Annotated in this window: 53 protein-coding genes, 2 tRNA genes and 1 riboswitch (1 of these 56 cut by a window edge); of the genes, 26 read left to right on the plus strand and 29 right to left on the minus strand. The window is 70.1% G+C overall.

Annotation, left to right across the window (positions count from 1 at the left end; translation table 11 throughout):
- Positions 1-301: 301 nt before the first annotated feature.
- The 6 genes from ACW9TB_RS32995 to ACW9TB_RS33020 form a co-directional block, all read right to left on the minus strand.
- Positions 302-2887: a valine--tRNA ligase gene (locus tag ACW9TB_RS32995; RefSeq protein WP_472752020.1), complete on the minus strand. Its 2586-nt coding sequence runs from the start codon at positions 2885-2887 to the stop codon at positions 302-304.
- A gap of 255 nt (positions 2888-3142) precedes the next feature.
- Positions 3143-4423: an ATP-dependent Clp protease ATP-binding subunit ClpX gene (gene clpX / locus ACW9TB_RS33000; protein ID WP_329084422.1), complete on the minus strand. Its 1281-nt coding sequence runs from the start codon at positions 4421-4423 to the stop codon at positions 3143-3145.
- Between the two features lie 192 nt (positions 4424-4615).
- The gene (locus ACW9TB_RS33005; protein WP_326642780.1) at positions 4616-5260 is read right to left on the minus strand and encodes an ATP-dependent Clp protease proteolytic subunit; all 645 of its coding nucleotides are present in this window, start codon (positions 5258-5260) and stop codon (positions 4616-4618) included.
- A gap of 11 nt (positions 5261-5271) precedes the next feature.
- Positions 5272-5916, minus strand: a complete 645-nt coding sequence (locus ACW9TB_RS33010; protein WP_386267679.1) for a ClpP family protease — start codon at positions 5914-5916, stop codon at positions 5272-5274.
- Between the two features lie 427 nt (positions 5917-6343).
- A complete protein-coding gene (gene tig, locus ACW9TB_RS33015; RefSeq protein ID WP_472752021.1) occupies positions 6344-7720 on the minus strand; it encodes a trigger factor in 1377 nt (458 codons plus the stop codon).
- A 209-nt stretch (positions 7721-7929) separates the two neighbouring features.
- Positions 7930-8796 carry a helix-turn-helix domain-containing protein gene (locus ACW9TB_RS33020; protein WP_472752022.1) on the minus strand — a complete coding sequence of 289 codons (867 nt, stop codon included), beginning with the start codon at positions 8794-8796 and terminating at the stop codon, positions 7930-7932.
- 243 nt (positions 8797-9039) lie between these two features.
- Between ACW9TB_RS33020 and ACW9TB_RS33025 the strand changes: the two genes are divergently transcribed.
- Positions 9040-9549, plus strand: a complete 510-nt coding sequence (locus tag ACW9TB_RS33025) for an ATP-binding protein (RefSeq protein ID WP_472752023.1) — start codon at positions 9040-9042, stop codon at positions 9547-9549.
- 154 nt (positions 9550-9703) lie between these two features.
- Here ACW9TB_RS33025 and ACW9TB_RS33030 read toward each other — a convergent pair.
- Positions 9704-9777, minus strand: a tRNA-Pro gene (locus ACW9TB_RS33030).
- Positions 9778-9865: 88 nt separating this feature from the next.
- Between ACW9TB_RS33030 and ACW9TB_RS33035 the strand changes: the two genes are divergently transcribed.
- The 5 genes from ACW9TB_RS33035 (at position 9866) to ACW9TB_RS33055 (ending at position 14680) form a co-directional block, all read left to right on the plus strand.
- Positions 9866-9936, plus strand: a tRNA-Gly gene (locus tag ACW9TB_RS33035).
- A gap of 268 nt (positions 9937-10204) precedes the next feature.
- Positions 10205-10597: a helix-turn-helix domain-containing protein gene (locus ACW9TB_RS33040; protein WP_472752024.1), complete on the plus strand. Its 393-nt coding sequence runs from the start codon at positions 10205-10207 to the stop codon at positions 10595-10597.
- 126 nt (positions 10598-10723) lie between these two features.
- Complete coding sequence (locus ACW9TB_RS33045) at positions 10724-11137, plus strand: VOC family protein (RefSeq protein WP_472752025.1); 414 nt, start codon at positions 10724-10726, stop codon at positions 11135-11137.
- 238 nt (positions 11138-11375) lie between these two features.
- Positions 11376-12962 carry a phytoene desaturase family protein gene (locus ACW9TB_RS33050; protein WP_472752026.1) on the plus strand — a complete coding sequence of 529 codons (1587 nt, stop codon included), beginning with the start codon at positions 11376-11378 and terminating at the stop codon, positions 12960-12962.
- 44 nt (positions 12963-13006) lie between these two features.
- A complete protein-coding gene (locus ACW9TB_RS33055) occupies positions 13007-14680 on the plus strand; it encodes an ATP-binding SpoIIE family protein phosphatase (protein WP_472752027.1) in 1674 nt (557 codons plus the stop codon).
- Positions 14681-14753: 73 nt separating this feature from the next.
- Here the strand turns inward: ACW9TB_RS33055 and ACW9TB_RS33060 are convergent, their stop codons facing one another.
- The gene (locus tag ACW9TB_RS33060; protein WP_472752028.1) at positions 14754-16298 is read right to left on the minus strand and encodes a choice-of-anchor I family protein; all 1545 of its coding nucleotides are present in this window, start codon (positions 16296-16298) and stop codon (positions 14754-14756) included.
- A 211-nt stretch (positions 16299-16509) separates the two neighbouring features.
- On the opposite strand from ACW9TB_RS33060, the gene ACW9TB_RS33065 reads away from it, so the two are divergent.
- Positions 16510-17151, plus strand: coding sequence for a TIGR03086 family metal-binding protein (locus ACW9TB_RS33065; RefSeq protein WP_472752029.1), 642 nt, complete (start codon positions 16510-16512; stop codon positions 17149-17151).
- 18 nt (positions 17152-17169) lie between these two features.
- Here the strand turns inward: ACW9TB_RS33065 and ACW9TB_RS33070 are convergent, their stop codons facing one another.
- Positions 17170-17247, minus strand: coding sequence for a 50S ribosomal protein bL37 (locus ACW9TB_RS33070; RefSeq protein WP_472752090.1), 78 nt, complete (start codon positions 17245-17247; stop codon positions 17170-17172).
- Positions 17248-17460: 213 nt separating this feature from the next.
- Here ACW9TB_RS33070 and ACW9TB_RS33075 point away from each other — a divergent pair, with 213 nt between their 5' ends.
- From ACW9TB_RS33075 to ACW9TB_RS33090, 4 genes are all read left to right on the plus strand, one after another.
- A complete protein-coding gene (locus ACW9TB_RS33075; protein ID WP_472752030.1) occupies positions 17461-18057 on the plus strand; it encodes an HD domain-containing protein in 597 nt (198 codons plus the stop codon).
- A gap of 86 nt (positions 18058-18143) precedes the next feature.
- On the plus strand, positions 18144-18944 hold the full coding sequence (locus ACW9TB_RS33080) for a DeoR/GlpR family DNA-binding transcription regulator (RefSeq protein WP_472752031.1): 801 nt from the start codon (positions 18144-18146) through the stop codon (positions 18942-18944).
- Complete coding sequence (galT, locus tag ACW9TB_RS33085) at positions 18941-20020, plus strand: galactose-1-phosphate uridylyltransferase (protein WP_472752032.1); 1080 nt, start codon at positions 18941-18943, stop codon at positions 20018-20020. The genes ACW9TB_RS33080 and galT overlap by 4 nt, the downstream gene beginning before the upstream one ends.
- 72 nt (positions 20021-20092) lie before the next feature.
- Positions 20093-20229, plus strand: a riboswitch (cyclic di-AMP (ydaO/yuaA leader).
- A 3-nt stretch (positions 20230-20232) separates the two neighbouring features.
- On the plus strand, positions 20233-21207 hold the full coding sequence (locus ACW9TB_RS33090) for a coiled-coil domain-containing protein (protein WP_472752033.1): 975 nt from the start codon (positions 20233-20235) through the stop codon (positions 21205-21207).
- A gap of 98 nt (positions 21208-21305) precedes the next feature.
- On the opposite strand, the gene ACW9TB_RS33095 is transcribed toward ACW9TB_RS33090, so the two are convergent.
- The 6 genes from ACW9TB_RS33095 to ACW9TB_RS33120 form a co-directional block, all read right to left on the minus strand.
- Entirely contained in the window at positions 21306-21548 is a 243-nt protein-coding gene (locus ACW9TB_RS33095) for a hypothetical protein (protein WP_472752034.1), read from the minus strand.
- A gap of 341 nt (positions 21549-21889) precedes the next feature.
- Entirely contained in the window at positions 21890-22918 is a 1029-nt protein-coding gene (locus tag ACW9TB_RS33100; RefSeq protein ID WP_472752035.1) for a DUF6461 domain-containing protein, read from the minus strand.
- Between the two features lie 81 nt (positions 22919-22999).
- Positions 23000-23275 carry a NucA/NucB deoxyribonuclease domain-containing protein gene (locus ACW9TB_RS33105; protein ID WP_472752036.1) on the minus strand — a complete coding sequence of 92 codons (276 nt, stop codon included), beginning with the start codon at positions 23273-23275 and terminating at the stop codon, positions 23000-23002.
- A 397-nt stretch (positions 23276-23672) separates the two neighbouring features.
- Positions 23673-24035, minus strand: coding sequence for a nuclear transport factor 2 family protein (locus ACW9TB_RS33110; protein WP_472752037.1), 363 nt, complete (start codon positions 24033-24035; stop codon positions 23673-23675).
- A 160-nt stretch (positions 24036-24195) separates the two neighbouring features.
- Entirely contained in the window at positions 24196-25068 is an 873-nt protein-coding gene (locus ACW9TB_RS33115) for a L,D-transpeptidase family protein (protein ID WP_472752038.1), read from the minus strand.
- Positions 25069-25189: 121 nt separating this feature from the next.
- Positions 25190-26308 (minus strand): FAD-dependent oxidoreductase, encoded by a 1119-nt coding sequence (locus ACW9TB_RS33120; RefSeq protein WP_472752039.1) that lies wholly within the window; start codon positions 26306-26308, stop codon positions 25190-25192.
- A gap of 567 nt (positions 26309-26875) precedes the next feature.
- On the opposite strand from ACW9TB_RS33120, the gene ACW9TB_RS33125 reads away from it, so the two are divergent.
- Entirely contained in the window at positions 26876-27382 is a 507-nt protein-coding gene (locus ACW9TB_RS33125) for a DinB family protein (RefSeq protein WP_472752040.1), read from the plus strand.
- 20 nt (positions 27383-27402) lie between these two features.
- On the opposite strand, the gene ACW9TB_RS33130 is transcribed toward ACW9TB_RS33125, so the two are convergent.
- Both ACW9TB_RS33130 and ACW9TB_RS33135 read right to left on the minus strand, forming a co-directional pair.
- A complete protein-coding gene (locus tag ACW9TB_RS33130) occupies positions 27403-27912 on the minus strand; it encodes a MarR family winged helix-turn-helix transcriptional regulator (RefSeq protein WP_472752041.1) in 510 nt (169 codons plus the stop codon).
- A 70-nt stretch (positions 27913-27982) separates the two neighbouring features.
- Positions 27983-29290, minus strand: coding sequence for a M50 family metallopeptidase (locus ACW9TB_RS33135; protein ID WP_472752042.1), 1308 nt, complete (start codon positions 29288-29290; stop codon positions 27983-27985).
- A gap of 246 nt (positions 29291-29536) precedes the next feature.
- Between ACW9TB_RS33135 and ACW9TB_RS33140 the strand changes: the two genes are divergently transcribed.
- Positions 29537-30142 carry a response regulator transcription factor gene (locus ACW9TB_RS33140; RefSeq protein ID WP_472752043.1) on the plus strand — a complete coding sequence of 202 codons (606 nt, stop codon included), beginning with the start codon at positions 29537-29539 and terminating at the stop codon, positions 30140-30142.
- Between the two features lie 39 nt (positions 30143-30181).
- Here the strand turns inward: ACW9TB_RS33140 and ACW9TB_RS33145 are convergent, their stop codons facing one another.
- Complete coding sequence (locus ACW9TB_RS33145; protein WP_472752044.1) at positions 30182-31297, minus strand: PP2C family protein-serine/threonine phosphatase; 1116 nt, start codon at positions 31295-31297, stop codon at positions 30182-30184.
- Between the two features lie 119 nt (positions 31298-31416).
- On the opposite strand from ACW9TB_RS33145, the gene ACW9TB_RS33150 reads away from it, so the two are divergent.
- Both ACW9TB_RS33150 and ACW9TB_RS33155 read left to right on the plus strand, forming a co-directional pair.
- Positions 31417-32646 carry a GNAT family N-acetyltransferase gene (locus tag ACW9TB_RS33150; RefSeq protein ID WP_472752045.1) on the plus strand — a complete coding sequence of 410 codons (1230 nt, stop codon included), beginning with the start codon at positions 31417-31419 and terminating at the stop codon, positions 32644-32646.
- An 88-nt stretch (positions 32647-32734) separates the two neighbouring features.
- Entirely contained in the window at positions 32735-32935 is a 201-nt protein-coding gene (locus tag ACW9TB_RS33155; RefSeq protein WP_472752046.1) for a hypothetical protein, read from the plus strand.
- A gap of 3 nt (positions 32936-32938) precedes the next feature.
- Here ACW9TB_RS33155 and ACW9TB_RS33160 read toward each other — a convergent pair whose 3' ends face one another.
- Complete coding sequence (locus ACW9TB_RS33160) at positions 32939-33406, minus strand: ribose-5-phosphate isomerase (RefSeq protein WP_472752047.1); 468 nt, start codon at positions 33404-33406, stop codon at positions 32939-32941.
- Positions 33407-33505: 99 nt separating this feature from the next.
- Between ACW9TB_RS33160 and def the strand changes: the two genes are divergently transcribed.
- On the plus strand, positions 33506-33994 hold the full coding sequence (gene def / locus ACW9TB_RS33165) for a peptide deformylase (RefSeq protein WP_472752048.1): 489 nt from the start codon (positions 33506-33508) through the stop codon (positions 33992-33994).
- A gap of 49 nt (positions 33995-34043) precedes the next feature.
- Here the strand turns inward: def and ACW9TB_RS33170 are convergent, their stop codons facing one another.
- Together ACW9TB_RS33170 and ACW9TB_RS33175 are read right to left on the minus strand one after the other, a co-directional pair.
- Positions 34044-35453 carry an aldehyde dehydrogenase family protein gene (locus tag ACW9TB_RS33170; RefSeq protein ID WP_472752049.1) on the minus strand — a complete coding sequence of 470 codons (1410 nt, stop codon included), beginning with the start codon at positions 35451-35453 and terminating at the stop codon, positions 34044-34046.
- 210 nt (positions 35454-35663) lie between these two features.
- Complete coding sequence (locus ACW9TB_RS33175) at positions 35664-36284, minus strand: mycothiol-dependent nitroreductase Rv2466c family protein (RefSeq protein ID WP_472752050.1); 621 nt, start codon at positions 36282-36284, stop codon at positions 35664-35666.
- Positions 36285-36504: 220 nt separating this feature from the next.
- On the opposite strand from ACW9TB_RS33175, the gene pepN reads away from it, so the two are divergent.
- Complete coding sequence (gene pepN / locus ACW9TB_RS33180) at positions 36505-39072, plus strand: aminopeptidase N (protein WP_472752051.1); 2568 nt, start codon at positions 36505-36507, stop codon at positions 39070-39072.
- Between the two features lie 351 nt (positions 39073-39423).
- Positions 39424-40383, plus strand: coding sequence for a hypothetical protein (locus tag ACW9TB_RS33185; protein WP_472752052.1), 960 nt, complete (start codon positions 39424-39426; stop codon positions 40381-40383).
- 5 nt (positions 40384-40388) lie between these two features.
- Here ACW9TB_RS33185 and ACW9TB_RS33190 read toward each other — a convergent pair whose 3' ends face one another.
- The 4 genes from ACW9TB_RS33190 to ACW9TB_RS33205 all read right to left on the minus strand — a co-directional run bounded on the left by ACW9TB_RS33190 (position 40389) and on the right by ACW9TB_RS33205 (position 43240).
- Positions 40389-40991, minus strand: a complete 603-nt coding sequence (locus ACW9TB_RS33190) for a Pycsar system effector family protein (RefSeq protein WP_472752053.1) — start codon at positions 40989-40991, stop codon at positions 40389-40391.
- 69 nt (positions 40992-41060) lie between these two features.
- Complete coding sequence (locus tag ACW9TB_RS33195) at positions 41061-41423, minus strand: DUF5130 family protein (RefSeq protein WP_472752091.1); 363 nt, start codon at positions 41421-41423, stop codon at positions 41061-41063.
- A gap of 57 nt (positions 41424-41480) precedes the next feature.
- On the minus strand, positions 41481-41780 hold the full coding sequence (locus ACW9TB_RS33200; RefSeq protein WP_472752054.1) for a hypothetical protein: 300 nt from the start codon (positions 41778-41780) through the stop codon (positions 41481-41483).
- Between the two features lie 38 nt (positions 41781-41818).
- Positions 41819-43240: an amidase gene (locus tag ACW9TB_RS33205; RefSeq protein WP_472752055.1), complete on the minus strand. Its 1422-nt coding sequence runs from the start codon at positions 43238-43240 to the stop codon at positions 41819-41821.
- A 287-nt stretch (positions 43241-43527) separates the two neighbouring features.
- Here ACW9TB_RS33205 and ACW9TB_RS33210 point away from each other — a divergent pair, with 287 nt between their 5' ends.
- The 3 genes from ACW9TB_RS33210 (at position 43528) to ACW9TB_RS33220 (ending at position 47046) form a co-directional block, all read left to right on the plus strand.
- A complete protein-coding gene (locus ACW9TB_RS33210; protein WP_472752056.1) occupies positions 43528-44217 on the plus strand; it encodes a nuclease-related domain-containing protein in 690 nt (229 codons plus the stop codon).
- Between the two features lie 426 nt (positions 44218-44643).
- Entirely contained in the window at positions 44644-46482 is a 1839-nt protein-coding gene (ilvD, locus tag ACW9TB_RS33215) for a dihydroxy-acid dehydratase (protein WP_472752057.1), read from the plus strand.
- 81 nt (positions 46483-46563) lie between these two features.
- Complete coding sequence (locus ACW9TB_RS33220) at positions 46564-47046, plus strand: helix-turn-helix transcriptional regulator (protein WP_472752058.1); 483 nt, start codon at positions 46564-46566, stop codon at positions 47044-47046.
- 68 nt (positions 47047-47114) lie between these two features.
- Here ACW9TB_RS33220 and ACW9TB_RS33225 read toward each other — a convergent pair whose 3' ends face one another.
- The 3 genes from ACW9TB_RS33225 to ACW9TB_RS33235 form a co-directional block, all read right to left on the minus strand.
- The gene (locus ACW9TB_RS33225) at positions 47115-47336 is read right to left on the minus strand and encodes an FmdB family zinc ribbon protein (protein WP_472752059.1); all 222 of its coding nucleotides are present in this window, start codon (positions 47334-47336) and stop codon (positions 47115-47117) included.
- A 70-nt stretch (positions 47337-47406) separates the two neighbouring features.
- Positions 47407-48228 (minus strand): GNAT family N-acetyltransferase, encoded by an 822-nt coding sequence (locus tag ACW9TB_RS33230; RefSeq protein ID WP_472752060.1) that lies wholly within the window; start codon positions 48226-48228, stop codon positions 47407-47409.
- Between the two features lie 126 nt (positions 48229-48354).
- Positions 48355-48864 carry an HNH endonuclease gene (locus ACW9TB_RS33235; protein ID WP_362900022.1) on the minus strand — a complete coding sequence of 170 codons (510 nt, stop codon included), beginning with the start codon at positions 48862-48864 and terminating at the stop codon, positions 48355-48357.
- A gap of 318 nt (positions 48865-49182) precedes the next feature.
- On the opposite strand from ACW9TB_RS33235, the gene ACW9TB_RS33240 reads away from it, so the two are divergent.
- From ACW9TB_RS33240 to ACW9TB_RS33250, 3 genes are all read left to right on the plus strand, one after another.
- A complete protein-coding gene (locus ACW9TB_RS33240) occupies positions 49183-51255 on the plus strand; it encodes a prolyl oligopeptidase family serine peptidase (protein WP_472752061.1) in 2073 nt (690 codons plus the stop codon).
- 107 nt (positions 51256-51362) lie between these two features.
- Positions 51363-52169: a helix-turn-helix domain-containing protein gene (locus ACW9TB_RS33245; RefSeq protein WP_472752062.1), complete on the plus strand. Its 807-nt coding sequence runs from the start codon at positions 51363-51365 to the stop codon at positions 52167-52169.
- A gap of 74 nt (positions 52170-52243) precedes the next feature.
- Positions 52244-52591, plus strand: a complete 348-nt coding sequence (locus ACW9TB_RS33250; RefSeq protein WP_472752063.1) for a VOC family protein — start codon at positions 52244-52246, stop codon at positions 52589-52591.
- Between the two features lie 57 nt (positions 52592-52648).
- Here the strand turns inward: ACW9TB_RS33250 and hypF are convergent, their stop codons facing one another.
- Positions 52649-55120: a carbamoyltransferase HypF gene (gene hypF, locus ACW9TB_RS33255; protein ID WP_472752064.1), complete on the minus strand. Its 2472-nt coding sequence runs from the start codon at positions 55118-55120 to the stop codon at positions 52649-52651.
- 170 nt (positions 55121-55290) lie between these two features.
- On the opposite strand from hypF, the gene ACW9TB_RS33260 reads away from it, so the two are divergent.
- Positions 55291-56142, plus strand: a complete 852-nt coding sequence (locus ACW9TB_RS33260; RefSeq protein ID WP_472752065.1) for a hypothetical protein — start codon at positions 55291-55293, stop codon at positions 56140-56142.
- On the plus strand, positions 56139-56272 hold the 5' portion of the coding sequence (locus ACW9TB_RS33265) for a HypC/HybG/HupF family hydrogenase formation chaperone (protein WP_472752066.1). Its footprint extends 133 nt past the window's final position; the window shows 134 of its 267 coding nt (coding positions 1-134); its start codon is at positions 56139-56141; the stop codon falls past the right edge of the window. Before ACW9TB_RS33260 ends, ACW9TB_RS33265 begins: the two co-directional genes overlap by 4 nt.

Raw genomic sequence — 56272 nt, forward strand, 5'->3', positions numbered from 1 at the left:
TGCGACCACCCCGTTTCCAGGGCAACCCCTCTAACTTACTCCAACATCCGGTCGCTGTCCAATCGTGCGGACGCGCCCGGTTTGCCGGGATTTTCAGAAGGAGGGTGCAGGACGCTGCCCTGCATGAAGAACTCTAGCAGTCCCCTAGGGCTGCGATGACCAACTTCCCGGTAAGAACTAGGTCTTCCCTTGGCCGCCAGCCCTCAAACACGAGAACCCGGGGTCAAGAGACCCCGGATTCTCGTCAAGACGGCCACCCGTCCGAGACGGTTTTTCTGGTCGAGCCCCGTCGCGGGACAGGTCAGGCGGCCGGCAGCGACGCCAGCTGAGCGAGCAACCGCTCGATGTCCTGCTCGGCCTGTGCGGCACGGGCGCGCACCTTGGTCACCACATCGTCGGGGGCCTTCGCCATGAACTGCTCGTTGCCGAGCTTGGCGGCGACCTGGGCCGCCTCCTTGCGCGCCACCGCGAGGTCCTTCTCCAGACGCTTGCGCTCGGCGGCCACATCGATCGTCCCCGCCGTGTCGATCTCCACGGCGATCCCGGCGACATCGAGACTGGCGGTCGCGGCGAACGACTCGGACGGCTGGTCGAGGCGCAGCAGCGACCGGATCGCCCCCTCGTGAGAGGCGAGCGCCGTACCGGCGAGAGAGAGCCGCGCGGCGACCCGCTGGCCAGGCTTGAGCCCCTGGTCGGAACGGAACCTGCGCACCTCGGTGATCAACCCCTGCACGGCGAGGATCTCCTCCTCCGCCGAGGGGTCGCGCAGCGACTCCTGGACCGTCGGCCAGGGGGCGACCACGATCGACTCGCGCCCGGTGACCGCACGCCACAGTTCCTCGGTGACGAACGGCACCAGGGGATGGAGCAGGCGGAGCAGCGAGTCGAAGACATGGCCCAGTACGAGCCGGGTGTGCTCCTGGCCGGAAGCGATCTGGATCTTGGCGAGCTCCACGTACCAGTCGCAGACCTCGTCCCACGCGAAGTGGTACAGCAGGTCTGAGATCTTGGCGAACTCGAAGCTCTCGAACGCGGTGTCCACCGACGCGACGATCTCCTGGAGCCGGGAGAGGATCCAGCGGTCGGCGGCGGTCAGTTCCTCGGTCGGGAGCTCACCCGTCACGGCGCCGTTCATCAGCGCGAAGCGGGTGGCGTTCCAGATCTTGTTGCAGAAGTTGCGCGAGCCCCCGGCCCATTCCTCGCTGATCGCCACGTCGGAGCCGGGGTTGGCGCCGCGCAGCAGCGTGAAGCGGGTGGCGTCGGCGCCGAAGCGCTCGACCCAGTCGAGCGGATCGACGACGTTGCCGAACGACTTCGACATCTTCTTGCCGTACTGGTCACGGACCATGCCGTGCAGCGCCACGGTCCGGAACGGCGGCTCGCCGTCCATGGCGTAGATGCCGAACATCATCATCCGGGCCACCCAGAAGAACAGGATGTCGTAGCCGGTCACCAGGACGGAGGTCGGGTAGAACTTCGCCAGCTCCGGCGTCTTGTCCGGCCACCCCAGGGTGGAGAACGGCCACAGCCCCGAGGAGAACCAGGTGTCGAGGACGTCGGGGTCCTGGACGTAGCCCGCGGGAGCCTCCTCGTCGGGGCCGACGCAGACGACCTCTCCCTTCGGGCCGTACCAGACCGGGATGCGATGTCCCCACCACAGCTGCCGGGAGATGCACCAGTCGTGCATGTCGTCGACCCAGTCGAAGTAGCGCTTGGCCAGCTCCGGCGGGTGGATCTTCGTCCGGCCGTCGCGGACCGCGTCGCCCGCGGCCTTGGCCAGTGGCGAGACGTTGACGAACCACTGGAGCGAGAGCCGGGGCTCGATCACGGTCTTGCAGCGCGAGCAGTGCCCGACCGAGTGGAGGTAGGGGCGCTTCTCCGCGACGATCCGGCCCTCCGCGCGGAGCGCGGCCACCACCGCGGGCCTCGCCTCGAAGCGGTCGAGCCCCTGGAACGGGCCGTGCGCGGTGACCACACCGCGCTCGTCCATGATCGTCAAGGACGGCAGCGAGTGGCGCCGCCCGATCTCGAAGTCGTTCGGGTCGTGCGCCGGGGTGACCTTGACGGCTCCGGTGCCGAAGGAGGGGTCGACGTGCTCGTCGGCGACGATCGGGATGCGGCGCCCGGTGAGCGGCAGTTCCACCTCGCGGCCGATCAGGTGCGCGTAGCGCTCGTCGGAGGGGTGCACGGCCACGGCGGTGTCGCCGAGCATAGTCTCGGCCCGGGTGGTGGCGACCACGATGGAGTCGTCGCCGTCGCCGTAGCGGATCGAGACGAGCTCGCCCTCGTCCTCGCTGTGCTCGACCTCGATGTCCGACAGCGCGGTCAGGCAGCGCGGGCACCAGTTGATGATGCGCTCGGCGCGGTAGATGAGCCCGTCGTCGAAGAGCTTCTTGAAGATCGTCTGGACCGCCCGGGAGAGGCCGGGGTCCATGGTGAAGCGCTCGCGCGACCAGTCGACACCGTCGCCGAGCTTCTTCATCTGGCCGAGGATCCGGCCCCCGGACTCCTCCTTCCACTGCCAGACGCGCTCGACGAACGCCTCGCGGCCGAGGTCGTGCCGGGACAGGCCGTCCTTGGCGATCTCGCGCTCGACGACGTTCTGGGTGGCGATTCCGGCGTGGTCCATGCCGGGCAGCCAGAGCGTCTCCTGGCCGCGCATGCGGGCGCGGCGGGTCAGCGCGTCCTGGATGGAGTGGTCGAGGGCGTGGCCGATGTGCAGGACGCCGGTCACGTTCGGCGGAGGCAGGACGATGCTGTACGGCTCGCGCTCGCTGCTCGGGTCGGCGGTGAAGTGTCCCTCAGATACCCAGCGCTCGTAGCTCCGGGTCTCCACGTCGGCGGGTGCGTACTGGGTAGGCAGCTCTGGCGTCGTCACGATGCCCAAGTCTAGGGATGTCCGCGTGTTCCCCGTCCCACGGACCGTCCTACGGGTCGCTTCCCCGTGACTTCTTCCGCCGGGCGCGATGATCCCTCCCCTGCGGGGACCGGCGGACGACGGCGGTACGGACGGAGATCGGCACGCCTTCGGCCCTGGCACCGGTAGTGGCCGGAAGTGGACAGCCGGAAACGGCGGTGCCCCCCTCGGGAGAACCCGTGGGGGGCACCGGTCGTGCGGACCGGGAGCGGTCCGCGCTGGCTTCTACGCCGACTTCTCGCGCGGCGGCCGCTGCTGCTTGTTGAGCTGGTCGCGCGGGACGAGCGTGGGATTGACGTGCTCCAGAACCGACTCGCGGGTGATGACCACGCGCGCCACGTCCTGCCTCGACGGCACCTCGTACATCACCGAGAGGAGGACCTCCTCCAGGATCGCCCGCAGGCCCCGGGCGCCGGTGCCGCGCAGGATCGCCTGGTCGGCGATGGCCTCCAGCGCGTCGTCGGTGAACTCAAGCTCGACGTTGTCCAGCTCGAACAGGCGGCGGTACTGCTTGACGAGGGCGTTGCGCGGCTCGGTGAGGATCTGGATGAGCGCCTCGCGATCGAGGTTGTGGACGCTCGTGATCACCGGAAGCCGGCCGACGAACTCGGGGATCATGCCGAACTTCAGCAGGTCCTCCGGCATGACGTTCTCGAAGATGTCGGCGCCGTCGATGTCTTCCTTGGAGCGGATGATCGCGTTGAAGCCGATGCCCTTGCGGCCGACCCGGGACTCGATGATCTTTTCGAGACCGGCGAAGGCCCCACCGCAGATGAACAGCACGTTGGTGGTGTCGATCTGGATGAACTCCTGGTGCGGGTGCTTGCGGCCCCCCTGCGGGGGAACGCTCGCGGTCGTGCCCTCCAGGATCTTCAGCAGGGCCTGCTGCACGCCCTCGCCGGAGACGTCCCGGGTGATCGACGGGTTCTCGCTCTTGCGGGCGATCTTGTCGACCTCGTCGATGTAGATGATGCCGGTCTCGGCCTTCTTGACGTCGTAGTCGGCGGCCTGGATCAGCTTGAGCAGTATGTTCTCGACGTCCTCGCCCACGTAGCCCGCCTCCGTCAGGGCGGTGGCGTCGGCGATCGCGAACGGAACGTTCAGCATCTTCGCCAACGTCTGGGCGAGCAGTGTCTTGCCGGAACCGGTGGGGCCCAGGAGCAGGATGTTGGACTTGGACAGCTCGATGCCGTCGTCACGCCCGCGCTCGCCGGACTGCACCCGCTTGTAGTGGTTGTAGACCGCCACGGAGAGAGCCTTCTTCGCCTGGTCCTGACCGATGACGTAGGCGTCGAGGAATTCGTAGATCTCCCTCGGCTTGGGAAGGCTGTCCCACTTGAGCTCAGAGGACTCGCTGAGCTCCTCCTCGATGATCTCGTTGCAGAGGTCGATGCACTCGTCGCAGATGTATACGCCGGGTCCGGCGATGAGCTTCTTGACTTGCTTCTGGCTCTTTCCACAGAAAGAGCACTTCAGCAGGTCTCCCCCGTCGCCGATGCGTGCCACCCCAGATACTCCTTTGCGTGGGACCGCCCTGGCTACCGCGGTCCGTTTCTTCCGACCGGCCCGATACCCGATCGAAAAGTCATCCCGCTTAGGTTTCGACGTTACCGTCTTCTGAGCCCTCAGTGAGCCCCCTAGCGGCGAGTCGCACCGGAACGTGCCTGATTCGGCACGGTTCCGGTGCGATATGCCTCGTTAGGAGGCTACGGCCTTCGCGAGTTTCTTGCGGGACGGGATGATGTCGTCGATCAGCCCGTACTCCTTGGCCTCGACGGCGTCGAGGATCTTGTCCCGCTCGATGTCCTTGCGGACCGCCTCCGGTGCCCTGCCCGAGTGCTGAGCGATGATCGTCTCCATTTGCGCGCGCATCCTGAGGATCTCACGCGCCTGGATCTCGATGTCACTTCCCTGGCCGCCCCCCTCGGTGGAGGGCTGGTGGATCAGCATGCGGGCGTTCGGCAGGGCGAAGCGCTTGCCCGGCGTGCCGCCGGCCAGCAGGACCGCCGCCGCCGAGGCCGCCTGGCCCAGGCAGACCGTCTGGATCTCCGGCCGGACGAACTGCATCGTGTCGTAGATCGCCGTCATGGCGGTGAACGAGCCGCCCGGCGAGTTGATGTAGATGCTGATGTCACGGTCGGGGTCGAGCGACTCCAGGGTCAGCAACTGCGCCATGACGTCGTTGGCCGACGCGTCGTCCACCTGCACGCCGAGGAAGATGATGCGGTCCTCGAAGAGCTTGGCGTACGGGTTCATCTCCCGCATGCCGTAGGACGTGCGCTCGGTGAAGGATGGAAGAACGTAGCGGCCGTTGATGTCTCCCGGCCGGATCAACTCACTCACCTTGTGCCCCTTCAGGAGACGGCGCCCGAGGAGGGCACCTGTCGAGCGCTGCGCACGACCTGGTCGATGAAGCCGTAGTCCTTGGCCTCCTCGGCCGTGAACCAGCGGTCGCGGTCGGAGTCGGCCTCGATCTGCTCGATGTTCTGGCCGGTGTGGAACGCGATGCGCTCGGCGAGGGTCTTCTTGACGTAGAGCATCTGCTCCGCCTGGATGGCGATGTCGGCGGCGGTGCCGCCGATGCCGCCGGAAGGCTGGTGCATCATGATGCGGGCGTGCGGCAGGGCGTATCGCTTGCCCCGCTCGCCGGCGCAGAGGAGGAACTGGCCCATGGAGGCGGCCAGACCCATCGCGACCGTGCACACATCGTTAGGCACATATTCCATCATGTCGTAAATCGCCATACCAGCGGTCACGGAACCGCCTGGCGAGTTGATGTAGAGCCAGATGTCGCGCTCTGAGTCGTCCGCGGCGAGCAGGAGCAGCTCGGCGCAGATCCGGTTGGCGATCTCGTCGTTGACCTGGGTGCCCAGCACGATGATGCGCTCACGCAGCAGCCGCTGGTAGAGCTGGTCTTCGAGCCTGAACGAGCCGTTCGGCTGGCTCATCGACTCGGGCCCGGAGCCGGTCGGCTGGTAGAAGGTCGGCGGGCTGGTCACAGCGTCACCTTCCGATGCGTCGTAATCGATTGGCTTTGCTTGTGACCTTAACGCGCGCCACCTACCGGACATGCCGCCTCAACGCACTGTTCGCTGACGGCGCATGCTGCCCGCCGCCTCCCCATCACGTCCGGGACCCCCGCCGCGCACCCCGGCGGAGGCTCCGAGGCCGGAGCCCGTACGGCGTGTCGCGGCTCGCGAGGGGTGGGGGGCCGGAAAACGGCGACGCTCAGAGGGCCCAGGAGCCCGCGAGATCCCCGGGGGCAGGGAGCTGGCCGCGGGGCGCCGGGGGCCTCCAGGCACCGCTCTGCGGCACGCCTGCCGCCACCCGTACGACGAAGACGCCCCCGTCGCGTGGACCGCGGCGGGGGCGTCGGGCGCGGCGGGAGCCATCGGGCGGACCCGGTGTCTCCCGCTCGGCCGGGGACTACTTGGCAGGCTCGGCCTCGGTCTCGGCGGCCTCCTCGGAGACCTCCTCGCCGTTGATCTCGGTGTAGATGGCCTTGAGGTCGACCTCGTTGCCGGCCTCGTCGACCACCTTGGCGGCGTCGCCGACGACGGTCTTGGCCTTGTCGCGGACGATCTCGACCATGGCCAGCGTGAGCTGGTCGTTGTCGGCCAGGTGCTGGGCCAGCGTGTTGGGCGCGACGTTCATCTGCATGGCGCGGCGCACCACGAAGTTGGTCAGCTCCTGCTCGCTGACGCCGAGGTCCTCGCTCTTGACGATCTTGTCAAGGACGAAGCCCGTCTTGAGGGCCTTGGCGGCGCTCTCGTCGAACTCCGCGAGGCGCTCCTCCTCGGTGGTCTGGTAGAGGCGGAAGTACGCCTCCTTGCTCAGGCCACTGTCGGCGATCTGGTGCTCGAGGTTGTGCTTGCGGTTGTCGACCTCGGCCTTGAGCGCGCTCTCGGGCAGCGGGATGTCGATCTTGTCGAGCAGGGCGTCGAGGGCGTTCTCGCGGGCCTGGACGACCTGGTCGATCAGCTTGTTGCGGCGGGCCGTCTCGCTGATGTTCGCCTTGAGCTCGTCGAGGGTGTCGAACTCGCTGGCGAGCTGGGCGAACTCGTCGTCGAGCTCGGGGAGGACCTTCTCCTTGACGCTCTTGACGGTGATGGTGACCACGGCCTCCTCGCCGGCGTTCTCGCCGCCGACCAGGTTGGTGGTGAACTCCTTGGTCTCACCCGCGGACAGGCCGACCAGGGCGTCGTCCAGGCCCTGCAGCACCGAGCCGGCGCCGACCTCGTAGGAGACGTCGTTGGCCTGCTGCTCCTCGATGTTGACGCCGTCGATCGCGGCGGCCAGGTCCATGACGACGAAGTCGCCGGAGGCGGCGGGGCGCTCGACGCCGGTCAGCGTGGCGAAACGCTGGCGCAGGCCGTCCAGCTGCTCGTCGATGTCCTTGTCGGAGACCTCGGAGACCGGGACCGTCACCTCGACGCCCTGGTAGTCGGGGACGTCGAAGCCGGGACGGACGTCCACCTCGGCGGTGAACTCGACCTGCTGGCCGTCGTCGATCTTGGTGACCTCGATCTCCGGCTGGCTGACCGGGAAGATATCGCTCTCGTCGACGGCCCTGCCGTACAGCTTGGGCACCGCGTCGTTGAGGGTCTCCTCCAGCACCACGGCGCGGCCGAACCGCTGCTCGATGATGCGGGCCGGAACCTTGCCGGGGCGGAACCCGGGCACGCGCACCTGCTGCGCGACCTTCTTGTACGCCGCCTGCAGGCTCTCGCCGAGCTCCTCGAACGGCACCTCGACGGTAAGCCTTACCCGGGTCGGGCTGAGCTCCTCCACAGCGGTCTTCACGGGGTCGTCTCCTTGATCAAGCTTTGAGTGATCGCGGGCGCGTCAGGTCGTAACGGCTGTCGCGGCAAGCTCGCGCGCCGCGCCCACATGAGCGGCACCTGGCACAGCCGTCGAGACACACGGGATGAGGGCATGCTCCACAGCGGCGGGTGTTCAGCGCCGCTGGCCAGTCTAGGGCAGAGCGGCACCATGGAGCGACCAATGACCGCTCAGTCCTCCTTGATGATCCGCCGCAGGATGTCGTTCGTCTCCCCGGGGGTGGTGCTGACCGCGCACAACCGCTCCATGACCTCGCTGTAGCGGTCGACGTCCTCGCGCTTGTCCAGGTAGAGGGCGCTGGCCAGCTGCTCCACGTAGACGACGTCGGGAAGCTCGTTGTCGTTGAAGCGGAGCACGCTGAAGGCCCCGCCCTCCGCGCTGTGGCCGCCGAAGCTGAAGGGCATGACCTGGATCGTGATGTTCGGCTGGCGCATGAGGTCGAGCAGGTGCTCCAGCTGGGCGCGCATGACGTCCGCGCCGCCGATGGGGCGCCGCAGGGCGGCCTCGTCGATGACGGCCCAGAAGAACGGGCCGTCGGGCCGGGTGAGCACCTGCTGGCGCTGCATGCGCAGGTCGACGCGGCGGACGATCTCCTCGGGCGCGACACCTGCGCTGCCCGCGGTGATGACCGCCCTGGCGTACTCCTTCGTCTGCAGCAGGCCGGGCACGAACTGCACCTCGTAGGTGCGGATCCGGGAGGCCGCCTCCTCAAGGCCGACGTACGTCTGGAACCACGAGGGCAGCAGGTCGTTGAAGCGGTGCCACCAGCCGGGTTCGTTGGCTCTGAGCAGCAGGTCCATGACCGCCGACCGGGCGCGCTCGTCCTCCACCCCGTAGAAGGTGAGCAGGTCCGCCACGTCGCGTTCCCTCAGGCCAACCCGGCCGAGCTCCATCCTGCTGATCTTGGATTCGGATCCGCGGATCAGGTGGCCCGCCTCCTCGCGCGAGAGCCCCTTGGCCTCGCGCAGGCGGCGCAGTTGGGAGCCTAAAAGGATACGCAGAGCTGTGGGACCCGATCCCGGTTGAACCTGCGTCACTTCGCCTCCCTCTGTACTTGGGCCAGCGCACACAGTGTCACTACTTCCGGCCGCTATGACAAGGTCTCAACTCCCTGCCCAATTCGCCAAGTCGTTGTCCTAACCGCCCATGCGGCTGCACATTGCAACTGCACGTGCATTTGGGTCTTGCAGCAGACGTTCCGGTGACCCATGATGGCTTAGTGCATATTGGGCTTATGGTGCACAAGCTCTGAAAACTCTCAACTGGTACGGAGACTCACGATGACAGCGGGAGGTACCGGCAGGATGGTGGGGGAGCCGAAATCGGCTGCCGACTACCTGCAGGAGACCCGCCAGGTGGGCTTCGACGAGTTGCTGGAGGCCAACCACCCCGGCGCCACCGCGTGCCCCCTGCCCAGCCAGGCCGACTCGGTGAAGACCGCCCGGGACGTGACGCGCTCGACGCTCCGCGACTGGGGACTGGCCGAGCTCAGCGATGACGCAGCGCTAGTGGTTTCGGAACTCGTCACCAACGCGGTCCGTTACGCGCTGTGTCCGCCCAGTCAGATGGAGATCACCCCGATCACGCTCGTCCTGGTGCACCTCTCCCCCCACGTGCTCCTGGCCGTGACGGACCCGAGCGACGAGGTTCCGACCCCCAAGGAGCCCGACTTCGTCTCGGAGAACGGCCGGGGCCTCTACATCGTGGAGACCTACAGCCAGGGCTGGGGCTGGGACCATCTCAACTGCGGCGGCAAGGCCGTCTGGGCCTTCTTCAGCCCCCGCCGCTGACATTCACGTCCCGGCGGGACCGTTCCCGCACGGCACCCTTCTCGCGTACGGCACCCCTCGGCCGTCGATCCCGCGTGCGCGCCTGCAGGTGGAAAGCCCTGTCCCCTCTGGGGACAAAAAACCGGGCACCGGTCGGAACCGATGCCCGGACACGTCGGGGTGACAGGATTTGAACCTGCGGCCCCCTGCTCCCAAAGCAGGTGCGCTACCAAACTGCGCCACACCCCGTGAGTCGAGTGCGCGCACGCTCCGGAACTCCGGTACGCTTACGCCCTGACGAACGGATGAAGTCTAGACCAGACTGACGCCGGTTCGCGCGGACGTAGCTCAATGGTAGAGCCCCAGTCTTCCAAACTGGCTACGCGGGTTCGATTCCCGTCGTCCGCTCAGAATGGCAAAAGGCCAGGTCAGCCAGCATATGGCTGACCTGGCCTTTTGGATTTCACCTGCTCGTATCGAGCTTCCATGCCATCGGCGTGCCACTAACTTTCTTTTTTTCTTTTCCCCGCGTCATCGCCGGCGCCTCGCCCGGCGCCATGTCGGCGGCTTTTCTCCGGCCCCGGTCCCGGCTCGCGGGGCGGCGGCTCCCCGAGACTCGCCCCGATGGCCGAAGCCGAGGCGCACGGGCGGCGGGGAACCGTGATGTGATGGCGTCGTGAGCCGCGCCGTGGAGGACAGTAACCGCCGCATGCTCCGGGCGCGGGACGCGATGGACCGCGCCTACGCGCGGCCGCTGGACATCCCGGCACTGGCCAGGATCGCCCACGTGTCGGAGGCGCACTTCTCCCGCACCTTCCGGGCCACGTTCGGGGAGACGCCACACCGTTATCTGCAGCGCCGCCGGGTCGAGCGCGCGATGTTCCTGCTGCGGGAGACCGATCACAGCGTGATGGACATCTGCTTCCAGGTCGGCTTCGGCAGCCCGGGAACCTTCAGCCGCACGTTCCGCGGCATCGTCGGCCGCTCACCGAGGACGTACCGCAGGGAGGCGGCGTCCACGGGCGTGCCGACGTGCTTCACGATGGCGTGGACGCGGCCGAGCGCCTGATCGCCCGCGCTGCCCGTAGCCGCCCGTAGCCACTCATGGCTGTCCGTAACCACCCTGCCCGCACTCTCCGTCGACTGAGCAGTTTCGGATACGTTTTTGTCTGATTCGCTCGGTAGCGTCGTGCGCATGTTCAACGCCATCACACATTCGCAGATCTACGTCCTCGACCAGGACGAGGCCCTCGACTTCTACGTCGGCAAGCTTGGCCTGGAGGTCAACACCGACGTCGACCTGGGCGCCATGCGCTGGCTGACCGTCAGCGTCCCCGGCCACCCCGAGCGCCAGGTCCTGCTGGAGAGGCCGGGCGGCCCGATGATGTCCGAGGAGACCACGCGGCAGGTCCGCGAGCTGGTGACCAAGGGCGCGACGGGCGGCCAGCTCATCTTCACCACCGACGACTGCCGCAAGACCTACGAGACGCTGCTCGGCCTGGGCGTCGAGTTCACCGAGGAGCCCACCGACCGCCCGTACGGGATCGACTGCGGCCTGCGCGACCCCTTCGGCAACCACATCCGCTTCACCCAGCTGAAGGCCCAGTAGGTAGATGCCGGGGTGCCGCCGTTCTCCCCGCCGTGTCGCGAGCGCCGGCGACGTCGGCGGGGAGGCCCGGCCCCCAGGGGGCCGGGGAGCGGCCGACGCGAATGCTTTGCCAACCTAAGTGGTGCTAAGTCCTACTCCGTCTGGAAATATCTACGAATCTCTGTTAAACACGAGGTTCGCATATAGATCATTCTTTACAATCCTCCATACCAGCAGTCAGAGTGCCCCTGGAGGGAAAGTGTCGGAGTTCGACGGCGTCATCGTGGGCGGGGGCCATAACGGCCTCACGTGTGCCGCCTACCTCGCGAAGGCGGGGTTGTCGGTCGCGGTCGTCGAGCGCAACGACGTCGCGGGCGGTGGCTGCAGCACCCAGGAGCTCACGCTCCCCGGGTTCCGGCACAACACCCACAGCAGCTACCACTTCCTGGAGGAGGGCCCGGTCCCCGCCGACCTGGAGCTCCAGCGGTACGGCCTGCGCTACATCTACCCCGAGACCCAGCACGCCACGGTCTTCAGGGACGGCCGGGCGATCACGGTCTACACCGACCCCAAGCGCACCGCCGACTCCTTCGCCCGGTTCTCCAAGGCCGACGCCGCGCGCTGGCTGGAGCTGTACGAGCGCTACGCCGAGGCGGCCAGGGACCTGATGAACGGCTTCCTGTACTCCAGGCCGCTGCCGCCGCCGGTGCTCGCCGAGCGGATCAAGGGCGACCTCGGCCGCGACATGATGAGCTACATGCCGCTGTCGCTGTACGAGGCCGTCGACAGGAACTTCGAGAGCGACCAGGTCAGGGTGCTGTTCAAGTCCTTCCTGCACGCGATCTCCATCGAGAACGTCCCCGGCACCGGCGGCTTCTTCCCCCGGCTGCTGTCGCGCATCGCCAGGCTCGGGGTGCCCGTGGGCGGCGCGGGCAACGTCGCGAGCGCGCTGCGCGCCGTCGTCGAGGAGCACGGCGGCACCGTGCTGACCGGCGCCCACGTCGAGCGGATCCTGGTCGACGACGGGCGGGCCACCGGGGTGCGGCTCGCCAACGGCGACGTGCTCACCGCCCGCCGGTTCATCTCCAGCGCGGTGGACGCCCCGCAGACCGTGCGGCTGGCGGGCCCGGAGAACTTCGGCGCGGAGATCGCGGCCAAGGTCGAGGACTACAAGTGGGCCGGGCACAGCCTCGTCACCCTGCACCTGGCGCTCGACGAGGCGCCGCGCTACCGGGCCGCCGAGTTCGAGCCCGACGTGGACCGGGCCTTCCTCGTGGTGCTCGGCGCCGACGACAGCGAGCAGCTCGGCCGCACCTTCGACCAGATCCACCGGGGGCAGCTGCCCGACCGGCTGGCCGGCAACGGCGCGTGCCCCTCGCTGTTCGACCCCTCGTACGCGCCGGACGGCAAACACGTGGCGTTCTGGTGGCCGTGGGCCCCGTACGACCTCGGCGGAGACCCGGCCAACTGGGACCTGCGGCGTGAGGAGGTCGGGGAGCGGCTGCTCGCCGAGTGGGCCGAGTACGCCCCCAACCTCGCGGGAGGCGCCGTGCTGGGCAAACGGGTCTTCTCACCGCTCGATATCGAGCGGCACTGCGTCAACATGGTGCGCGGCAGCCACCACGTGGGGGCCTACGAGCCGTCCCAGCTGGGCGGCAACCGGCCGGTCCCCGAGCTGGGCCAGTACCGCACCCCCGTCGACGGCCTCTACCTCTGCGGCGCCAGCAGCCACCCGGGCGGCTCGGTCTCCGCGGCCCCCGGATACAACGGCGCCAACGCCATCGCTGAAGATCTCGAACTGGAAACCTGGTGGACGCCGGTTCCCGCACCCCGGTGGAGCGAGTGAAGTCCCGTTTCGTCACCAAGAATCCAGCGACGCCAGGGTTCAGGATGGGCAGTCCCGCATCCATGCACGAGCAGCTGTCCCTGCTCAACGCCGCCAGCAAGCGCATCGGCAGCACGCTGGACATGTTCGAGACCGGCAGGGAGCTGATGGACGTCGCCGTGCCGCGCTTCGCGGACGCGGCGGGCATCCTCGTACAGGACAGGCTGGTGACCGAGGGGGAGTTCCCCCAGGAGACCACCGACGGCTCGGCGCTGGTGCGGCGGATCGCGGTCGGCGTGGCCGACCCCTCCCCCGGCGAGTACGCCAGGGCGTTCCCCGTGGACGAGGTGGCGGTCTACGAGGCCTGGACCCCCTACGCCCGGTGCATGGCCACCGGCAACCCGATCCTCTACCCGCGCCTGGGCCGCAGGACCGCCGAGGAGATCGGGCGGTTCTGGAAGCGCGACTCGGTGTCGAAGGTGCTGGAGGACAGCTCGTTCCTGGTGGTGCCGCTGAAGGCGCGCGGCCGGGTGCTGGGCTTCGTCATCTTCACCCGCAGGCCCACCAGCCAGCCGTTCGACGAGCAGGACGTCAACCTGGCCGAGGAGCTGGCGGCCAGGACCGGGGTCTGCCTCGACAACGCGCGGCTCTACAACCGCGAGCGCCGCACCGCGCTGACCCTGCAGAGCAGCCTGCTGCCGGTCGACCTCTCCCAGCCGCTGGGCCTGACGATCGCCTCCCGCTACCTGCCCGCCAGCGACCTGGTCGGGGTGGGCGGCGACTGGTACGACGTGATCCCGCTGCCCGGCTGCCGGGTCGCCCTCGTCGTCGGCGACGTGATGGGGCACGGCATCAGGGCCGCCGCCACCATGGGCCAGCTCCGCACGGCCGCGCGCACCCTGGCCAGCCTCGACCTCAGCCCGGCCGACGTGCTCTTCCGGCTCAACCTGATGAGCCAGGACCTGGACGCCAGCCAGATCGCCACCTGCGTGTACGCCACCTACGACCCCGTCACGCGCCGGTGCGAGATGGCCTGCGCGGGACACGTGCCGCCGATCCTGGTGCGGCCGGGCGGCGAGACCGAGCTGCTGGAGCTGCCGCCGGGGCTCCCCCTGGGCATCGGCAACGAGCCGGCCGAGATGCGGGAGTTCACGCTTCCCGGCGGGACCGTGCTCGCCTTCTACACCGACGGCCTGGTGGAGAGCCGCAACCGGGACATCGAGGAGGGCATCAACGCGCTGCGCGGCCTGCTCGCTGGTCCCGACCACGACCTGGAGGAGGTCTGCGACCTCACGATCAGGGCCCAGCGACCCGGGCACGAGCGTGACGACATCGCCCTGCTGCTGGCCAGGGTGTCGGAGCTGACGGAGAACGAGTTCGCCGAGACGTCGCTGCCGCCCGACCGCCGCTCCGCCTCCCAGGCCCGCCGTTTCGTCCGGTCCACGCTCGACGACTGGGAGCTGTCCTCGCTGTGCGACAACACCGAGCTCATGGTCAGCGAGCTGGTCGCCAACGCGGTCGAGCACGGCCAGGGCGAGGTCGAGCTGCGGCTGCTGCGCGGGCCCACGCTGGTCTGCGAGGTGTCCGACAGCTCCGCGTCCGAGCCGGTCATGCGGGAGGCGTCCACCACCAGCGACACCGGCCGGGGCCTGCACCTCATCAACTGGCTCGCCCACCGCTGGGGATCCCGCCTCACCCCGAAGGGCAAGATCGTCTGGGTCGAGCAGCGGCTGCCCTAGCCGTACCGGCCAGAAGCATGAAAAAGCCCCGCGCGGCGAGAGCTCTCGCCGCGCGGGGCCTCAGGATGAGTCCTCAGCGGATCTCGTAGACGGCGGTGGTGCCGCTGACCTCGTTGCCGACCACCAGGAGCGGGCGGCGGGTGGGGCTGTCCCCGGCGGGAATGAAGAGCACGCCCTCGGGACCGACGTCCCCGGCGGTGCCGTCCTCGATCGAGCCGGCGAAGTCACGGGTGTTGACGTACTCGATCAGGCGCGGCGCCCGCGGGTCGCCCAGGTCGTAGACGACGATCCCGCCGACCCGCTCCAGCCCGGCGAAGGCGTACGACCGGCCGCGCACCTCGCCGACCGTGACCCCCTCGGGCTCGGGGCCCTTGTTGTCGCTGCGGCTGTCGAAGGAGTCGTCCTCCTCGTTGTCGGCGTTGAAGGCGGCGGGCAGCTCCTTGGCGACGAGCCGCTCCAGCTGGTCGCCGGAGTCCCAGACGAGCGCTCCCGAGGTGGACCTGACCGAGATCGAGCGGGCGCCGAACGCGTGCAGCTCGGTGTAGGCGCCGCTCGCGTCCTTGGGAGAGTCGGCGGCCACGTTCAGCCGGCCCAGCTCGGTGTCCTTCTTGAGGTTCTCGGCGTCGGGCAGCGCGAGCTTCAGGTCCTTCACCCTGACCTCGTCGGCGTGGCACTCCCAGTCGCGCCCGTCGCCCTCGTTCGCGGTGACCAGGTAGGTCCGCCCGCGGTCACGGAAGTGCGCGATCGCGTCGGGCTGGTACATGCCCTTCACCGGCCGGGGCCTGATGTCGATCTTCTTGTCCTTGTCCGAGGCGTCGAACCCGGTCTTCGACCAGTCCTTCAGCCCCAGCGGGACGACGTCGCGGACCGCCGCCCGGTCCAGGTCGACGATCGCGAGCGCGTTGTTCTCCTGGAGGGTCACGTAGGCGGTGTCGCCCTCGACCGTGATGTACTCCGGCTCCAGGTCACGGGCGGCGGTGGCCCCGGGACCGGTGATCCGCACACCCTTGGCCCTCAGCCGCTCGGCGTCGAACCTCGTGAACCCCGCGGTCCGTACCGTCCAGCGGCGCAGGTCGACGACGCTCACCGAACCCTCGGGGTCGGTCACCTCGCCCTCGCAGTAGGAGGTCGGCTCCCCCTCGTTGGCCACGACCACCCGCGTCCCGTCCGGGGTGAAGGTCAGCATGTCGGGCAGCGCGCCCACGGTCACCTGCTTGAGCTTCCTCCCGCTCCGGGCGTCGAAGAAGGCGACGGTGCCCCGGTCGGTCTTGACGGCGGCCTGCTGGGCCACCGCGACCAGGCCTCGGCGCACCGCGACGCTGTTGGCGCCGGGGGTGGCCAGGGTGGCGACCTTGCGCGGCCTGCGCGGGTCGCGGATGTCGAGCACGTCGACGGTCCCGGCCTGCGCGTTCACCACGAAGACCCGGCGGGTCGAGGCGTCGTACGCGGTGATCTCCGAGGCGCCGGCGGCGACGGTACCGGTGGTGTAGCGGCCGAGGAAGGTCAGCTTGAGGCCGCCGTGGCCGGACTCGGCGGCGGCCGGGGCCACGGCGAGGGGCAGGAGGAGCAGGCCGGTGACCGCCGCGGCGGCCGCCCGGGTGAAAGTCGTGGTGCGCATGAGAAGAATTTTCACGAAATATCGTGACCTCCTGCTGACGGCGAGGTGACCGTGGGATGAAGCCCCACGGTCAGGCGAACCCCGGACGGATCTCTGGGGGCACCTCGGACATGCCGGTCATGTCCGTTGACGCGATGACTACTGGCTGTCCAAGGGTTACGGTCAAGATGAGAGCCGGGAGGAAACCCGGGCGGGCATCGGGAGGGGCATGATGACCATCGACATACCCGAGGCTTACCACCGTGCACTGGAGGACTTCGGCGCTCTTGTCCACCGGATCGGTCCCGAGCAGTGGGAGAACCCGACGCCGTGCGTCGACTGGGACGTGCGCGCCCTCGTCAACCACGTGGTCGGCGAGAACCTGTGGGCCCCCGTGCTGCTGGCCGGGGGGACCTCCGCGGAGGTCGGCGACGCCTTCGAGGGGGACCTGCTGGGGGACGACCCCATCAAGGCGTTCGACACCTCGGCCGTGCCCGCCATCCAGGCGGCGACGGGTGTCCACGCCCTCGACGCCCTCGTCCACCTGCCGTTCGGCGACGTGCCCGGCCGGGAGTACGTCACCGAGCTGTTCGCCGACGCGCTGATCCACACGTGGGACCTGGCCCGCGCCATCGGTGCCGACGAGCGGCTCGATCCCGAGCTGGTCGAGGCCTGCTCCGCCTGGTTCAGCGACGCGGAGCCCGGCTACCGGCAGACCTCGGCCGCCGGAGAGCACCGGGAGGCGCCCTCGGACACCGACGACGCCTCCGACACCTCTGATACCGGCGACACTTCCGATATTTCCGACACCTCCGACGCCTCTGAAGCCGACGCGCAGGCCCGGTTGCTGGCCTCCTGGGGCCGCCGCGCCTGACCTCCGGGGCCGGTACGGCTAGCCGGCCGCGGGCCGCCTGCCGTGGTTGGCCCTGCGCTTCTTGCGGGCCCTGGCCTTGCGTGCTCGTCTGCCCATGCCGACCACCCCTTCGCCGAGGCTCTCCGGGGCTCCCGCGGGTCCGTAGGGGACCCGCCGTCACCCCGCCCAGACCTTCACGTTCCTCCCGGAACGCCCGGCGCACAAGGCCCGGACGACGATCCGCCCGGCTCCGGTGAACCGTGTTTCCCCGGCTTTTCCCCGGCCTTGGCGTTCGTCGGCCGGTGCCCCTCGGGTCCTAGGCTCCGTGACATGAGCGAGAAGCTGATGGCCCGCTGGCGATCCCTGGCCGGTCCCGGGGCCGACCCCCTCGGCCGCGAACTGATCACCCGGTACGACGAGCCGCACCGCAGGTACCACACGACCGCCCACCTGGAGGCCGTGCTCACCCACGTCGACGCCCTGGCGGATCACGCCGGGCACCCGGACCTCGTACGGCTGGCGGCCTGGTTCCACGACGCCGTCTACGACCCGAGGCGCGGCGACAACGAGGAGCGGAGCGCGGGGCTGGCCGAGCGCGCGCTGCCGGAGCTGGGGATGCCCTCGGAGGCCGTGGCGACGGTCGCCCGGCTGGTCAGGCTGACCGTCACGCACGACCCCGCGCCCGACGACGCGGACGGGGCCGTGCTGTCCGACGCGGACCTGGCGATCCTGGGCGCGTCCCCCGAGGTCTACGCCGCCTACGCGGCGGCCGTGCGCGAGGAGTACGGCTTCGTCCCCGACGACGCGTTCAGGGCCGGGAGGGCCGCCGTGCTGCGCTCGCTGCTCGACCTGCCGACGATCTTCCGCGTCGCCGACCTGGAGGAGGTGGCGAGGGCCAACATCACGGCGGAGCTTGGCCGACTGTGAGCGGTTAGTCACCACGATCCAACAGCTTTTACCGACCCTGCCCGTGGTAATTTGGTGGAATCTGGTGGATTAAGGGGAGTGAGTCAATGCTTGCCCAGCAGCGGCAGCAGGCGATCCTGGAGAGGGTGCGCAGCAGCGGCGGCGTCAGGGTCGCCGACCTCGTCCGGGAGCTCGGCGTCTCCGACATGACGATCCGGCGCGACCTTGAGGTGCTCTCCGAGCGCGGCCTGGTGGAGAAGGTCCACGGCGGGGCCACCGCCGCCGGGCCCGGCTCGACCGAGGAGCCGGGCTTCGCCGCCAAGTCGGCGCGCCAGCAGGCGGAGAAGGAGACGATCGCCCAGCACGCCGCCCGGCTCGTCCGGCCCGCCACGGCCATCGCGCTCTCCGCGGGGACCACGACCTGGACGCTCGCCCACCACGTGACCGACGTGCCCGAGCTGACCGTGATCACCAACTCGGTCCGGGTCGCCGACGTCTTCCACCGCTCCCCCAGGGCCGACCGCACGGTCGTGCTGACCGGCGGGGTCCGTACCCCCTCCGACGCCCTGGTCGGCCCGGTCGCGGTCTCGGCGATCCGCGGGCTCCACGTCGACACCCTCTTCCTCGGCGTGCACGGGATGAGCACCCGCGCCGGGTTCACCACGCCCAACCTGCTTGAGGCCGAGACCAACCGCGAGCTGGTCGCCTCCGCGCACCGCCTGGTGGTGCTCGCCGACCACACCAAGTGGGGCACGGTCGGCATCAGCACGATCGCCGGGCTGGCCGAGGCCCGCGTCGTGGTCACCGACTCCGGCCTGACCGGCGAGGCCCGCGAGGAGCTCGCCGCCTCGGTGGGCGAGCTGATCGTCACGGAGCCCCAGCGGGAGAGCGAGATCGCCGGCCGATGAAGCGTACGATCACCCACCTGGCCGACGGCCGGGAGCTTTTCTACTTCGACCGGCGCGACGACGCCGACCGAGGGGCGGTCGACCGGCGTGACCTGCCGCCCCGTCCCGCCGCCTCCGAGCTGCGCTACGACCCGCTCACCGAGGAGTGGATCGCGGTGGCCGGGCACCGCCAGGGCCGCACCTTCCTGCCCCCGGCCGGTGAGTGCCCGCTCTGCCCCTCCACCCCCGGCAACCTCACCGAGGTCCCCTCCCCCGGCTACGACGTGGTGGTCTTCGAGAACCGGTTCCCTTCGTTCTCCGCCCAGCCGGGCGAGCACCGGGAGATCGGGGGGCTGAGCGAGGTCCGGCCGGGGATCGGCAGGTGCGAGGTGGTCTGCTTCACCTCCGAGCACGACTCCTCCTTCTCCCGGCTCTCCCCCGAGCGGGTCGAGCTGGTCGTGGAGGCCTGGGCCGACCGTACGGCGGAGCTGTCGGCGATGCCCGGCGTGGAGCAGGTGTTCTGCTTCGAGAACCGGGGAGCCGAGATCGGCATCACCCTGGCCCACCCGCACGGCCAGATCTACGCGTACCCCTACGTGACCCCGCGCACCAGGCTCACCCTCGGGGCGGCCGGGCGTCACCGGGAGCGGACCGGCGGCAACCTGTTCGCCGACGTCCTGGCCGCGGAGCGGGAGGCCGGGATCCGGGTGGTGGGCTCGAACGAGCACTGGACGGCCTTCGTCCCGGCCGCGGCGCGCTGGCCCGTGGAGGTCCACCTCTACCCGCACCGCCGGGTCCCCGACCTGGTCGCGCTGGACGCCGCGGAGCGCGCGGCGTTCGGTCCCCTCTACACCGACGTGCTCCGCCGCCTCGACGGGCTGTTCGGCGTGCCCATGCCGTACGTCGCGGCCTGGCACCAGGCGCCGGTCTCCACCGGCCGCGACCTGTCGTACGCGCACCTGGAGCTGTTCAGCGTCCGCCGCGCGCCGGACAGGCTGAAATACCTCGCCGGGTCGGAGTCGGCGATGGGTGCCTTCGTGAACGACGTGTCGCCCGAGGGGACTGCACATCTGCTGCGCTCTGTTATCACGAACTGATTACCGCTTGGTCTCGTCTTGAGGTCGCATGACCTGCTGTTTACCACTACTATCCTTCCCACATCAGCTGTAAACGCTGATTTGCCTAATCCCGGGCGCCTTGCCCGGGAACCGGGGAACCACCGCACCTGGGGTGAAACCACTTCGGTGGAAGGGCTTCCTCCAGCCCGAACCCGTCAGCTAACCCGGTAGGCGGAAGGAGAGGAGAGTTCGTGGCGGCCCCGTCCCCCACGTTCCGTCGGCACGCGGCTCTGGTCCTCTGCCTGGGCTCGATCGCCGCGTTCGCCATCGGCGCCCCCACGGCGGGAAGCGCGGAGCCCAAGCCCACCGAGGCCAAGCTCCGCGCCGACCTGGCCAAACTCGGCAAGAAGGTCGACAGGCTGATCGAGACCTACGCGGCCACCCGCGAGTCCCTCAAGAAGGCGCAGAAGGCCGAGACCGTCGCCAAGCAGAACGTGGAGAAGGCCGAGAGGACCTACGTCGAGGCCAAGCGGCAGGTCGACACCATCGTCCAGCTCCGCTACCAGAGCAGTGGCGGGGGGCTGCCCGCGCTGATGTTCTCCGGCGACATGGGCGCCGCCGCGGTGATGGAGCAGCTCACCGCCCAGCAGAGCGCCCACCTGGAGGGCTTCGCCGGCAGCCTCGAACGCAGGAAGAAGGCGTCCGAGACGGCCGCCAGGCTCACCGACGAGATCGGCGACGAGGTCAAGGAGGTGGAGGAGCAGCGCGAGGAGGCCGAAGACGTGATCCGCGACATGAAGGACAAACTCGACCGGCTCGCCCCCACCGGTTCCGGCCGCCGCTCCGACGGCAGCTGGGCCCCGCAGCTCCCCACCGGCGCCGACAACATCACCGACCGCACCCGGATCATGCGCGACGCCGTCATGAGGCGCTTCAGCCTCCCGTACTCGGTCGGCTGCTACCGGTCGGCCAACGACGGCGGCGAGCACCCCCTGGGCCGCGCCTGCGACTTCATGATGAGCGCCGGAGGCACGATGCCCTCGGCCGCCAACGTCGCGCTGGGCGACGAGATCGCCGCGTGGGCCATCAAGAACAAGGCCAAGCTCGGCGTGAAGTACGTGATCTGGCGCCAGCGCATCAACCACGGCTCCGGCTGGAACTTCATGTCGAACCGCGGCGGCGTCACGGCCAACCACTTCGACCATCCGCACATCTCGATGTACTGAGCTGCCGGGCTTCTGACCTGTGGTGATCTTGCTGCAGGTCCCTCTCAGGGCACGTTGGCCTGTCGCCCACGCATCTTCGGTGACCTGCCATGCGGTCCTCACCGGAGGCCATCGGGTGCGTGTAGGTCCCCGGGGTCGGCGTGCCCGAGGAGGTCGGCCACGGCCTTGATGGACACCCCCGCTCCAGGAGCCCCAAGGCGAAATGGCCGGAGCATGTGGAAGCCGTTCTCGCGGATCGTCGGGGTGCCCGCCTCGGTCAGGATCGGCTCCCAGGTGAAGTCGACGGCCAGGCCGAACGCCTCACCTTGACGGAACCCGAGCGTCGCAGCCGCCTGAACCATGACCTTGTAACGTCGTGCGACGGCACCGGCGACGGTCTTCACCTACTTCACCGACCACGGCGTGATCTTCGGTGCGGTCGAGATCGGAAACAGCCGCATAGAACGCGGCTGCTGTCATGAGGTGACTGAACCAAGACTGTGACTCATTTGGCTATCAGTCGTTTGAAAGGCTTCCAGATCGCCATCGAAATCCACTTACCCCTGCCAGCCGATACGAGGTACCGATTCACGGACCAAGGATGTCTCGGGATTTGTCAATCAGTATCGGCGGGGGCCCGGTCAACCATAGGTCAGAGCTATTTCCTGCGTTTTGGCGTCGAACAGGTCAACCAGCCACGCGTTCAGGACGCCGCGCGGCTGATTCGATGCAGGCACCGCTTCATGATGACGACGATGGTTTTTTGATCGTCGGTGAGATGCCCCATGTAGGCGTGGCCCGCGACCGCGTCCGCGGATTTGGTGAGGTCGTCTCCCAGCGCGTCCAACAGCACCTTCACGGCCGCACGGCGCGGTGTCCAGTCCGGGCCAGGTTCTCGTGAGACGTCGTCGCGCAGTAAGGCGACCTGGCGGCGGACCTCCCGCCGCCGGGTGGTGTCGTCGTCGCCACGCAGGAACTCCAGCGCCTCATCCACCGTGGGGTGCAACAGCTGCGAACCCTGTAGCACCGCCTCCGTCATCAGGTAGCGGATAGGAGCTACCTTGTCGGGCGACAGATCATCGAGGATCGCCCGTACTTCGGGTCGGTTCAGTACGCGGTGGTTACGTAACTGATCGGGGACGATGTCGTCGGGGAGCGGATTCTCGACGAGCAGGCGCGTGAGGCCGCTGTCCAGTAGCCACTCTTCTGTGAGGCGGGCTCCGGTGATGTGCTCCGCCGCCAGGAGCGTGGCGGCTTGGAGCCCGATGACGTCATCGGTGCCGACCGAGTCGATGACCGCGTCGGCGTCACCCGGAAGGCGGCCGGGGCGGGCGGGGGAGGACGTCAGCCGGACGGCGGGCAACCGCCCGGCGTCGGCGTAGCTGAGCCGGTCGTACTGGCTTCCGTTGAGCAGAACGTTCACCGCTCGCCCGCGGGCCGACAATGCCTTCAGCACTTCGGGTCTTGCGCCCTCGCACCCGTTCGGTTCGACGACCAGCGTCCAGTCGCCGATCGTCCCGGCGACCAGACTGGGCAGGATGCCGGGGATGTCCGCGTTGTACTGCTCGATCTGGGCATCCTCGAAGCTCAAAGACTCGGCCGCGGCGAGGTCGGCGCCGAAGGCTCGCGCCACGTCGTCCAGCCCCGACGCCTCGCACCAGGTCAGGCAGGTTGGATCGGAGAACCACGCGGAGACGAGTCTCTCGTAATGAGCAAAGTCGTCTTCCCTCATGCCGCGATCTCCATCGTGAGGAGCCGGCGGGCGTCCTGGAACGCCCGCCGACTCAGCGCTTACCGAGCGGGTGGCTGCCCGTCATGGATCTTCACATAGAACGTGTCTCCGGGAAGCACCCTGGGTCGAACCAGCCGCGCAGTTCGCGCATTCCGGGATCAACTTGACCGAGAAATCGAAGTCGTCATTGGCCGCCCCTTCCAATGTACTGGCGAAGGGATACTCGTCGCAGTGCTCCTTGTTGGCCTCGTACCACCCGGGGCCGAAACGGTCCACGCATGCCTTGCTGACGACCCGCCTGTTCTCGTATTCGACTTCGCCCGCGTGTTTCCCCGGCCAGGCCCGGGTGAGAGGCATCGGACGCAGGGGGTTTTGTGCGATCCTGTCGGGGCCGGCAGTGCGAATGGCGTAACTGAAGCGATATCCGACGACCCCGGTGTTCTACTCCACCTCCACGAAATTGACCCCTTTCGCACATCTGATGGAACTACCAGAACCCGCACCAGTTGAACAAGTTCTTGGTGTATCCCCCGCTCGGGTAGCTCGGTTCATGTTCTCCCAGCACTGGGCGAAGGTGATGGGATCGTAGGGGAAGTCGCTGAGGGGCGAGCATGGCCCGCGCGCTTTCCAACGCGATCGGCGTGGAGGTTTTCGCCGGCGATCTCCACTTCCGCCTTCGCCTCGCCGTCGCGCCCGGCGGACAGCCGAACTGATTCCCGGGCCGGTCCCCGTGGGGCACGGTCTCGCCGGAGTGTCAGGTCGTGTAGACGGGGGCGAGGTCGACGAATATGCGGTAGTCCGAGATCAGGCCGTCGTCGCGGGTGCGCCAGATCGACACGGCCGCGACGCTGACCTCCTTGCCGTCGAGGCGCCGGTAGGTCACCTCGGTCTCGGCGACGGTGTCGGCCTCCACCTGCCAGCTTCTGACGACACGGTGCCGCAGGCCGCCGATGGTGGAGAAGAACTCCCGTATTCCGGCGGCGATGGTCTCGCGTCCCGCCATCGGCTCGGCGTTGCCGAACACCAGCGTGGCGTCCTCGGCCAGCAGCCGCGCGAACTCGTCGGGGTCGAACGCGTCGACCGTCCGGAAAACGCGTCGCACCGCGTCGTCGGTCATACAGAGCCCTCCTCGCACGGTCGGGATCACTGCTGGGGACGATACGGGGCGAAGGGCGGCGCGCAACCTATCGCCGAGGTGGGTATCCCGTCGCCACGGATCCCCGGCCCCGCCCGGCCCTTCGCCGGGGCCGGTGAGGGGCTCGGGCGAGCGGCTCCGGCTAACGGCTCCCCGAGCTCCCCGATTCCCCCGATTCCCCGGATTCCTCGGAGGGCTTCGAGCGCCCGGGAGGCTTGGAACGCCCGGGAGGTTCGGGCGCCTCGGGACGGCGTACGTAGACCGGGGTTCCCGTCGGGGTCATGTCGTAGAGCGCCTTGGCGTTGTGCAGCGGCACCCGGATGCACCCGTGGGACGCGGGATGCCTCGGGACCCGCTCCGAGCCGTGGAAGCCGATGCCCTGGTTGAAGTAGATGGTGTAGAACTGGTCGCCCAGCGGCCCGCTGGTCCATCCGGGCGTCCGGAACCAGGCGCGGAAGTCGCCGGTGGGCGTGACGGCGACCCCGCAGTTGCCCTTCTTGCAGTAGTGCTCGCCGTTACCGGTTGAGATGTGGGAGACCAGCGCGGGCCTGCCGTCCCGCCACGCCGTGAGCAGCTGGCGGCGCAGGTCGATCTCCACCCTCGTGGGCTCCCCGTACGACACCAGCGGCTTGAGGCGTGCCGGGCGGGAGAGCGCCCGCCAGGTCGGCGGGTCGATCTGGTCGGTGGGAGGCAGCCCGTTCGCCTTCTGGAAGGCCCACACGGCCGCGCGCAACGCGGGACGGTACTCGTCGCCGACGTCCCCCGGCCCGAATCCCAGCCGGTCGAGGCGCCGGTGGACCTCCTCGACCTGGGCGCCCCTGTCGCCGGGACGAAGGAGGGGAAACCGTGACAGCGGGGTGTGCTCGGCACGCGGCGCGGGAGGGCGCTCGTCGGGAACGGGCGGTTCGGAAGGCCGCACCGACATGACACCGGTGGTCGCGACACCGAATGGCAGGCACGCGGTGAGCACGAGGGCCGAGTTCGCGATCAGGAAACAGTTGATGGTTCTCCGCATTTTTTAACGCCTATCCGCTCTCGGGCGAAGTCCTTCAGAAGTCCTTCAGAGATCCTTCAGAGGTCCGTCAGGAGCCCTTAAGAAGCTCTTCAGGGGTCCTTTGGAAATCCGCCGGAATTCGTCAGAAGGAATACGAGTACGTGCGATCCTCTATCGCCGCGCGCACCAGGCCGACGGCCTCCTGGGCGCAGCCCCAGGAAAAGCTGAACCCGGCCCCGCCGTGCGCGAAGTTGTAGACGACCTTTTCCTCGTCGTCCCACTCAAGACAGACGTTCTCGTTCCGGAAGGGCCGCAGCCCCGCCCGTACCGGCTCGTCGGGATCCAGCCTGGCGTTTCGCAACGCGGGCATGAAGGCCAGGCACCGCTCGTACATCTCCCGTACGGGCCCGTGGTTCTCCAGGTTGATTCCGGTGTCCCACTCGTCCTTCTCCGCCAATCCGCCGAGAACGAGGAGGCTCGGATTGCGCGGCACGATGAAGACGATGTCCTGCTCGTCCTTGTTCTGCTCGTCGTGGGAGACGCAGTGGGCCTCGCGGATCCGGCGCCCGCGAAGTCCGTCGTTGCGGACCCGTACCAGCGCGCCGCGCAGCGGGTACATGCCGATGCCGCGCAGTCCCGCGGTGCCGAGGCCCGCGCAGCAGACGATCACCTCGGCGTCGAAGCGGTCGAGGAGCTCGTCCCTGCGCTCGGCCAGCAGTCCCTCGACCCGGTAGCGCTCGACCCGCACACCGTGGATCTTGACCTGCCGCAGCAGCCACGCCATGTACTGATCGGTGTCGATCATGGGCGCCATGTGCGAGTACGCGTCGACCACGCCGTAGTCGGGGCTGACGCCGTTGCGTTCGGCGAGCGACCGGTCGCGGACGAAGCCGCGCACCTTCCCCGCGAGTTCCTGCATCTTGTGGAGGTCGTGCGGGCTCTCCTCGACGGGATGCTTGAAATAGAAGTTGGATCTGCGCATCGCCACCCCGGGCACTTTCGCGCGGGCCAGCTTCTCGAACATCTCGTACGAGGTGACGCACCAGTTCTTGGAGCGGGCGAGCGAGATCTGGTCGTGGTGGTAACCGCACACCGCCGGTGGCCACTCCCACAGCGCGCCCGCGACGACCGAGACGATGTCGGGGGCGAACCTCTCCGCGATGACGGTGACGCGAAACCCCTCCCTGGCCAGGCACAGCGCACTGGTCAGCCCGCTTACCCCGGCCCCGACGACAAGTATCTTCTCTGAGTTCGCGCGCACCTGGGAACGCCTTCTTTCCGGATCCATCCAGCTCGATCACTTTTCGGCGCGACCGGCCGCGGGAGGCCGTCACGACGAACGCTGAAACCCCTCCACAGTAAATCGGGCACCGGCGAATCCCGGAATGGTGGCGAACCCGGCATGGAAGGAGACCGGCCCCGGGCTGATGGAAAACCATTACCTACAGGGGAAACAACCTGGATCGAACGGGGAAAAGCCGCACTCGACCTGAATACTCCGATGACAAACCTTTGGCCGCGTGCCGGATTTTCATCACCAATCCACCGGCCGACCCGGGCGAATATTGACACCTCCTTAGTCCGGTCCCGGCTGTCACGACGGGCCGATCGGGGGTTCGGCGGGGTGAATTGCCTACTTTATTCTGCGGACTCGCCTATATGCCCTCGGTGGGATTGTTGAGGGCAGGTGTAGGGCCGAGTCTCACTTGTTGTAGAACGTGGCGACTACCCGGACTCGCCCTCCGGCTCGTCGCCGACGGGACGACGCCTCCCGACCAGCGGAAAAAGGACGTGACAGCGACCCCGCGCGACGACAGGATGGGGCGCCATGACAGACACCCGCGTTGACCCCGCCTTCATCGCCAACGAGAGCACCATGCTGCGCTCCTGGCTGGACTGGCATCGGGAGACCCTGGCCGTGAAGTGCGCCGGGCTCTCGGACGAGCAGCTCCGCACGCGTTCCGCCGAGCCGTCCACGCTCTCCCTGCTGGGCCTGGTCCGCCACATGGCCGAGGTGGAGCGCAGCTGGTTCCGCAACGTCCTCAACAACGAGGGCGTCGCCCCGTACTTCTACACCGACGACGATCCGGACGACGACTTCGACGCCCTGGAGACGAGCACGACGGAGCAGGCCTTCGCCCGCTGGCGGGGCGAGGTCGCGTACGCGCGCGAGCTGTCCGACGGGCTCTCCCCCGACACCATCGGCAAGGGGCAACGCCACGGCCACGACGTCTCGCTGCGCTGGATCCTCGTCCACATGATCGAGGAGTACGCCCGGCACAACGGTCACGCCGACATCATCCGCCAGCGGATCGACGGGGTCACCGGGGAGTAGCGCGCGGCGCCCCGGCCGGGTCAGCCCGAGGCGAGAGTCTCGGCGATCAGCCGGTCGAGGGCGGCCAGGTTCACCGGACGGGCGATGGCCGCCTCGGCGAAACGGTCGAGAAGCCGGGCGAAGGCCTCGCGGTCCGGCTCGTCCCAGTCGGCCATCAGGCCGTCCAGGTAGGTGCGCCGGTGGCGGACCACCACCTCCAGCACGCGGCGGCCCCGCTCGCTCAGCACGAGCCTGGCCCGCCTGGCGTCCACGGCCGACTCCTCACGCTCCACGAACCCCGCGCCGACCGCGTCGTTGACCAGCCTGCTGGCGGTGGACGGGTCGACGCCCAGCTGCTCGGCGACGGCGCCCACGGTCACCTCGGGCGCGTCCAGGCACAGCTTGTGCACGGCGTGCACGACCATCACGTTCGACATGTGCACCGGCCGCCGGGGCTCCCCGGCCCGGCGCGCGCGCAGTGGCCGCGACCAGATCCGGCGCAGCCGGAACAGGGCCACGTCGATCACCGCTCCAGGCGTCCCCTCGTTCACGGCGCAACCCTAGCCGCTGCGGGCGGGTGCGCCGCGTCTCGCCTCGAACGGCCCGTACCGGAAGGGACGGTCAGCCGGACAGGCGGACCGGGTTGACCAGGTCGGCGTACATCAGCAGGCCCGCCATGATGATCATCAGGAAGGCGATCGCGTAGGTGAGGGGAAGCGCCTTGGCGATGTCGACGTGGCCCGGCGCGGGGCGGCGGGCGACACGGGCGAAGCCGCGCTTGAGCCCCTCCCACAGGCCGCCCGCGATGTGCCCGCCGTCCAGGGGAAGCAGCGGGATCAGGTTGAACAGGCCGATCGCCAGGTTGAAGCCCGCCAGCAGGTTGATGAAGACGACGATCTTGTTCTCCAGCGGGATCGCGGAGGCGGCGATCTCACCGCCGATGCGGCTGACGCCGATGACACCGATCGGGCCGTTCCTGTCACGCTCGTCACCGGAGAAGGCGGCGTGCCAGACGCCCACCATCTTCTCGGGGAACCTGAGCAGCGAGGCGGCGGTGGCCGAGGTGAGGTCCCCCATGTGCGCGGCCACGGCGCCGAGGCTCTGCTGCTCGATGACGATCTTCGGGCTCACCCCGAGGTAGCCGACACCCTTTTCGATCTTGCCCGGCTCGTCCAGCGACTCGCGGTCCTGGGCGATGAGGGCGGCGTTGACGGTCAGCTCCTGACCGGCCCGCCTGATGCCGATCGCGATCGGGCCCGCGCCGTGGTCGCGGATGGCCCGCGTCGCGGCGTCCCAGCTCACGGCGGGTTTGCCCGCCACGGACACGATGACGTCGCCCGGCCTCAGCCCCGCCACGCTGGCCGGGCTGGGCTTGTCGGCCGCGGTGCACTCGGGGTTCTTGGTGTACTCGGCGGCGGTCTTCACGCACTGCGGGATCGAGGCGATCTCGGTCTTCTGCGTGGGGATGCCGAACCCCATGAGCACGATGCCGAACAGGACGAACGCCAGCACGAAGTTCATCGCCGGGCCGCCGGACATGATGATGACCTTCTGCCACCAGGGCTTGCGGTAGAACACCCGGTCCTCGTCGCCCGGCCGTACGTCCTCCAGGGCCACGTCGCGGGCGTTCTCGATCAGGCCCTGCCAGGGACCCGTGGAGACCGAGCGCACCTTGCCGGGGGCGTCGGTGGGCCGGGGCGGCAGCATGCCGATCATGCGGATGTAGCCGCCGAGGGGAAGCCACTTGATGCCGTACTCGGTGTCGCCCTTGTGCCGCGACCACATCGTCGGGCCGAAGCCGACCATGTACTGGGTGACCTTGACGCCGAACAGCTTGGCCGGCACCAGGTGGCCGATCTCGTGCAGCCCGATCGACACCATCAGCCCCACGAGGAAGACGACGATCCCGACCACGAAGAGCCAGTCCACAGGTTCATACCCCCATCGCGGTTTCACCGACAATGCCCCATAAGAGGTTAGCCCAAGTATCCGGCCCCCACACCGCCGCGGAAAGCGGCGTTCCCGGCCGCTCTCCCGGCCTGGCCGTTCACGTTTCCCCAGCCACTCTCCCCGCCTGGTCGTTCACGTTTCCCCGGCCGATCGAACACACTCCGTTGACATTCAGCGATCACACGAACACCCTTTGGTGAGGGTGAGACCGAGAGAGGAGCGTTTTTGATCGGGATCCTGGTTGCCGAGCATCTTCCCCTGGTCCGGCGCGGGCTGGTGGCGACGCTGGAGAACGAGAGCGACATGAAGGTGGTGGCCGACGTGTCCGCCGGGGAGGAGGTGCTTCCCGCCGTCCTGCGGCACACCCCGGAGACCGCGGTCATCGGTCTCGGCCTGCAGGACGTCTGCGGTTTCACCACCGCGCTCCGGCTGCACGAGGAGGTTCCCGGCTGCCGGGTCCTGCTGCTGTCGCGCGACCCCAGCCCCGGCCAGGTCCGCCGGGCCTTCGCCGTCCACGCGCTCGGGTTCATGAGCCTGGAGGTCGGCCCCGGGCAGCTGGCCGACGGCGTCCGCCAGGTGGCGGCCGGACGCCGCGCGATCGACTCCGAGCTCGCGGTGGCCGCCCTGAGGTCGGCGGAGAACCCGCTGACCCGCCGGGAGCTCGACGTGCTCCGGCTGGTCGCGCGGGGGGCCACGTCCGGCGAGATCGCCGACCGGCTGTTCCTCTCCGTGGGAACGGTCCGCAACCACCTGTCGCGGATCATGTGCAAGACCCAGGCGCGCAACCGTCTCGACGCCGTACGCATCGCCGACGACTCCGGGTGGCTCTGATCCCTCCCCGGAGGCCCTCGCCCCGGAAAGCCGGGTCGTTCAGGGGCGCCAGATGAGGATGAGGGCGCAGTCGTCGTTGTGGCCCGACGACATGGAGGCGACCAGGTTGCGGGCGCCGTCACGGAACCCCGAGGGCATCAGGCGCTCGGCCTCTCCCAGCAGGCGGTCGAGGCCGGCGTCGATGTCGCGCCCCGGCTGCTCGATCAGGCCGTCGGTGTAGAGCATGAGCGCGTCGCCCTTGCGCAGCATCCCCTGGTCGGCCTCACAGTGCAGGTCGGGCACGACGCCGAGGACGACCCCCTTGGCCGTGGAGACCCGCCAGGTCCCGGTGCCCGACTCGAACTTGACCACCGGGGGGTGACCGGCCGAGGTGATGACGTACTCGCCCGTCACGAGGTTGAGCCGGAGGTGGACCGCCGTGACGAAGCCCTCGGCCTCGCGCTGGCGGTGCAGGTAGGTGTTGCAGGCGGGCAGGAAGTCGGCGACCGAGCCGAGCAGCCCGCCGAAGGTGCCCGACAGCAGCAGCGCCCGGGTGCCCGCGTCGACGCCCTTGCCCGACACGTCGACCAGGGCGAGCTCCAGCGTGTCGCCCTCGCGCATGGAGACCAGGAAGTCGCCGCCGAAGGAGGAGCCCCCGGCCTGCTTGAGGACGACCTTGGAGCCCCACTCCTTGGGCAGCTGGGGCAGGTCGCTCTGGCTCTTGAGACGGTCGCGCAGCTCCAGCAGCATCGCGTCGCCGCGCAGGCCCTGCACGCCGAGCTTGCCGCGGGTGCGGGCCATCAGCGCGGCCAGCACCGCGGTGAAGCCGAAGGTGACCAGCAGGCCGGGGCCGATGTATCCCACGCCCCGCACCACCGCCACGTAGATCAGTGAGACCGCGACCGCGCACAGCAGCTTGACGAGGCTGTTCAGCCTGAGCTGGAGCCCCGCCACGAGGGTGACCGGGATCATCAGCGCCGGGGAGAACCACTCCATGGAGACCCTGGCGGCCAGCCCGCCGATCAGCAGGGTGAGCAGGATCAGGGTGATGAGCAGGTTCCGGTCGCGCGCCAGGGGGCCGCGCCGCAGGAAGCGCACGATGGGGACGAGGAGGGGGACGCGGACCAGGAACGCGCGGAGCGCCGGAGGAAGCAGCGGCACCGGACGGGAACTCATGATGCGCTCGACTGTATCTGGCTATCCCCCCTTTGGGCAGCCCACTTGACCAACGCCTTGATCATTAAGCAGGGATATTAGATGGCCGGAACCGTTTGTCCCCTACTACCGTTTGAAAGATGACTCTCAGCCTGCGTCCGATCGAAGAAGCCGAATGGTCCGCATGGAACACCGTGGACGAGGAGGCGTTCGGCTCCGCCACCCCGGAGCACCGGCAGGAGATCTTCAGGCGCAACCTCGAGTTCGACCGCTCGCTCGGCGCGTTCGACGGCGACCTGCTCGTGGGCACCACCGCGGTGTACAGCTTCAGCATGAACGTGCCCGGCGGCCCGATCCCGGTCGGCGGCGTCACCGCGGTCGGCGTGCTGCCCTCGCACCGCCGCCGGGGCATCCTCTCCTCGCTGATGACCCGCCAGCTGTCCGACCTGCACGAGCGGGGCGAGGCGGTCGCCGCGCTCTACGCGTCCGAGGCCGCGATCTACGGGCGCTACGGCTACGGCAGGGCCTCCGACAGCCTGGTCTTCCGGATCCCCACCGCGAACGCGGCCTTCACCCGGCACGCCCCGGCCGATCCTGCCCTGCGGCTGCGCGTCGTCAGGCCCGAGGAGGCCAGGTCCACCTTCGAGAAGATCTACGAGTCGGCGTTCGAGGAGCGTCCTGGCCTGTACGCCCGCACGCCCGCCCGCTGGGACACGGTGCTGACCGACCGGGAGTCCGACCAGGGCGGCGCCGGTCCGCTGCGCGCCGTGGTCGTCGAGGACGACGGCGGCCCGCGCGGTTACGCGCTCTTCCGGATCAGGCCCTCCTTCGACGACCACGACGTCCCCGCCGGGGAGCTGCGGCTCAAGGAGCTGTTCGGCCTCGATCCCGCCGCCTACGCGCTGCTCTGGCGGCACGTCCTGGACCGTGACCTGGTCTCGCACGTCTTCGCCCAGAGCAGGCCCTCGGACGACCCGCTGATCCACCTGCTGGCCGAGCCGCGCAGGCTCCACGCGCTCTGGCTGGACGACCTGTGGGTCCGCGTCGTGGACGTCGAGCGGGCCCTTCCCGCACGTGGCTACAGCGCGCCGGTGGACGTGGTGATCGAGGTCGAGGACACCGTGTGCCCGTGGAACGCGCGCCGCTGGCGGCTGACGGCCGACACCTCCGGTGCCCGCTGCGCGCCCTCCGACGACCCCGCGGACCTGACCCTGCCCGTCTCCGTGCTGGGCGCCGCCTACCTGGGCGGACGGCCGCTGGCGGCACTGCTGGCGGCGGGCGTGGTGCGGGAGTCGCGTACGGGGGCCCTGCGGGAGCTGTCCACCGCCATGTCGTGGGGCCCCGCCCCCTGGGCCGGTCTGGTCTTCTGACGATCCCCCAGCGCCCCCGGCCGTCCGGGCCGGTCATCGGCACGGGATGACCGGGACGGGCGAGCCTGAGCGGGTTATGGTGACTGGCATGGCACTGCAGAGCTTGCAGATCAACGCGATCACCGCGATGCGGGCGCGAGACGTCTCGCGCCCGTCGCGGGAGCAGCAGGAGACCGCGGACCGCCGCCCCCTGCGCGACGAGACGCCCACCCGCAAGGAGCCCGCGCGCAACGGGACGCGCCGGGAGACGCCGCGCGGGGAGCCGTCGCCCCGCGAGCGCCACCGGTGAGGTCTACGGCAGCGGCGGGAGCTGGCCGATGGTCTCGTACGAGGTGAGCTGAGCGATCCTGCGGTTGTGCCGCTCGGCCCCGGAGTAGGAGGTGCCGAGGAAGGTCTCGACGAACCGGATCGCCTCCTCCGGCTCGTGCATCCGCGAGCCGAGGCTGACGACGTTGGCGTTGTTGTGCTCGCGGGCGAGCCTGGCGGTCTCCTCGCTCCAGGCCAGGGCTGCGCGGACGCCGCGCACCTTGTTGGCCGCGATCTGCTCGCCGTTGCCCGAGCCTCCGATGACGACGCCCAGGCTGCCCGGGTCGCCCACGACGCCCTCGGCCGCGCGCAGCACGAACGGCGGGTAGTCGTCCTCCGCGTCGTAGACGAAGGGACCGCAGTCCTCGACCTCGTGGCCGTGCTCCTTCAGCCAGGAGACGACGTGGTTCTTGAGCTCATAGCCGGCATGGTCGGCACCGATGTAGACGCGCACCCGCCCAGTTTCGCAGGTGTACGCGGGCGGCTCCACCCGGCCCCCGGCTAGAGTAATAGCCGCAATGCTTTTGGACCCCTTACAAGAGAGAGCCCCCACATGCGTGACATCCGAGTGGTCGGTGACCCTGTCCTGCGCACGCCCGCCGAGCCGATCACCGACTTCGACCGCGACCTGCGGCGCATGATCGACGAGATGTTCGCCGCGATGTACGCCGCGCAGGGCGTCGGCCTGGCCGGTCCGCAGATCGGCGTGTCGAAGCGGATCTTCGTCTACGACTGCAGCAACCGCAAGGGCCATGTGATCAACCCAGAACTCACCGTGGACGACGACGCCGAGGTCCTCGACGAGGAGGGCTGCCTGTCCGTCCCCGACCGAGGGACCGGCACCCCGATCTACGCCAGGACGCCCCGGGCCGCGGGGGTCACCGTGAGCGGCCTGGACCGGCTGGGGCGGCCGATCCGGATCAAGGCCCGCGGCACGCTGGCGCGCTGCTTCCAGCACGAGACCGACCATCTCGACGGCAGGCTCTACGTCGACAGGCTGGCCAGGGACGCCGCCAGGAAGGTCCTGCTCCAGGCGCCCTGACCCCTGCCGGTCGCGGGAGACCGTCGCGGGAGAACCGTCGCGGGAGACCTCAGAACTGGACGGCCTTGATCTCCAGATACTCCTCAAGCCCGAACTCGCCCAGTTCGCGGCCGAGGCCCGACTGCTTGTAGCCGCCGAAGGGCGCCCGCGGGTTGAACCGGCCGCCGTTGACCGCCACCTGGCCGGTGCGCAGCCGCCGGGCGACCGCGACCGCGCGCTGCTCGTCGCCCGCCCACACCGCGCCGGCCAGACCGTACGGGGTGCCGTTGGCGATGGAGACCGCCTCGTCCTCCCCCCGGAGGTAGGGGATGATCGTGAGGACCGGACCGAAGATCTCCTCCTGCTCGATCACCATCCCCGGCTCCACCCCGGCGAACACGGTGGGCTCGACGTAGAAGCCGCGCTCCAGGGGCCGGTCGGTGCCTCCGGCGACCAGCCGGGCGCCTTCCTCCTGGCCCCGGTTGATGTAGCGGACGACCCGGTCGCGCTGGGCCGCGGACACGAGGGGACCGAGTTTGGTCGCCTCGTCGAAGGGGTCGCCGACGGTGTACTTCCCCGCGATCTCGACGGCGAGGCGGACGGCGGCGTCGTACTGGTCACGATGGACGATCATGCGGGTCCATGCCGAACAGGTCTGGCCGGAGTTGACGAAGGCGTTGGCCACCGTCGCCTTCGTCGCCGCCTCCAGGTCGGCGTCCGGCAGGATCAGGCTGGCGGACTTGCCGCCGAGCTCCAGGGCCACCCGCTTGATCGTCTGGGCCGCGAGCGCGGCGACCCGGCGCCCGGCCACGGTGGAGCCGGTGAACGACACCATGTCCACCTCGGGATGGGTGACCAGGGCCTCGCCCACCCCGGGGCCGTAGCCGCTGACCATGTTGAAGACCCCCGCGGGCAGTCCGACCTCGTCGAGGATCCCGGCGAGCGCGAAGGCCGCCAGCGGCGCCACCTCGCTGGGCTTGAGCACGACCGTGCACCCCGCGGCGAGCGCGGCGCCCACCTTGCAGACGACCTGGTGGAGCGGGTAGTTCCAGGGGGTGATGGCGGCGACCACCCCGATCGGCTCCCTGAAGACGCGGGAGTTGCCAACCTGCCCGCCCTCGAAGTCGTAGGTCTCGGCGAGCTGGGCGTACGAGGCCAGCACCCCGGCCGGCATCAGCGTCTGCACCCTCATCGCCAGGCCGTACGGGGCGCCCATGTCCGTGGCGATGATCCTGGCTATCTGGTCGGAGCGTTCTCGTACCAGGTCGGCGGCCGCGGCGAGGATCCTGCCCCGCTCGGCGGGGGCCGTCGCCGACCAGGAGGGGAAGGCGGCGCGGGCGGCGGCGACGGCCACCTCGACGTCGGCGGGCGCCCCGGCGGGAACCCTGTCGATCAGCTCCTCGGTCGCGGGGTTGATCACGTCGATGCTCTCGCCCGACGCGGACGCCTGCCAGGCTCCGTTCAGATAAAGGTGACGCATGCCCTCATCCTGGCGTGCGTGCCGTTGTTACGCGAGGACGGGCGGGGCGCGGCTCCCGCCCAAGGATGATCTCTGTGCCGTAGCACAGCGGGCCGCGGGCGAGGCGGGGCCGACTCCGTGGGCCGACCGGGATCGCGCGGGCGGGCTCGCCGGAAGCCGGGCCCGCCCGCCGCGGTCGCGCGCGACGGGCGGGACCGGTGGGGGAACGGTTCAGTCGAAGATCGGCGGCCGGGTCCTGGAGCGCTTGAGCTCGAAGAAACCGTCGGTGCCCGCCACCAGGCGCACGCCGTCCCAGAGCCTGCCCGCCTCCTCGCCCTTGGGGGCCGGCGAGATCACCGGGCCGAAGAAGGCGACGTCGTCGACGGAGATCACCGGGGTGCCGACCTCCTGGCCCACCCGGTCGATGCCGTCGTTGTGCGAGGCGCGCAGGGCCTCGTCGAACTCCGTCGAGTCCATCGCGTCGGCGAACGCGCGGTCGAGCCCCGCGGCCTCCAGCGCCTCCTCGACGGTCTCGCGGAGCGTGTCGAGCTCCTTGAGCCTGCCCTGGTTGTGGAAACGGGTGCCCAGCTCGGTGTAAAGGCGGCCCACCGTCTCGGAGTCGTACTTCTCCTGCACGGCGGTGACCACCCGGACCGGCCCGATGGCCTTGGCGATCAGCTCGCGGTAGCTCTCGGGAATGTCCTTGTCCTCGTTCAGCACGTTGAGGCTCATGATGTGCCAGCGCGGCTCGATCGACCGCACCTTCTCCACCTCCAGCAGCCAGCGGGAGGTCATCCACGCGAAGGGGCAGAAGGGATCGAACCAGAGATCGACAGGGGTGCGCTCAGTCATCTTTTCCGGCTTCCTGGTCGTGAGGCTTCTTCGGTAGCGACAACCCGGACGGCGGAGTTCCCTATTCCACAGGTGGATTAATACCTTGACATGCCTCTTTATTCTCAAACCTGGGTATCGGTCGGCAGCCTGTGCGAAGCGGCGGTCCGCGCCCTTACGTGGCAGGATTCAGTCACCCCTTAGCAATGGAGCGGGGGGAAGTTGTGAAGAGGGAGCGGTAGTGGCAGGCAATCTGACCCGTGACGAGGCGCGCGAGCGCGCACGGCTGCTCAGCGTGCAGTCCTATGCGGTGGAGCTCGACCTGACCGAGGGTGAGGAGCGCTTCGAGAGCGTCACCACGGTCCGCTTCACCAGCACCCGCCCGGGTGCGGGGACGTTCGTCGATCTGGCCGGCGCCAAGGTGCGCAAGGCCGTCCTGAACGGCGTTGAGCTGGACGTGAGCGGCTACGACCTGGAGACCGGGCGGCTGCCGCTGCCGGGCCTGGCCGAGACCAACGAGCTGCGGGTGGACGCCGACTGTTCCTACACCCGCACCGGCGAGGGCCTGCACCGGTTCGTCGATCCGGTCGACAAGAGCGTCTACCTGCACAGCCAGTTCGAGACGGCCGACGCGCACCGGATGTACGCGTGCTTCGACCAGCCCGACCTCAAGGCCTCCTTCGAGCTGACCGTGCTCGCGCCGTCCCACTGGGAGGTCATCTCCAACGCGGCGCCCGACGCGGCCGAGGAGCTGCGGGAGCACCGCGGCAGGCACGGCGCCCTCCAGGCGGCCAAGCGCTGGCACTTCCCGCCCTCCCCGGTGATGTCGACCTACATCACCGCGCTGTGCGCCGGGCCTTACCACAAGGTGACCTCCGAACACGACGGCATCCCGCTGGGCCTGTACTGCCGGGCCTCGCTCGCCGAGCACCTCGACGCGGACAACCTCTTCGAGGTGACCAGGCAGGGCTTCGACTTCTTCCACGGGATCTTCGGCGTCCGCTACCCGTTCGGGAAGTACGACCAGCTCTTCGTCCCCGAGTTCAACGCCGGGGCGATGGAGAACGCGGGCTGCGTGACCTTCCTGGAGGACTACGTCTTCCGCTCGCGCGTCACGGACGCGGTGATCGAGCGCCGCGCCGAGACGATCCTGCACGAGATGGCGCACATGTGGTTCGGCGACCTGGTCACCATGCGCTGGTGGGACGACCTGTGGCTGAACGAGTCGTTCGCCACCTACGCCTCGGTGCTCTGCCAGGCCGAGGCCACCCGCTGGGGCCAGGGCGCCTGGACGACCTTCGCCAACGTCGAGAAGGCCTGGGCCTACCGCCAGGACCAGCTGCCCTCGACCCACCCGATCGCCGCCGACATCGTCGACATGCACGCGGTCGAGGTCAACTTCGACGGGATCACGTACGCCAAGGGCGCCTCGGTCCTCAAGCAGCTCGTCGCCTACGTGGGGCTGGACAACTTCCTGGCCGGGGTCCGCGACTACTTCACCGAGCACGCCTGGGGCAACACCACGCTCGCGGACCTGCTCGGCGCGCTGGAGCGCACCTCCGGGCGCGACCTGTCCTCCTGGTCGAAGGAGTGGCTGGAGACCTCCTGGGTCAACACGCTGCGCCCGTCGTTCACCGTCGACCCCGAGGGCCGTTTCCTGGAGTTCGAGGTGCTCCAGGAGGCCCCGGCCGACTACCCGACGCTGCGCTCGCACCGCGTCGCCATCGGCCTGTACTCCCTGCGGGACGGTGAGCTGGTCCGCGTCAAGCGGGTCGAGCTGGACGTCGTCGGCGCGCGTACGGCCGTGAGCGAGCTGGTCGGCGAGGTCCAGCCGGACCTGGTCCTGATCAACGACGACGACCTGACGTACGCGAAGGTCAGGCTCGACGAGCGGTCGCTGCGGACCGTGACGGAGGGCGGCGTCGGCAGGTTCACCGAGTCCCTGCCCCGCGCGCTGTGCTGGTCGGCCGCCTGGGACATGACCCGCGACGCCGAGATGGCCACCCGCGACTACCTCACCCTGGTCATCTCCAACATCGAGTCGGTCGCGGACATCACGGTCGCCCAGACCGTGCTCCGCCAGGCCCGGCTGGCCGTCCAGCAGTACGCCGACCCCGCCTGGCGCGCCGAGGGCCTGGCCCGGCTGGCCTCCGCGCTGCGCGGCCTGGTCGGCACGGCCGAGCCCGGCTCCGACCACCAGCTCGCCTACCTGAACGCGCTGTCGGCGGTGGCCACCTCCACCGAGGACCTGGCGTTCCTGAAGGGCCTGCTGGACGGCGAGACGGTGCTCGACGGCCTCACCGTCGACGCCGACCTGCGCTGGACGCTGACCGGCGCCCTGGTCTCCGGCGGCCTGCTCGGCGAGGAGGACATCGCCCAGGAGCTGCTGCGCGACGCCACCGCGACGGGCGAGCGCGCCGCCGCGCTCTGCCGGGCCGGGATCCCGACGGTCCAGGGCAAGGCGAACGCCTGGGCCGCGATCGTCGAGGGCAAGCTGAGCGGCGCGCTGCTCCGCTCGACGCTCGTCGGTTTCATGGACTCGCGCCACCCGGACCTGCTGGAGCCGTACGGGGCGAAGTACTTCGAGGAGATCGGCAGGATCTGGAAGTCCTGGACCTCCGACAGCGCCCAGAACTTCGCGAACGGCTGCTACCCGGCACTGAACATCTCCTCGGAGACGGTCGCCAGGACCCAGGACCTCATCTCGTCCACCCAGCCGCCGCACGCCCTCAAGCGCCTGCTCCTTGAGGGCGCCGACGGCATCGGCCGCGCGCTGCGCGCCCAGGCCAAGGACGCCTCGGCGTCCTGACCCGGCCGCGAAACCGGACCAGCCCTGCCCGGCTCGGCTCGCACAACCGGTTCGCGAAACCGGCCCGGCCCATGAAAACGGGCCGGGTCCCGGGGCCCGGGAGACCCGCCACGCGGGCGCCCCTCGCCGTCACGGCGAGGGGCGCGTCACCCCGTGCCGCCCAGATTTGCCCTGCTTCGCTGTGGAGTACCCCGGTTTGCCCAGTGTCGCCCCGGTCCGCCCGTGGCGAAGCCTTGAGCGGTTCCTGGCGAAACACTGGTAGAAATAGTCGTTAACCGCGAGAGGCACCCCGTGTCTCGCCATACGGAGACACCAGTCCTGTCGTTCATGGGTCGTGAGAGGGTAAATCACGTGGAATCGGCGCGTGACCTGCTCATCTCCCTGGCCAAGAGATACGCCTTCGGTGACGTCGGGGCCCTCGCCTCGGGTGTCGTGGCGGACGCGGGCGACATCGAGGCGGCGTGCGAGTTCGGCCAGCGGCTGCTCTCGCTCGACGCCGAGGACTTCGCCGCCGAGGCGCGCGCCGTGCCGAGCGACCTGCGGCGGCGGGCGCGGGCCTGCACGATGCCGCAGACGCCCCGCGAGCAGCCGCGCGGCGCGCTGGAGTCGCTGCGGCCCGCGTACGGGCTGCTGCTGGAGGTCATCGCGGTCAGGTGGCACCGCCGCGAGCTGAGCCCCATGGTCGCCGCCGTCCACATCGCCAGCGAGTATCTCCCGCTGCTCGCCTTCGAGCCGGTGCTCGGCAGCGCCGGAGACCCGGTCCGCTGGCCGGAGGGGCTCACCGCGCCGGGCAGCAGGTTCGGGGTGATCGGCGACCGCGACTGTGACCACACGAGGGCCGAGCAGTCGGCCGTCAACCGGACCCTGCGCGTGGCCGGGGAGCCCGCCGAGGGGTGGCGCGCCTACTTCGACCGCCAGCACAGCCAGGTGGCCGGGGCGCTGGCCACCTGCGTGGCCGACTGCCGCAACCCCTGCACCGCGATGGACTGGGTGGAGCCCGGCCGCCGCGACGACCTCGCGCTGCGCGCCCGGGTGGCGCTGGCCTTCGCCGAGACCCCGCTGGTGCGGTTGCGCCACGCGGCCCCGGTGGGCCACGGGTTCGGCGTGCCCTCCCCCGAGGAGGTCACCGAGGCCTGGGAGCGCAGCCGGGGCATCCTGGCCAAGAACGGCGTGGGCGGCGAGGCGTCCGGCGACGGCTTCCCGCTGCCGGGGTTGCCGGCCCTGTTCTCCGCCGTCGCGGGCGCCCCGGTGAGACCCTCGACGCTGCTGGCGGACATCAGCACGTACCTGGTGAAGCTCCTCCTGCCCTGACCGGCTCAGAGCCTGCCGTCGACGAACACCGACAGCGCGCAGCAGGCGACGGAGACCGTCATGAGCAGGACGCCCCGGCGGATGAAGCGCTGCTTGGCGTCCCCGACGGCGTTGAGCCTCCTGATCTCCAGGACGAGCAGGTCGACCCTGGCCCCGGCGTCGCGGCCGGTCGCACCCGGTCCGTGTCCCACTCCGTATCCCAGCCGGGGGTCCGGTCCCGGCGGCGGCTCTCCGGCGAACCCGCCGGGGTAGAAGCGGCGCCGCTCCAGTGCCCTGCCCGCGAGCCCTGCGGTACGGCGGTAGAGGGCCCCGGCGAGCACGAGGATCCCCATCAGCCAGAAGAACATGCCCGTCCACCAGAGCCACTCGACCTTGCTGGACAGCTCGCCGGGCCTCCAGTGGCCGTTCAGCAGCCCGACGACGACGGCACCGGCCGCGGCACCCGTGGTGAACAGCAGGATGGCCGCCGTCTCGTCCTCCCTGCGGACCTTCCGGCGAGCGTCCGCGAGCGTCGCCTGGACGTAGTCGAGGATCCTGCCGGGCTCCCGTTCCGCCGCGGACCTCCTGCGAGGGCGAGCCGACAGCGCGTCCCACATGATCCTCAGCACGAGCCGATTATCCGGGAAGATCCCCCTCGTCCCGCCCGGACGGGCCGCCCTCGGGACCGGCCCGCGTGATCATCCGCGCCGCGACGCCTGGTCAGCGAGCAGCAAGACCCCGGTGACCAGCCCGCCCACCAGGTCGCCCAGGCCGAGCAGCGCGGCCATCGACCGCGCGGCCATCCGGCACTCGGCGTCGGGCAGCCGCTCCCCGGCCAGGGAGCCCGTGACGATCTCCAGGGCCCTGCCCCGCTGGTCCACGAAGACGAGCACGGCCCTGTCGGCGTCGGCGCCCAGCGCGGCGTGCAGCCGCTCGGAGAAGTGACGGCGCGGCCCGATCGCCGGGCCGAGGTAGGCGGCGAAGCGCAGCCCCGTGCGCCGTTCCGCGGCGCGCAGGGCCCCTCGGACATCGTCCCCCTGTGTCGAGGTCAGGGTCAGCATCTCCGTCACCTCACCTTCACCCGGTTCAGCGATGGTCGGCTCACCGGCCGACCGGGGTCACCAGGCCGCCGACGCCCCGCCGGTGTGCCGTCCTGGCTCGGAGGTCTCCGCGAGCGAGACCCAGTCGATCTCCGGCGCCGGGGTCCTGTCCTGGCGCCGCCCGGTGAGCACGAGAGCCGAGCCGGTGATCCCCCGCTCGCTGCCGAACGGGCCGCCCAGCCAGACCGCGCCCGCCGAGGTGCGCCGCGCGGCCTTGTCGCGCATCCTGCCGGGCATCGTCACGAGCAGGGCGATGAGCACGAACAGGCCGCCGGAGACTCCGACGAGAAAGCCGAAGACCTCGATCGCACTGTCCACACCTCAAAAGTAACCCGGCGCCGACCACCCGTCGAGGGCTACCAGGTCGCGGGCCTGCGCTCGCCCCAGAAACCCCCTCTGGCCGCCTCGATCTGCGACGACAGGGAGATCAGGGTGCCCTCGTCGCCGAACCTCCCGGCCAGCATCACGCCGATCGGGAGACCCTCGGCGCTCCAGTACAGCGGGAGGCTGACCGCGGGCTGGCCGCTGACGTTGTAGACGGCGGGGAAGGCGGCGAACCGCTTCATCCGCTCGAAGGTCTCCTCGGGGCCGTCGACGTCCTCGAACCAGCCCACGGGCCGGGGCGGCTGCGTCAGGGTCGGGGTGAGCACCGCGTCGTACGGGTCGGTCGCCCGCAGGCCCATCCGGGTGGCGAGCTGCAGCGCCGACTGGGCCTGGAGGAAGTCGGGGGCGGGGGTGGCGAAGCCGCGCTCGCGCAGCCAGGCGGTGAGCGGCCTGAGCCTGTCCTGCCTGGTCAGGTCGACCGGGTGCATGCAGGAGAACGCGTACCAGAGCGTCACGAACCTCGGCACCAGCTCGGGCCCGAACGGCGGGTCGATGTCGACCACCTCGTGCCCGAGCGCCGCCAGCTCCGCCGAGGCCCGCTCATAGGCGGTGAGCACCTCGGGATCCACCACGGCACCGGGGACCAGCGGCTCGGCGTAGCGGGCGATCCGCAGGCGTCCCGGGTCGCGGCCCGCGTACGCCCCGAAGGAGCCGAGCCCGGGCGGCGGCGCGTGGTAGAGGTCGCCGGGGTTGTGGTGGGCCATCACGTCGAGCAGCGCGGCGGCGTCGGCGACGGTCCTGGTGATCGGGCCGTTGGTCGCCAGGCCCGCCAGGTCGGGGACGATCGGCGCGAAGCTGATCCTGCCCCGGGAGGGCTTGAGGCCGAACAGCCCGCAGACCGAGGCGGGGATGCGGATCGACCCGGCGCCGTCGCTGCCCTGCGCGGCGGGGGCCAGGCCCGCGGCGACCGCGGCCGCCGCGCCGCCGCTGGACCCTCCCGCCGACCGGGAGAGGTCCCACGGGGTACGGCTGGGCGGGGAGACCGAGGTCTCGGTGTAGCACGGCAGCCCGAACTCGGGGGTCGCGGTCTTGCCGAGCATGATCGTCCCAGCGTCCCTGAGCCGCTCGACCAGGCTGTCGTCCACCGGCGCGACGAAGTCCTCGTACGTGGCCGAGCCGAAGCGGATCGGCACGCCCTTGACGAGGTTGAGATCCTTGATCGGGATCGGCACCCCGGCCAGGGGTGAGGGGTCCTCTCCCGCGAGCACCCGGGCCTCGACCTTGTGGGCCTGCTCCAGGGCGAGCTCGGGGGTCACCGTCACGTAGGCGCCGATCCGGGAGTCCAGGCGGGCGATCCGGTCGAGGTAGTGCTCGGTGATCTCGACGGGGGAGAGCTCCCTGCGCCGCACGGCCGCCGCCTGCTCCAGGGCGTTAAGATCGTGAATGTTGGTCACGCCCCGCACAGTAGGCGCAGAGCACGCGGTTATCCAGAGCGAAGGCCCTAAGGTACCCGGTTCATAGCAGTGCCAAGCGGGTGACGGCGGTCACAAAAGTATGAGATACGCAATACTAGGCACCCCCGAGGACGTCAGCTACCGTGAGTTACGTGGATTCCGGTCAGGTACCAGAAGACGGTAACACTACGTCACCGATTTGGGTCAGTGACCGACAGGCCGAGGACCGGCCGACGTCTCGACCCGCCGCGCCAGCGTCTACGTACGCACCCGTCGAGCGCGCCTCGTTGCGCAGCCTGCTCGACCATCCGAAGTACCGTCATCTGCGCCGACGGGTGATCGTCTCGGTCGGTGTCGGTGTGCTCGCGGGCGTCCTGCTGGCCAGCTGGCCGCTGGGCTTCACCGCCGCCGTGGTGGCCGCGATCGTCGACACGGTGCTTCGCGCCCGCTCCAACTCGTCGGTGCCCGCCTGGCGGCGGTCCTCGGTCGCGGAGCGGCGTACGGAGATGCAGCTGAAACGGCTGGAGCGCGGGGGTTACCGCACCCTGCACGCCCGCGCGATCCCCGGCAGCGAGGCCCAGATCGACCACCTGGTCGTGGGCCCCACCGGCGTCTACGCGGTCGACTCCGAGAAGTGGGACAAGCGCCTGCCGGTCCGCGTCCAGTCACACCGCAAGCTGTTCCACGGCCCGTTCAACCAGAAGCCCCGCCTCGACGAGGCCCGCTGGGAGGCCTCCCAGGCCGGGGAGCTGATCGGCGCCGAGCTGGGGCGCGAGGTCACGATCGTGCCGTCCCTGGCGATCTACGGCCCGGCCATCCCGTGGAAGGTCCTCAATGTCCGCGAGGTCGACGTATTCGACGGTAGCCGTGTCCGTAAATGGATCACCAAGCGGGAACGCTCACTCACCGACGCCGAGATCGACCGGATCTTCGAGGCCGCCGAGCAGGTGCTGCCCTCGCGCTACCCGGAGAACTGATTCCGGGCGTCCCAAGAGCCTGTTTTCGTACGACCCGCTTCTCCCGTCGGGACCGACGGGAGTCCGCCCCGGCACGGCGGCTCCCGTCTCCCCTCCACTCCCCGCGCGTGCGGTCTCCCTCCGCACGGGTGAGCTTCCCCCGGGTTCGCCGGGCGCCGGGACCTTCGGTAGTGTCGGGGAACACCCCGGGCCCGTATGAGGCCCGCCGGTCGCCGCCCCGGTGCCCACCCCGTGCCCCGTCGGCGTCCCGGAACCGCCCCCGGTCGCGGTGACCGGCGCGGCGCCTCGCCGCCCCCCGCCATGCTCCGCGGTGTTCACGAAACACGTGGCCGGAAGCCGGATGTCTCGCGGCATGGACAGGCGTCTCACGCACCGGGCGGTAGCCGTACCATTTGTAGACACGGTTTCGATGATGGGAGAAGCCTCATGCCCGCCCTCAGGTCTCGTACGGTCACTCACGGCAGGAACATGGCCGGGGCCCGGGCCCTGCTCCGGGCGACGGGTGTGGCCGGTGAGGACTTCGGGAAACCGATCATCGCCGTGGCCAACAGCTTCACCCAGTTCGTCCCCGGGCACGTCCATCTCCGCGAGGTCGGTGACGTCGTCGCCGGCGCGATCCGCGAGGCGGGCGCGATCCCGCGTGAGTTCAACACGATCGCGGTCGACGACGGCATCGCGATGGGCCACGGCGGCATGCTCTACTCGCTGCCCAGCCGGGAGCTGATCGCGGACGCGGTCGAGTACATGGTCAACGCGCACTGCGCCGACGCGATGATCTGCGTCTCCAACTGCGACAAGATCACCCCGGGCATGCTGCTCGCCGCGTTCAGGCTCAACATCCCCACGGTCTTCGTCTCCGGCGGGCCGATGGAGGCGGGCAAGACCCCCAACGGCAAGCTCGACCTGATCGACCCGATGATCGCCGCCGCCAACGACGCCGTCTCCGACGCCGAGCTGCTGGAGATGGAGGAGAACGCCTGCCCGACCTGCGGTTCGTGCAGCGGGATGTTCACCGCCAACTCGATGAACTGCCTGGCCGAGGCCATCGGCCTCGCGCTCCCCGGCAACGGCACGATCCTGGCCACCCACAGGGCGCGCAGGAAGCTGTTCGAGGACGCCGGGCGCCAGCTGGTGGAGATCACCCGCCGCTACTACGAGCAGGACGACGAGACGGTCCTGCCGCGCGCCATCGCGACCAAGGACGCGTTCGAGAACGCCATGGCGCTGGACGTGGCGATGGGCGGCTCGACCAACACGATCCTGCACATCCTGGCCGCGGCCCGCGAGGCGAGGGTCGACTTCGGGCTGAAGGAGATCAACGAGATCTCACTGCGGGTGCCCTGCCTGTGCAAGGTCGCCCCCGCCACGGCGAAGTACCACGTCGAGGACGTCCACCGCGCGGGCGGCATCCCGGCGATCCTGGGCGAGCTCGACCGGGCCGGACTGCTCCACCGCGACGCGTACACCGTCAACGGCGGCACCCTGGGCGACTACCTCGACGGCTGGGACCCTCAGTCGCCGCGGGTGCTGCCCGAGGCGCTGGAGCTGTGGCACGCGGCCCCCGGCAACGTCCGTACCGTGAAGCCCTTCTCCCAGGGCGCCCGCTGGGAGGAGCTGGACCTCGACCGGTCCGAGGGCTGTGTCCGCGACGCCGAGCACGCCTACACCCGCGACGGCGGCCTGGCCGTCCTGTACGGCAACATCGCCACCGAGGGCTGCATCGTCAAGACCGCCGGGGTCGACGAGTCGATCTGGAAATTCGAGGGCCCGGCCGTGGTCTTCGAGTCGCAGGACGACGCGGTCGAGGGCATCCTCAACAACAGGGTCAAGGCCGGTGACGTCGTGGTGATCCGCTACGAGGGGCCGAAGGGCGGGCCCGGCATGCAGGAGATGCTCTACCCCACCTCGTTCCTCAAGGGCAAGGGGCTGGGCAAGGACTGCGCGCTGGTCACCGACGGCCGCTTCTCCGGCGGCACGAGCGGGCTGTCCATCGGCCACGCCTCCCCCGAGGCGGCCGAGGGCGGCACCATCGCCCTCGTCGAGGACGGCGACCTCGTCGCGATCGACATCCCGGGCCGTTCGATCGAGCTGAAGGTCGCCGAGGAGGAGCTGGCCGCCCGCCGCGAGAGGCTCCTCACCGACCTGGGCGGCTACCGGCCGCGCGACCGCCAGCGTCAGGTGAGCGCCGCGCTCCAGGCGTACGCCGCGCTCACGACCTCCGCCTCCACCGGCGCCTCGCGCGACCTGTCGCAGCTGTCCCGCTGACCTGGGCTTCCTGTCGGGTAGAGATGCCTTACCCGACAGGAAGTTCGAAAAAATGTCGGTACTCAGCCGTATTATCAGGGTATGGCTGATGTCATGAAGCTCACCGCCCCGCTGACGACCGCCGAGATCGCCGCCCTCGCCCTGTCGATGGCGCATCTGGGGTCGGGTCCGCAGGCCAACGCCGCCCGCAGCGGCCTGCGCCACGCCTTCGAGCAGATGGAGCTCGACGACGACATCGTCGCCACCACCCTGGCGACCCTCACCGAGCCGATGTCCCCCCAGATCGCCGACCGGGCCCGGACGATCGCCAACGCCATCACCTCGAACCTCGTCATCCGCCTCCACTACCAGGACGTCTCCGGGCGGGTCACCGTCCGCGACGTCGACCCGGTGACCTGCATGGTCCACCGCGAATACTGGTATCTCGTCGGAATGTGCCGCCTGCGCGGCGCGATCAGGGCGTTCCGGTTCGACCGGATCATCGCCACCGAGCCCACCTTCGTACCGGCCCGCCCGCACCGGGCCGAGGCGTTCCTGCCCTTCCAGGGCAAGCGCGCCGCCTAGCCGGTCGGACTCGCCGAAGCTGTCACCCGGCGGCGCGAGCCGGCCCGGGTGACAGGTACGGGGCGGGTCTAGCCGCAGCAGCCTCCGCCGCAGCACCCACCGCCACCGCCGGAGGGCTGTGAGGCGGCGGAGGAGCCCGCGGAGCCGCCGGTCACGGCGACCGTGGAGAGCAGTTTGACGGTGTCGTCGTGGCCGTCGGGGCAGAGCGCCGGATCGCCGGAGCGGGCCATCGGGCGGGAGATCTCGAAGGTGGACCCGCAGGCGCGGCAGCGGAAGTCGTATCGGGGCATGACCCCAAGGTTACCCAGGTTGCCAGGATCGCTCACCGGGTACGCGCCCGCCCGTCTGCGGGCGGGGAGGTCACGCGAAGGTGATGGAGACGTAGTCGCTCACCGGCCGGTAGCCGATCGTCTGATAGATCGCGTTGGACGTGGGGTTGGACAGATCGGTGAAGAGCAGCACCTCGCGGGCCCCCTCGGCCCGTACCTTGGCGCTCACCGCGTGGGAGACCGCGCTGCCGTAGCCCTTCCCGCGAAACTCCGGGGGCGTGTAGACCGGGCCGACCCTGGACATCTCCCCGATGGGCGAGGAGGCCCCGGCGAACGCGACGGGCCGCCCGCCCGCCTCCCACACGATCAGCTCCCGCCTGGCGATCCTGCTGGCCACCAGCGCGGTCAGGTCGACGTGGCCGACGCCCTCCGCCTCGGCCTGGAACTCCTCGCTCCACCGGACCAGGAGGTCGAGATCGGCGGCGACGGCGACGCGGGAGGCCCCGTCCGCGCCGGGCACCGGGGAGACGAGCGCGCCGAGCCGGTAGAGGCGCTCGGCGCGGCGCCCGGCCTCGGGCCGCCACCAGGAGGCGGCGAACGCCTCGGCCAGCGGGAGCGGCCCGTTCACGCCGGAGATCGCCCTCTCGTTCTCGATCAGGCGGGTGGCGAGCTCCGGCACGGTGTCGGCGGGGATCTCGGGAAGCAGGAGGGCGTGGGGAGGCGTCTGGATGGCCGTCGCCACCACCCGGCCGTCGCGCTCCAGCCGCCCCAGCAGCGCGTCGTCGCCCCACAGGCCGTTGCGGATGGCACGCAGGACCGTGAGGGGGACGGTGTTGCGGACCGGATCCCGCAGCAGCCACGGCTCCGCCACACCCGTGTACGCCTCGGCGTCGGAGGTGAAGATCCATGTCATGAGGTGATTGTGCCGATCAGAGATCTTCTGTGCCAGTGGACAGGGCCCGGCGCGCGGGCATGACGGAGCCGCCGTGGCCGCGTTCCGTCAGGTGACCACGGCGGCTCCGTCACCGGACACCAGCCCTCAGGCCGCGCTCTCCGCGAGGTAGGGCGCCCACTGCGGGTCGCCGACGACGTGCGCGCCGATCAACCGCCAGTGGACGCCGCGTGGCACCACCGGGGCGACGTTGAGCGTCCACCCCAGCTCCTCCAGCATGCGGTCGGCCTTGCGGTGGTTGCACGTCGTGCACGACGCGACGCAGTTCTCCCACGTGTGGGGGCCGCCTCGCGAGCGCGGGATGACGTGGTCGATGGTCTCGGCCCGCTGGCCGCAGTAGGCGCACCGGTAGTCGTCCCGGCGCATCAGCGCGGTTCGGGTCAGCGGGATCCGCGACCGGTATGGGATCCGGACATATCTGCGAAGCCTGATCACCGAGGGGACGTCGAGCGTACGGCTCGCCGAGCGGAACACGGCGCCCCGCCCGTCACGGTGCACGACGTCCGCCTTCTCCCTGAGCACGAGCACGACGGCCCGGTGCAGGGAGAGGGTGGTCAGGGGTTCGTAGGTGGCGTTCAAGAGCAGGACCTGGCGCATCAGCGGGCCTCTCCCGCCGCACGACGCGTCAATCGAGGGGGCACGCCACTGCGTGCCCCGGCTGGCGGCCCCTCCTGGGGCCCGGGCGCTTCCGTCACGAGGACCTCCGCCGGACGGCCCAGCGGATGCTCACCACGGCACCGTCCTTCACCAAGTTTGGCTGCTGCAACGTAGTTCTCGCCACCCATAAATGACTGGAGAGACACCTGATACGTTTTATGCCCGCATTACCAGTTCTTAACTCCTCCTGCCGCAGATCAGATACGCCGCCCGCGCAATGGCCGCGTCGCGCGGCCCCGAGGTCGTAGGGTTCCAGCCATGACGCGACAGCCATACCCTCCAGCCAGCCGTCTTGAGCTCGTCGACGAGCTCCACGGTGTGCCTGTTCCCGACCCCTATCGCTGGCTTGAGGACCCGAACGACCCGGCCACGAAGGACTGGCTGGTGGGGCAGGAGAGACTGCTGGAGACCGGGCTGGACGCCCTTCCGGGGCGTGAGGGCTTCAGCGCCCGCATCGCCGAGCTGCTCGGATCGGGGTCGATCGGCGCGCCGACGTGGCGCGGGGAGCGGCGGTTCTTCATGCGGCGCACCCCCGGGCAGGAGCACGCCGTCCTCTACACCGTGGACCCCGGCGGCGCCGAGCGGGCGCTGCTCGACCCGATGACGCTCGACCCGACCGGGCTGACCACCCTCGACTCCTGGCAGCCCGACAAGGAGGGCCGCCTGCTCGCCTACCAGGTCTCGGTGGGCGGCGACGAGGAGTCGAGCCTTTACCTGATGGACATCGCCTACGGCGACCGGATCGAGGGGCCGATCGACCGCTGCCGCTACTCCCCCGTGGCGTGGCTGCCGGGCGGCGAGGCCTTCTACTACGTGCGCAGACTGCCCGCCACCGAGGTGCCCGAGGGGGAGGAGCAGTACCACCGCCGGGTCTACCTGCACCGGATCGGCACCTCCACCGCGGAGGACATCCTGATCTTCGGTGAGGGCCTGGAGAAGACCAACTACTACGGCGTGGCGGTCTCCCGCGACGGCCGCTGGCTGCAGATCTCCGCCTCCAGGGGTACGGCGCCGCGCAACGACCTGTGGGTGGCCGACCTGAAGGCGTCCTCCCCCTCCTCGCCCGACCTGGTCGTCGTCCAGGAGGGCGTCGACGCCCAGAGCGCCCTGCACTTCGGCCGCGACGGCCGCCTGTACGTCTTCACCGACCGGGACGCCCCGCGCGCCCGCGTCTGCGTGACCGACCCGTCCGACCCTCGGTTCGAGACCTGGCGCGACCTGATCCCGCAGGACCCCGAGGCCGTGCTGTCGGACTTCGCGATCCTCGACGACCTCGACCGGCCGGTCATGCTCGTCGGCTGGACCCGCCACGCGATCAGCGAGATCTCGGTCCACGACCTGGTCACCGGCGAGCGCGTCGGCGAGGTGCCCACCCCCGGGCTGGGCACCATCGGCGGCATCAGCGAGCGCCCCGAGGGCGGCCACGAGGCCTGGTTCGGCTACACCGACAACACCACGCCGCCGAGCATCCAGCGCTACGACGCCCGCACCGGCGAGACGACGCTCTGGGCGGCCTCCCCCGGCGCCGTCGAGGTGCCCGCCGTCGACACCCGGCAGGTGACCTACCGCTCGGCCGACGGCAGCGAGGTCCACATGCTGGTGATCTCCCCTCCCGGCGTCGAGGGCCCGCGCCCCACCGTCCTGTACGGCTACGGCGGCTTCGGCATCTCGATGACCCCCGGCTACTCGGCGTCCATCCTGAGCTGGGTCGAGGCGGGCGGCACGTACGCCATCGCCCAGCTGCGCGGCGGCGGCGAGCAGGGCGAGGAGTGGCACAGGGCCGGGATGCTCGCCAACAAGCAGAACGTGTTCGACGACCTGCACGCGGCGGCCGAGCACCTGGTCGCCACCGGAGTGACCACGTCCTCGCAGCTGGCCATCTCCGGTGGTTCGAACGGCGGCCTGCTGGTCGGAGCGGCCCTCACCCAGCGCCCCGAGCTGTACGCCGCGGTGGTCTGCTCGGCGCCGCTGCTCGACATGATCCGCTACGAGCTGTTCGGCCTGGGCGCGACCTGGAACGTCGAGTACGGCTCCGCCGAGAAGCCCGACGAGTTCGCCTGGCTGCACTCCTACTCCCCGTACCACCACGTGCGGGAGGACGTGTCCTACCCGGCGACGCTGTTCACCGTCTTCCAGTCCGACACCCGGGTCCATCCGCTGCACGCCTGGAAGATGTGCGCCGCCCTGCAGCACGCCCAGGCCTCGGACCGGCCGATCCTGCTCCGCAACGAGGCCGAGGCCGGTCACGGGGCCCGCGCGGTGAGCAAGACCGTCGAGCTGGCCGCCGACCAGCTCACCTTCCTCGCCTACCACACCGGGCTGACCTCATAAGGACCTGAGGGCCTGAGGGTCGTTGGCCGCCGGGAAGGGCGCGTCCGGGAGTCCGGGCGCGCCCCCTCGGCGGCCGGACTGTCGGGGGCGGCGGCTATGGTCGGGGCGTGGATGACGCGGTGGTGACCGAGGGCCTGACCTTCACGGAGAGCGAGCCGGGGGCCTTCCTGCGGCCCTACGTCACGCACCTGTCGGCCTACACCGAGCGTCACGCCGATCCCGTGCTCCGGCGGCAGCCGCCGTTCGCCGGGGTCGTCATGATCTTCGGGTTCGGCACGCCGCTCGCGCTGAGCGGCCCCGAGGGGTCCCGGCGGCTGGCCTCGTTCGCCGGTGGCCTGCACGACACCTACGTCGACACCACCACGGCCGGGATCGCCGAGGGGGTGCAGGTCAATCTCACGCCGCTCGGGGCCAGGCGGCTGCTCGGGGTGCCCATGCGGGAGCTGACCAACCGGATCGTCTCGCTGGAGGAGGTGCTCGGGGGCTGGGCCACGGCCACGGTCGAGCGGCTGGCGGAGGCTCCCGGCGAGGCCGTCAGGATCGCCCTGCTGGACGAGGCGCTCAGCGGGCGCATCGACCGGGCGCCGATGCCCGACCGCCGCGTCCGCTGGGCGTGGCGGCGCCTGGTCGCCACCCACGGCACGGTGTCCGTGGCCTCGATCGCCGCCGAGCTGGGGTGGAGCCACCGGCACCTGGTCTCCCGCTTCCACGACCAGATCGGGCTGGCGCCGAAGGCCGCGGCGAGGGTGCTGCGCTTCGAGCACGCCACCGGCCGCCTGAGGTCCGGCATGTCCCTGGCCGACACCGCCGCCGTCTGCGGCTACTACGACCAGGCCCACATGAACCGCGACTTCAGGGCCATGGCGGGCGCCACCCCCCGCGAGCTGGCGTCGCCCCCGCGTGTCACCGGGTGATCAGGTCAGATTTTTCCAAGCCCCGCCGCTCCCGCCGGTGACACCGTGGTGGTCACAGCACGGGAGGAGAGAACATGCGAACGGTGTATCCACTGGTCCGTTACCGCGAGGCGGCCAAGGCCGTCGACTGGCTGGTCCAGGCGTTCGGTTTCGAGGTCCACGAGCTCACCATGACCCCCGACGGGGGCGTCGGCCACGGTGAGCTGATCGTCGGCACCGGAATGATCATGACCGGTACGGGCGAGCCGGGCGGGCAGGGAGTCTACGTCGCCGTGGACGACCCCGACGCCCACCACGCCAGGGCCGTGGCGGCCGGGGCGGAGATCACCATGAAGCTGACCGACCAGGACTACGGCTCGCGCGAGTACGCCTGCAAGGATCCGGAGGGCAACGACTGGTACTTCGGCACGTACCGGCCCTGAGACGGCGGACCTCGCGGTGATTCCGGTGTGGCGGTCCCGAAGTGGCGGCGTGCCGGTTCAGGGGAGGCCGAGGGCGTCGCGGGCCGAGGCGACGGCGGCCTGGCCGAAGCTGACGCCGCCGTCGTTCGGGGGGACGGCGCGGTGGGTCAGGACCCGCAGGCCCCGGAGCCGGAGGGCAGCGGTGAGGCCGTCCAGCAGCAGCCGGTTCTGGAAGACCCCGCCCGACAGGGCGACCGTGCCGAGGCTGGTGTCCTCGCGCAGCCGCGCGCACACCCGGGCGGTGGCGGCGGCGAGCCCGTTGTGGAAGCGGGCCGCGACGAGCGCCGGAGCCGCCCCGGCGCGGGTGTCCTCGACGACCGCCCGGACGAGGTCCTCGGCCCGGATCGTCACGAGCGGCCCCTCGTCGGAGATCCGGGCCTGGTAGGCGCCCCTCTCCACCGGGTCGGCGCACTGCTCCAGGGCGATCGCGGCCTGCCCCTCGTATCCGGCGGTGTCGCGGAGCCCGAGGATCGCCGCCACCGCGTCGAACAGGCGCCCGGCGCTGGAGGTGAGGGGGGAGTTCGTGCCGGACCCGGCCACCGCGACCACCTCGTCCCAGCTCCGGCCGTGGCGGACCCTGACTGGCAGGTCCTCGGGAAGCGCGTCACCGTACGCCGCGTGCAGGTGCGCGGCAGCCATCCGCCAGGGTTGTCTGATCGCCGCGGTGCCGCCGGGCATCGGCACCGGCGCCAGGCGCCCGGCGCGGGTGAAGCCCACCAGGTCGGCCACCAGGAACTCGCCGCCCCAGATGGTGCCGTCGGTGCCGTAGCCGAGGCCGTCGAAGGCCACCCCGATGACCGGGCCGCTCTCCCCGTTGTCGGCCAGGCAGGAGGCGATGTGCGCGTGGTGGTGCTGGACACCGGTCAGGTCCACCGATCCCGGCTCCTCCAGGTCGAGGGCGTACTTGGTGGACAGGTACTCGGGGTGGAGGTCGTGGGCGACGAGCCTCGGGGTGATGCCGAGCAGGCGCCCGAGGTGTTCGATCCCCTCGGTGAAGGAGCGCAGCGTCTCGTAGTTCTCCAGGTCGCCGATGTGGTGGGAGAGGAAGGCGTGCCCCTGCCTGACGAGGCAGAACGTGCTTTTCAGCTCGGCGCCGCAGGCGAGGACGGCCCGCCGGGCGGGCGGTGAGAGCCGCAGGGGCTCCGGGGCGTACCCCCGGGATCTGCGCAGCGGCAGCGCCCTCCCCCGCGTGACGAGGAACACGGAGTCGTCGGCACGGATGTGGATCGGCCGGTCGTGGGTCAGGAAGGCGTCCGCGACCCCGGCGAGCCGGGTGAGCGCGTCGCCGTCGCGGTAGGCGATGGGCTCGTCGGAGAGGTTCCCGCTGGTGAGCACGTACGGGCGGGCGAGTTCGGCGGCGAGCAGGTGGTGGACCGGCGTGTACGGCAGCATGAGGCCGAGGCGGCGGTCGCCCGGCGCGACGGCTCCGGCCACCTCGGCGCCGGGGCGGCGGGGCAGCAGCACGATCGGGCGCTGGGGGCCGGTGAGCAGCCGCTCGCCCTCGGCGTCCAGCTCGCACAGCGCCCGCGCGGCACGCAGGTCGGGGACCATGATCGCGAACGGCCTGTCCTCGCGGTGCTTGCGGGAGCGCAGGGTCCGGGTGGCCTCCTCGTCGGTGGCGTCGACCGCCAGGTGATACCCGCCGAGCCCCTTGACGGCCAGGACGCCACCCGCCCGCAGCACCTCCACCGCCGCGACGATCGGATCGGCTCCGCCGCCCAGGCTGTCACCGGGACGACCGGAGCCTGGACCGTGGGCATGATCGTGGATATGCGGATCCCCGCCGCGAGGGCCGTCACCGGGACGACTGCCCTCCGGGGCGTGAACGTGCGGGTCCCCGTCGCGAAGGTCGCCGTCCGGGTCGTAAGCGTGCGACTCCCTGTCGCGAAGGCCGCCGTCCAGCAGACGGAGGACCGGGCCGCAGGCCGGGCAGCAGATCGGCTGGGCGTGGAACCTGCGGTCCGACGGGTCGAGATACTCCCTCTCGCACTCCCCGCACATGGCGAACCCGGCCATCGTGGTGGCGGGCCGGTCGTAGGGGACGTCCCGGATGATGGTGAACCTCGGCCCGCAGTTGGTGCAGGTGACGAAGGGATGGCGGTGGCGCCGGTCGGCGGGGTCGAACAGCTCGGCCAGGCAGTCATCACATGTCGCGACATCGGGTGAGACGAGGGTGACGCCGTGGTTCCCTCCTCGGCTGGCCGCGATGCGGAACCCCAGGTCCCCGCGTACCGGTATCGCGGTGGCCGTCACGCGGTGGATCGCCGCCAGCGGCGGGGCCTGGTCCCGCAGGCCCTCCCGGAAGCGCGCGACGTCGCCGGGGTCCCCCTCGGCCTCGATGAACACGCCCCGGCCGTCGTTGCCCACCCAGCCGGACAGCCTCAAACGCCGGGCGAGGGAGTGGACGTGGGGGCGGAATCCCACCCCCTGCACGATTCCCTCGACCCTGATCCTGACCCGGATCAGTGCCCGCGCCCGTCCCGTGCCCATCCCGCCATCCTTCCCGCGCCCGGCGGGAATGCCTCGGGGGCTCGCATGATCTGGACGGGAAGGTTACGTCGATGATCAGAGCTTTGCCGTTGGTTGTCGAGGCGGGGGTGTCGGGCCTGAAACGGCAAATCGTAATGTGGCGACTACCGTGAAAAATACGGAGCGTCGACATGCCTGGCACACCGAGTACGCAAACAGCGCCTCTTTCGCCACCGGCCGTCATACCGGTCGCGGAGGCGGCGGTCGTCGCGGCCTTCGCGCGACGGGACCACGCCGGGCGCGCCCTGGCGGGTGACGTGGGACGCGTCGCGTGTGCCGCTCGGGCCATGGCCGCCAGGTTCCACCTCGGCGGCAAGCTGATCGTGTTCGGTGACGCGGGCACGGACGCCGCGCACATCGCGGTCGAGTTCATGCACCCGGTCATCGTGGGCAAGAGGGCCCTCCCCGCGGTGGCGCTGAGCGCCGACGCCACGACGGCCGGTGGGCTGAACGAGCTGAGCGGGCTGAACGGGCTGAGCGACGAGGGCGGCCAAAGGATCGGGGTCGGCGGGTTCAGCGGCGGGAGCGACGAGGTCTTCGCCCACCAGGTACGCCACTGGGCGGACCCCGCCGACACGGCCCTGGGGATCTCCCGCGACGGCCGGTGTCCAAGCGTCCCGCGAGGTCTGGAGGCCGCCGGGAAACTGGGCCTGCTGACCATCGCCCTGATCGGCGCCGGGGACCACGGGAGCGGAAGCGGCACCTCGGACGGTGCGGCGACCGGCCAGCACACCTCGACCGGGCACGCCTCTACCGAACGCACACTGACCGACCGCACCTTGACCGACCGCGCCACGGCCGACCGCACCTCGACCAAGCGCACGTTGACCGAACACACCGTGGCCGACCATGTCCTGGTCGCCGCGTCCGATGACCCCGCCGTGATCAAGGAGATCCACGTCACCGCCTATCACCTGCTGTGGGAGCTGGTCCACGTGTTCCTCGACCGGCTCGGCCCGCCCGCGCGGAGGGCGGGCCGGTGAACGGGCCCGAGGACCGCACCGATGGTGTCTGCGTCACCTGCTCAGACCAGGCGCTGCCGATGAGCGTGGTCAGGCTGCTGGAGGGAGAGCTGGCGATCGTCGACGCGGGCGGGGTCCTCGAAGAGGTGAG

It is taken from the genome of Streptosporangium sp. H13245 (genome assembly GCF_055690525.1).

What these genes read in the sequence shown, in the direction of transcription:
- ACW9TB_RS33155 (WP_472752046.1), top strand. Translation starts at nt 32,735, where the DNA reads ATGGCACTGCAGAGCTTGCAGATCAACGCGATCACCGCGATGCGGGCG.
- ACW9TB_RS33230 (WP_472752060.1), bottom strand. Translation starts at nt 48,228, where the DNA reads ATGACATGGATCTTCACCTCCGACGCCGAGGCGTACACGGGTGTGGCG.
- ACW9TB_RS33100 (WP_472752035.1), bottom strand. Translation starts at nt 22,918, where the DNA reads ATGAGGGAAGACGACTTTGCTCATTACGAGAGACTCGTCTCCGCGTGG.
- ilvD (WP_472752057.1), top strand. Translation starts at nt 44,644, where the DNA reads ATGCCCGCCCTCAGGTCTCGTACGGTCACTCACGGCAGGAACATGGCC.
- ACW9TB_RS33240 (WP_472752061.1), top strand. Translation starts at nt 49,183, where the DNA reads ATGACGCGACAGCCATACCCTCCAGCCAGCCGTCTTGAGCTCGTCGAC.
- ACW9TB_RS33220 (WP_472752058.1), top strand. Translation starts at nt 46,564, where the DNA reads ATGGCTGATGTCATGAAGCTCACCGCCCCGCTGACGACCGCCGAGATC.
- ACW9TB_RS33195 (WP_472752091.1), bottom strand. Translation starts at nt 41,423, where the DNA reads ATGCTGACCCTGACCTCGACACAGGGGGACGATGTCCGAGGGGCCCTG.
- ACW9TB_RS33060 (WP_472752028.1), bottom strand. Translation starts at nt 16,298, where the DNA reads ATGCGCACCACGACTTTCACCCGGGCGGCCGCCGCGGCGGTCACCGGC.
- galT (WP_472752032.1), top strand. Translation starts at nt 18,941, where the DNA reads ATGAAGCGTACGATCACCCACCTGGCCGACGGCCGGGAGCTTTTCTAC.
- ACW9TB_RS33055 (WP_472752027.1), top strand. Translation starts at nt 13,007, where the DNA reads ATGGGCAGTCCCGCATCCATGCACGAGCAGCTGTCCCTGCTCAACGCC.
- ACW9TB_RS33150 (WP_472752045.1), top strand. Translation starts at nt 31,417, where the DNA reads ATGACTCTCAGCCTGCGTCCGATCGAAGAAGCCGAATGGTCCGCATGG.
- ACW9TB_RS33260 (WP_472752065.1), top strand. Translation starts at nt 55,291, where the DNA reads ATGCCTGGCACACCGAGTACGCAAACAGCGCCTCTTTCGCCACCGGCC.
- ACW9TB_RS33110 (WP_472752037.1), bottom strand. Translation starts at nt 24,035, where the DNA reads ATGACCGACGACGCGGTGCGACGCGTTTTCCGGACGGTCGACGCGTTC.
- ACW9TB_RS33095 (WP_472752034.1), bottom strand. Translation starts at nt 21,548, where the DNA reads ATGGTTCAGGCGGCTGCGACGCTCGGGTTCCGTCAAGGTGAGGCGTTC.
- ACW9TB_RS33105 (WP_472752036.1), bottom strand. Translation starts at nt 23,275, where the DNA reads ATGCCTCTCACCCGGGCCTGGCCGGGGAAACACGCGGGCGAAGTCGAA.
- ACW9TB_RS33170 (WP_472752049.1), bottom strand. Translation starts at nt 35,453, where the DNA reads ATGCGTCACCTTTATCTGAACGGAGCCTGGCAGGCGTCCGCGTCGGGC.
- ACW9TB_RS33075 (WP_472752030.1), top strand. Translation starts at nt 17,461, where the DNA reads ATGAGCGAGAAGCTGATGGCCCGCTGGCGATCCCTGGCCGGTCCCGGG.
- ACW9TB_RS33045 (WP_472752025.1), top strand. Translation starts at nt 10,724, where the DNA reads ATGTTCAACGCCATCACACATTCGCAGATCTACGTCCTCGACCAGGAC.
- ACW9TB_RS33125 (WP_472752040.1), top strand. Translation starts at nt 26,876, where the DNA reads ATGACAGACACCCGCGTTGACCCCGCCTTCATCGCCAACGAGAGCACC.
- hypF (WP_472752064.1), bottom strand. Translation starts at nt 55,120, where the DNA reads ATGGGCACGGGACGGGCGCGGGCACTGATCCGGGTCAGGATCAGGGTC.
- ACW9TB_RS33250 (WP_472752063.1), top strand. Translation starts at nt 52,244, where the DNA reads ATGCGAACGGTGTATCCACTGGTCCGTTACCGCGAGGCGGCCAAGGCC.
- ACW9TB_RS33145 (WP_472752044.1), bottom strand. Translation starts at nt 31,297, where the DNA reads ATGAGTTCCCGTCCGGTGCCGCTGCTTCCTCCGGCGCTCCGCGCGTTC.
- def (WP_472752048.1), top strand. Translation starts at nt 33,506, where the DNA reads ATGCGTGACATCCGAGTGGTCGGTGACCCTGTCCTGCGCACGCCCGCC.
- ACW9TB_RS33025 (WP_472752023.1), top strand. Translation starts at nt 9,040, where the DNA reads ATGACAGCGGGAGGTACCGGCAGGATGGTGGGGGAGCCGAAATCGGCT.
- ACW9TB_RS33080 (WP_472752031.1), top strand. Translation starts at nt 18,144, where the DNA reads ATGCTTGCCCAGCAGCGGCAGCAGGCGATCCTGGAGAGGGTGCGCAGC.
- ACW9TB_RS33225 (WP_472752059.1), bottom strand. Translation starts at nt 47,336, where the DNA reads ATGCCCCGATACGACTTCCGCTGCCGCGCCTGCGGGTCCACCTTCGAG.
- ACW9TB_RS33115 (WP_472752038.1), bottom strand. Translation starts at nt 25,068, where the DNA reads ATGCGGAGAACCATCAACTGTTTCCTGATCGCGAACTCGGCCCTCGTG.
- ACW9TB_RS33070 (WP_472752090.1), bottom strand. Translation starts at nt 17,247, where the DNA reads ATGGGCAGACGAGCACGCAAGGCCAGGGCCCGCAAGAAGCGCAGGGCC.
- ACW9TB_RS33235 (WP_362900022.1), bottom strand. Translation starts at nt 48,864, where the DNA reads ATGCGCCAGGTCCTGCTCTTGAACGCCACCTACGAACCCCTGACCACC.
- ACW9TB_RS33175 (WP_472752050.1), bottom strand. Translation starts at nt 36,284, where the DNA reads ATGACTGAGCGCACCCCTGTCGATCTCTGGTTCGATCCCTTCTGCCCC.
- ACW9TB_RS33065 (WP_472752029.1), top strand. Translation starts at nt 16,510, where the DNA reads ATGACCATCGACATACCCGAGGCTTACCACCGTGCACTGGAGGACTTC.